This window comes from Mesobacillus sp. LC4 (assembly GCF_053543455.1).
In genome coordinates, this window is the sequence record NZ_JBGCUB010000003.1 from 1 (window position 1) to 57671 (window position 57671).

The window sequence follows — 57671 nt, forward strand, 5'->3', positions numbered from 1 at the left end:
GTTAGTTAGCGTGTCGCCCAGAAGCGACTTTACTAATATAACATCCGGTGTTTTTCTTGTCAACATCTTTTTTGAAAAATGTTATCAGCAGTAAAACACTTTTAAGTTTTCAACCGTCTGCCGCGGAAGTGTTTTTGCTGTGTTCCGCAGCGACGGTTATTAATATACCAAGTATTTTTTAAATGGTCAATAGGGTTTCTTTATTTTTTTAAGATAATTTTTCTGTGACTCTATAATATCTATGGAATATCCCTTGTCCTTTTGTTTCGACCTTGACTACATCAAGAACTTTCTTTTCAATCAAATACTCCACAAGAATACCAAGATCTACAGAGTATGGGGCCAACTCTGGATGTGTCATCAATTCATTGAATGACCAGTGCTCTTTACTCTCCATCGATTCAAGCAGATGCTGGCTTCCTACCTTCGTTCTTTTATGGATCAAGAATTCACTAGCCAGGAATAATAGCTCCAACCGCTTTTCTATGGACTCTTCACTGCAAATCAGTTCTTCATATAACTTATAGATCTCCGGTTCAATCTGTTTAACCTGGTGCCATACTGTGATCTCCGGATGGAACCCGTTTTCAATGACCGCTAATCTTGCCAAATGATGAAGTGAATGGACAACATGATTATAAGCATCCAGATAATTAAAGTTGTCAAAGAGTACTTTCCCATCAGAATATCGTCTGATCAATTTAGCAAATTCGATTCCCATTTTAATTTTCCGGCCGAAGAAAGGAAACTCCCTGAGCTCGTGCTTTAGGTTGGCAATCCGTTCATTCCGGTCAAAAACGATCTTGCCGTTGTAGAGCCAGTCAAAGATTTTTTTGTTATTGCCGATCAGAAGCCAATCATTGATTTGCTTCTCCGTTACAATATGCATTGCTGCTTTTTTATCTTCATAAGAATAATGCTTTACAAAGACAGGATCATTATTTTCTTTTACTATAATAAGCAAGATGACATCAAAAGTATCGGTTGCGGCGATGGCTTTTTGCCTCTTCTCGACCACCACTACTCCTACTGTATTAGGATGGCTTGCACGTTCTTGATAAATCGAACGAAGGATATCCTCCATAATAAACTCCTCCATTTGTTTGTTAGCATATATGTTCGACAATTATATAAAATCTCCTGCATTTTCTCCAGACAATTTTCGACATCCGTTTAGACTTTTTATGATATCTTGCCGCAAATGATATGATATAGTTAGATTTTAGGGAGGGAAATTCCAATGGCAAAGTATTCAAATAAAATAAATAAAATCCGCACGTTTGCGCTGAGCTTGATCTTCATAGGCTTCATCGTTATGTATGGAGGTATTTTCTTTCGCAGTTCCCCATTGGTCATGACCATTTTCATGATCCTTGGATTGCTATTCATCATCGCTAGCACAGTTGTTTACTTTTGGATTGGTATGTTATCGACTAAAACAGTCCAGGTTGTCTGTCCTAACTGTGGCAAACAGACCAAAATGCTCGGCCGTGTGGATATTTGCATGTATTGCAATGAACCGTTAACACTTGATCCATCACTTGAGGGCAAGGAGTTTAACGAACAATACAACCGAAAACAAAAAAAATAGAACTCGGCCGAGGCCGAGTTCTTTTTTATTAGCCTGCTTTGATTCAAAAAAAGAAACTGATAGCTCTTGCCATCAGCAGTTGGTTTAATGAACTTCCTTTGCAGAACAATCCGGACAAGTACCGTAGATCTCCATTCTATGGTTGCCGACTTTAAAACCCGTTACATGGGAAGCCAGGTGTTCCACCTCATCAAGGCCTGGGTAATGGAAGTCAACGATCTTCCCGCATTGGTCACAAATAACGTGATAATGGTGGGAAGTCACAAAATCAAAACGACTTGAAGCATCTCCATATGTCAGTTCCTTTACCAATCCAACTTCACGGAATACTCTCAAATTGTTATAAACTGTCGCTACGCTCATATTTGGAAACTTCCCTTCAAGCGCTTTATATATTTCATCAGCTGTTGGGTGCGACATGGAGTTTATTAAAAATTCGAGTATCGCATGACGTTGCGGAGTAATACGGACTCCTGTATCTTTCAAAGTATCCAGGGCTTCTTTTAACTGACTCTGTACCACCGCCATGCACCTCACTTTACTTTAGATTATAATTCTTATTTTATAATATTTATAAATAGTGTACTAATTCCATTCCACTTTTGTCAATATTGCCACATCATAAACATCTACAAATACAGCATCGGATTAATCTTGATGCAATGTCTGCTCCTTTGAACCTAGATGCATATTCACATACCTTGCTGCGACAAACAGGAAGTCAGACAGTCGATTCAAATATGAAAGGACAAGCGGGTTGACTTCCTCGCCCAATTCAACAGCCAGGCGTTCAGCCCTTCTCGCGACCGTCCTTGCTACATGCAGAGTAGCTCCTGCCTGATGTCCACCCGGGAGGATGAAGTTGGTCAATTGCGGAAGAGCCGCATCCCAGGCATCGATCTTTTCCTCTAATTCTTTGATATTCTTTTCCTCAAGAGTCCACTTCACATCTTTTCCAGAGGGAGTAGCAAGTTCTGCACCGACATGGAATAATGCTGTCTGGATTTTATGGAATATCTCCTGCATATCTTCTTTGCCGCTGAAATACTCTCCATTTAAATAACTTAGAGCAAGACCGATCATTGAATTCGTCTCATCACATGTGCCATACGCCTCTACTCGCTTGTCATTCTTGGCTACTCTCGCTCCATAAATGAGCGACGTCGTTCCTTTATCACCCGTCTTCGTATAAATCTTCATCTCCTAGTACCCCCTATCCATGTCAATAACATTAAGATAATCCGAACCTTTTTTTATATATGTATGCAGATTATGTTTAAAAATTTCAAAAGATCTTGGCAGATAGTTTTTCGTAAGGCTTGATATATGCGGCGTTACTGTCACATTTTCCATAAACCAGAATGGGTGGCTTTCATCCAAAGGTTCCACATAAAATACATCCAAATAGGCATGTGCTATCTTTTTTTCCTGAAGTGCTTCCAGCAAAACCTCATCTCTTACCAAATCTCCACGGCCGATATTAATGAAAACTGCAGTATCCTTCATCAAGTCAAAATCACTGCCGTCGAGGAAATGCCTTGTTTCACTTGTGCTAGGCAGTACCGAAACAATGAAATCCGCCTGTGGCAGGGCATCCTGATAGTTCTGCATCGTAAATATTTCGTCTGCCCACTCGGAATCACGGCCACTACGATTTACACCAATTGTTTTCATATTAAAGGCCTTCGCCAGTCTCGCCACTTCTCCTCCAATTGCTCCTATACCTAGAATGAGCAATGTCTTGCCGTATAATTCTCCCATCGGCAATTTACGCTCCCATGCCTTAGTCTGCTCATTAGCCCAAAGAGACCTCATTTGCTTAACATGCTGCAGCATCATGCCGATTGTAAATTCAGCCATCGGTATTTTATGAATTCCCCTGACGTTGGTAACGAGAATCCCACGTTTCTTGCAGGCCTCGAATGGCATTCTATCCAGTCCTGCTGACATGACCATAATCCACTTCAATTTATCAGCCTTGTATATAAGTTCTTCAGTTAAATCCTCGCCGTAAGTAAGGAAAATTTCTGCATTTAAAAATAAATCTTCCTTGATTCCTTTATGGAATTCAAAGTTGATCTGCGGAAATTCCTTTTTCACATCCTCCTGCAAAGTCTCCAGAGGCAGAATAGAGGAGTAAATTTTCATTCAAACCAAACCCTTCGTTCTATAGTCATATTAATAATTGTATTAATTTTCACTCTTTTAAACAACTTACAAGCCTTTATAACATAAAAAAAGGCGGGCTGTTATAGCCCGCTAAGTCGTTTGAGGAGGTATGCCCTAATACAATGATATTCACTTATCGCTAAAATGAATGGACAGAAGCCTGTATTGATAAAAATAGGCGGCCCATCATTCTTTTACATGATAAAACTTTGCGATTGCCTCTCTGTAAGCATCCAGCGATGGTTCCCCCTTAAAGTTCGATAACATTCCCTGGATAACTGGAATCCGCGGTGATTCCCTTTCTGCCTCACTCTCCAGCACATCCAGCGAAACGAATAAGTCTTGATTATGATCAAGATTGGAAATTTCATGTTTCATCTTTTTGAGGATCGATTTTACATCCTGGCCATCTGCTCTGAAAAAAGCTTTAGTTTTATTGATCAATTCATTGACTTTCTCTTCGGAAGCGACAGGGTTCTCCCCCTCGAGACCATCCACCAGCGAATCGACCCTTCTCAGTATATATCCCACTAGTTCCTCGATTTTGAAGCCATCCGGATTGAAAAGCAACAACTTCATATATGAATTAAAAAATCCCTCTAGCATGAGAGCCAAATCCCAGAGGTGCGGTTCAGCTTTCTTTCCATAAATGGCACGCAGACTGTTTTGATAATACATTTGCGCTTCATAATACTTGCGAATCATCAATTCCTTTACCTCTTCATTCAGCGGAATTGCCTGTTCTCTTGATTGCATGATAATGAATTCTTTATGTTCAAGCATCGTCGTGAATAACGCAGTCAGCTGAAATGCGAATTTTTCTCTAGGAGGCAGCTGTTCTTTCTCATACGCTTCAAGCTTCTTTTCGATATAGTCAAAGTAATATTCAAGGATTGCGATCAATAAAGCATCCTTTGATTTAAAGTATAAATAGAATGCTCCCTTGGAGATTCCGCTTTCAGAAACGATTTCCTGGATTGAGGTGGATGCAAATCCTTTAGTCGCATATAACTTGATCGCAGCTTCAATGATTGCTTTTTCTTTTTCCTTCACCCTTAAAGCCTCCCCAACTGTTTAAAATAAGAATGACTGACTGGTCATAGTTTTATTATCATATCCTATTATAGCTTATAGATATAGCCAAATCAGCAAAAAGACAGCCACTAACGGCTGTCCTGTGCTTAAAGATTTTCTTTTATATACGCAAGGGCCTCTTCAACATGGCCTTTCACTTTCACTTTACGCCATTCTTTTGCAAGATTGCCATCCTTATCAATGATAAAGGTTGACCGTTCAATTCCCATGTATTCCTTGCCAAAGTTCTTTTTCAGCTGCCAAACTCCGTAATCCACGGCAGTCTTGTGTTCTTCATCTGCCAGCAGCAGGAAAGGCAAACCGTGCTTCTCAACGAATTTTTCATGGCGGTTGATTGGATCAGGACTCACTCCTAGGACTACTGCGTTCAACCCCTCAAAACTCTCATGGTGATCCCTGAAATCGCAAGCTTCCGTTGTACAGCCAGGAGTCATGTCCTTCGGGTAAAAATATAGTACGACATTCTTACCTGCAAAATCAGTAAGCTTAACCGTTTCTCCATTGCTGGCCGGCAGTTCAAATGCCGGTGCTTTTTCACCTATTTCCAGTGTCATTATGTATCCCTCCAAAATCAGTTCTCTTATCTTTAGCCTATCTAATTTTGGGTTAGAATACAAATCAAAGGAGTGTATTATGATCGTTTTTGGTCAAACATCGCCCTCGTCACGAATGCAGCGGGAATCGTGTAGCCAATCAGCGCTTCCAACACCGCGATCGCTCTCCCTATTCCGACCGGCGCGATATCTCCATACCCGACCGAAAATAGCGTAATGGCACTGAAGTAAAGGCTTGTGGACATCCTTTCATACGAGGATGTGCTCGGGCGCATGCTCACGTCTGACAACACCCAGATCCCTTTCAAATCAAGCAAATAATACAATAGTCCAAAGCCCGCCATTACCGTAGCATAAATCAGTGCAAGCGTGACGAAGTTTTCAAAAGATACCTGTTTGCCTTTAATCTTATGCGGAATGAATAATGTCCTTAGACTTAGAAGTATCGCTAAAATAATCAATATAATCGAAATGTAAAATTGCATATCCAAGCCTCATTTCCTGCTTCTCTCCATTCACTATACGCTGGTGAATTCACGAGTATGCAAGCAAGTCCATCAATCATGCCGGGTATTGTCCGAGCTCCGCTTCGATCATTTCTTTGGGTAGCGCTTTTTCTGTCGTTGTCCGTTTTCATGTCTCCATCGGACCTATGGATAGCGCTTTTTACGCTGAACACTGCTTTTCATGTCTCCATCAGGCTTGTGGATAGCACTTTTTACGCTGAGCTGTTCTTTTCGCGTCTCCATCAGGCTTATGGATAGCGCTTTTTACGCTGAGCTATTCTTTTCGCGTCTCCATCAGGCTTGTGGATAGCACTTTTTACGCTGAGCTATTCTTTTCGCGTCTCCATCAAGCTTATGGATAGCGCTTTTTAGGTCGGGCGCAAATTTTCATGTCTCCATCGGACCTTTGGATAGCGCTTTTTACGCGGAACGCTGTTTTTCATGTCGCCATCAGGCTTATGGATAGCGCTTTTTACGCCGAGCTATTCTTTTCGCGTCTCCATCAGGCTTATGGATAGCGCTTTTTAACCTGAATCCCCTAATAGTGCATCCATCAGCAAGTTAATTCTCATTCCGCCCTCAAAACAAAAAAACCACGGCCTACACCCGACCGCAGCTTAAAATGAAAATATTTAATTGCCGGCTCCCCGGTATCTTTTCACGCCTTCATTCCAAATGAAAACTGAAAGACTGAAAAACACAAGCCCGATCACTGGTGTTAAAAAAGAGTAACCGTACCACTCATCGCGGCCGAGGAAGTAGGCTGCCGGGTATACTCCGACGAAAGCGAATGGCAAGATCCAGGTCAGCACAAACCGGATTGCCTTGTTATAAATATCTACTGGATAGCGTCCGTAGTTGCCGATATTGTACATCATCGGCATGATAGAGGTCCGCGCATCAGCCCAGAAACTGATGCAGGCGATCATCACGAATATGCCGGCGTATACTAGAACACCGCCCAAAACGAACAAAATAAACAAGAAAGGATCTGACCAGCTTACCTCAAGCCCGAGACGGCTTCCTGCATAAAACATGACGGCCAGCCCGGTCACTGCTCCGAACAATGATTCCAGCTCCATCCGTTCGAGAATAATCTGAAACAGGCTATGGATCGGCCTTGTCAGGATCCTGTCCAGCTCCCCTTTTACGATATACCTTTCATTGAAATCCCATATATTGAAGAATGACGAAAAGAGCGCATACGGCACAAGGAAAAATCCATAAATAAAGATGATTTCATCACGGCTCCAGCCATTGAGGAATTCGGTATGGTCAAAGACTACCAGGATAAAAATCAAGTTGACAGCCTGGAACAATAAATCCGAGAAAATTTCAACAATCAAATCCGCCCGGTATTCGAGCCTCGTTTTCATATACTGGGCGACATATTGAAAAAACATGCTGATGTAAAACATTCGTCACCCTCCCTGTATAATCAGTTGTTTTTTAGCGATGACCCAAAGGATCCGGATCGGGATCAGCAAGATCAACACCCAGGCAGACTGGAGCAGCAGCCCTTCAACTGCCTGGCTCCCTGTGAATCCATTTGTAAAAATCATGCTTGGAATATAGCTGATTCCCTGGAACGGTAGGAATCCCATAACTTCCTGAGCCCAGCCTGGAAAAAAGCTGATCGGCAGAAGCAATCCCGAAAACAAATCAATCAGGACGCGCTTGGCCCGGATCAGGCCTGTATTATTATATAGAAAGAAAGTGGTAATTCCCGTCAGCAGGTTCAGTTGTGTGTTGATGAAAAAGCTAAGCACAATCGAAAGCGCGAACAACCCCCACGTCGCGGCATCCGCCGAAAACTCCATCGGAAATATCAAGGCGACGATGACCATGCCTGGCACCGAGAAAAAGAACAGCCTGAAGACTCCTTCGCCAAGTCCCTGCATCGTTTTCATCCCGAGATAGCTGTATGGCCTGATCAATTCAACGGCTACCTTGCCTTCCTTGATTTCCGTCGCCATTTCCCTGTCGATATTGTTAAAATAAAACGCTCTGGCCATCCAGGCAACCGCTACATATGTCGTCATTTGGATGGCACTCAAGCCTTCAATCTCACTTTTCCCGCCGTAAATCGCATTCCAGAGAAAGTAGTAGGCCCCGATATTGATGCTGTATATCAAGATCCCTGTGTAGTAATTGGTCCTGTATGCCAACATCATCAAAAAACGGATGCGGATCATTTCGATATATTTATCCATGCTGCATCATCCCTTTATCATAGATGTTGCGGATGATTTCTTCTGTGGACGGCTCATTGATTTTGACATCCCTTACCTTATAGGCAGCAACTGTCCGGGCAATCACCTGGGATACTATTTCCTCATCATCCCCTGTCAACGCAGTATAAATTTGTTTTCTTTCATTCAGCTCCCATTTGATATCAAGGTCTCCCGTCAACATCTCAAGCCGGCTGAGTTCGGCTCTTTCAAGGAATTCAAAGCTGATTTCCTTTCCTTCTCCCCATTTTTCCTTCAGGCTTTTCAGCGCGCCATCATAGATGATATTTCCTTCATCAAGCATAACCACTCGCTCGCATAATGCTTCGATATCAGTCAGGTCATGGGTCGTAAGCAAGATTGTCGTATTGTACTTTTCATTGATTTCTTTTAAGAACTCCCTGATTTTCAATTTAACGAGCACGTCCAAACCAATCGTCGGCTCGTCAAGGAACAGGAGCGGTGGATTATGGATGAGCGCGGCCGCAAGCTCACACCGCATCCTTTGCCCGAGGGAGAGCTTCCTCACCGGCTTATCGAGCAACGGTTCAAGGTCCAGCGTTCTGATGACATGATCCATATGCTCGTTATACTGAGCGTCTGAAACTTTATAAACCTTTTTCAATAGCCGGAAAGATTCCTGGACAGCAATGTCCCACCAGAGCTGGGAACGCTGGCCGAATACGACACCTATCGTCTGGACGAATCTTTCCCTTTCCTTATGGGGATTCATGCCATTGACGATGACACTCCCTGAAGTTGGGGTCAGGATCCCGGTCAGCATCTTGATTGTCGTCGATTTCCCGGCTCCATTTTCCCCAATATAACCGACCATCTCTCCCTGTTTGACAGTAAAGTTGATATCGTTCACTGCAGGAACGATTTTATAATTACGTGTAAAAAGATCACGAAAGGCTCCCGATAATCCGGACCGGCTCGAATATGCCTTGAATTCCTTCCGCAATCCGTTCACTTCAATCGCATTCATATGTATTTCCTCCTTTGGTCACTCAAACAGTTTAGCCAATCCTCCTGGGTAAAACAAATGCTATGCCTCATTACCTTTGCATGTCCCAGTTATAACAAATGCTATGCCTGATTACCCTTGAATCTTCTAGGATAGTTTAACCGCAAAAAGGAGGAATGTTGAATGACCAAGGAAATGCTGATCCAATACTGAGCTTCTTTTTCGCTGAAGATGAATGAAAAGTGAAACAATCTGTAAAAAACAGAAATAATGATAAAATAGAAAAGCAGTTACATATAGGAGGTTTTACGATGCAAAGAACGAATTCTGAGCGAATAAATACTGAAGCTCTTGAACATATCGTAGGCGGTGTCAATAGTCCATCCCGTTCTTACAAGGCGGTCGGCGGCGGTGCCCCTATCGTGATGGAGCGTGCCCAGGGGGCCTACTTCTGGGATGTGGACGGCAATCAATATATCGATTATTTAGCGGCATATGGCCCAATCATCACTGGTCATGCTCACCCGCATATAACAGAAGCGATCAAAAAGGCCGCTGAAACTGGCGTCCTTTATGGAACACCAACACCGCATGAGGTGAAATTCGCAAAAATGCTCAAGGAAGCAATGCCAGCTTTGGATAAAGTCCGCTTCGTCAACTCCGGTACCGAAGCAGTTATGACGACAATCCGTGTGGCAAGAGCTTATACAGGACGGGATAAAATCATCAAATTCGCGGGATGTTATCATGGCCATTCTGATCTGGTACTAGTTGCGGCGGGCTCTGGACCATCTACTCTTGGAACTCCAGACTCAGCGGGTGTCCCAAAAAGCATCGCCCAAGAAGTCATCACCGTACCATTCAATGATATTGAACCTTTTAAGCAAGCTCTTGAAAAATGGGGCGACCAGATTGCGGCAGTACTTGTGGAACCGATTGTCGGCAACTTTGGAATCGTCGAGCCTAAACCCGGCTTTTTAGATGAAGTGAAGGAGCTTACCCATCAGGCTGGTTCGTTGATCATTTTTGATGAAGTCATCACTGCTTTCCGCTTTATGTATGGCGGGGCTCAGGACATGTTGGGAATTACGCCGGATTTGACTGCTATGGGCAAAATCATTGGCGGCGGCCTGCCAATCGGTGCTTACGGCGGACGAGCCGAAGTCATGGAAAAGGTAGCACCACTTGGGCCTGCTTATCAGGCTGGTACGATGGCTGGAAACCCGGCTTCCATTCTTTCCGGCATCGCTTGCCTCGAGGTCCTTAAACAGGATGGTGTCTATGAATATCTCGACCAGCTTGGCGCGATGCTCGAGGAAGGAATCACTTCTTCCGCAAGCAAGCATGGTATCCCAATCACCATTAATCGATTGAAGGGTGCATTGACCATCTATTTTACAGAAGAAAAAATCATGAATTATGAGCAGGCAGAGAACACGGATGGCGAAATGTTCGCACGCTTCTTCAATCTGATGCTTGAGCAAGGAATCAACCTCGCACCTTCAAAATATGAAGCTTGGTTCGTGACCATCGCCCACTCCCAAGAAGATATCGAAGCAACCCTGCACGCAGTTGATCAGGCATTTTATTCAATGGCCAATGAATAAATATACAGATTTTTATACATAACAGGTGCCAACTCGGTGCCTGTTATTTTTTTTACCCTAAATGAAACCGTTTACATTTCAAGGTGTATTTTATTCCTACCTTCACTTCTGTAACAATCCTCCATCCAAATTAATGTATAATTAATTGATTTCTGAAAATTCTTATGATATGATTGCAATTAATATTTTAAAATTTGCCATTCAAGTGGCCGCTTAAAATCCCTGCTTTAAATTCCCGTCTTAGAGTTACACCCTCATGTACCAAGCTATCAAACAACAGATCATAGATTATTTTTTCAGGAGGTGAAACGGCTTAAAAGACCCTTTATAAGCCGATTTTTATGACAACACAATGGAACCCTTCCCAATTTAGAGAATTTTCAAGATTCGAACACGATGCGTGCGGTATTGTTGCCAGCATTGAAAAAAAGAAAACCCCTACCCGCGAGAATATTTTCCACTGTATCAACGGCCTGGTCACGATGAACCACCGCGCTGGCTTTATCAATGGCGAGGGCGACGGTGTTGGAGTGCACATCGACATCCCACGCGCTCTCTGGAAGGAAAAGCTTTCAGCAGCGGGTGCAGATGTTAATGCCGTCGATAAAGAGCACTTTGTGGTCGGACATGTTTTTATCACAAGGACCGAGCAGGCAAAAACGATTCAGGAAAAGCTTGAAGCAAAGCTTGCAGAACAGAATATGGAGCTGATTTTTTCATCGACCGATGTCACTGACTCCGGAGCGCTAGGCCCGATTGCGATTCAGGAGAATCCTGTATTCTGGCAGTTTGCATGCCTTTCAAACGAAGCAGGCCGGGATCTTTCCAGCAAATTATTTAATATGATTGTAGATTTTGAGAAAAACGAACAGGTGCATGTGGCTTCCCTTAGCCAATACCATGCTGTTTATAAGGTTATGGGCGCTGGTGATATTCTTCCTAAGTATTATCATGACCTGGCAAGCCCGCTCGTAGCATCGACAATGACACTTGGACATAACCGCTATTCAACTAATACTCTATCAAGCTTTTTCCGTGTCCAGCCGTTCAGCGTCCTTGGCCATAATGGTGAAATCAATACAATTGCCAGACTTCGCGATGAAGCTCGCATGGTCAATGTTCCGCTCGTGAAAGACGGCAGCGACTCACAGGATCTTAGCCGCACACTTGAAACGTTTATTTGTCGTGACGGTTATTCATTATTTGAGGCAATGGACATGATGTTTCCGCCAATCATCAATGAAATCAAAGCGTATCCGGAACATTTGCAAGATTTATATACTTATATTCGTGAAGCATGGGGCCATTTTGCCCAGGGACCGGCCGGCATCATTTCACGCTTTGGAGATGAAGCTGTTTTCAGTGTCGACGCACTTGGCCTGCGCCCGCTCTGGATGGTTGATACCGAAAGCTCTTACCTGTTTTCATCAGAACCGGGAATTATCCCTTCATCTGACTACACGGGTGATCCGAAACCCCTCGCACCAGGCGAAAAGGTCGGCCTGAAATGGAATGGCGACACAATTGAAGTGTTCGAGATGGAGCAATTCCAGGGTGAAGTCTACAAGCGTTTCTCTGAACGTCTTGCTTTCCAGGAAGCGCGCCATCGTATTGAGGGGACGAAACTTAGCAAAACGATTACTATGACATATCCGGATAAGATCCATAACGGACAATATAAAGCATTCGGCTGGGAGCGTGACCATGTCCAGTTGGTGGAGCAAATGGCTGAAAAAGGAGCCGAACCAATCCGCTCGCTGGGGCATGATGCTCCGCTTGCTGCCATGAATCCCGAACGTAAGAACATCGCTGATTTCATTAAAGAAAGCGTTGCTGTCGTAACAAATCCGGCAATTGACCGAGATCGTGAAGCTGAACATTTCTCAACCCGGACTGTACTTGGAAAACGCCCTTCCCTTTTCGGTAAAAAAGAAACAGGGAAAGTAGTAGAATTGCTCACACCTCTGCTTGTTGAAGGAAAGGCAGGCTACGAAGTCTCACAGCAAACCGGTCAGCCAAGCATGGATCAGGTCATCCAATGCTATCAGGATGATAAACTCGCAGCCTATCTGGAAACGGTTTTCCGCAATGATGAAAGTGTGAAAGAAGCGCTTGAAAGACTTGCCGTTGAGGCAATTGATGCTGTTAAGGAGGGCAAGACATTGCTTGTCCTTGACGACGCAATCGCCCATCAGGAAAATGCTCTTTGGCTGGATCCTCATCTTGTTGTTTCGGCAATCGACCAGGCACTTGTTAAAGAAGGTTTGCGCCGGGACTGCTCACTTCTTTTACGATCTGCATCTTTAAGGTCGCTGCATGACATTATCGTCGCACTTGGACTCGGCGCAGATGCAGTCAGCCCGTACTATATGTTCATGACCGTGCTCGATGATTCCGTAAAGCCGCTCGTCAACCTATATAGTGCTTTGACGAAAGGTCTTGAAAAAGTCATTTCTACCATTGGTATCCATGAATTGCGCGGATACGGACGTCTATTCTCGTCAATCGGCTTGAATGATGAAGTAGCAGATTATTTAGTGATCGTAAACTTCTTTGGTTCCAATGAGCTTGCATACAATTTCGAATCAATGAAAGAAGATGCATTGAAAAGAGCAGAAGATTTCCAGAATGAAAAAGAGCGAATCGGCAAAACATTCCACCTCTTCCCACGAATCTGGAAGGCGATTGGCGAGGTTGCTTCTACTGGAGATTACAGCGTATACCGTGAAAAAATCACCGAACAGGAAGACAGCAACCCGACAACGATCCGTCATTTGACTGGCTTGAAAAAGACTGAGGCAGGTGTCACCCCTGAGGAAGTTGAGCTTGGTGTCGGTGACCACAGCCTGCCATTCGTCATTGCATCGATGTCATTTGGTTCACAAAACGAAATTGCTTTCCGCGCTTACGCAGAAGGTGCCGACCGCTTGAACATGGTCAGCATGAACGGCGAGGGCGGCGAAATAAAGGATATGCTCGGAAAGTACCCGCGCACCCGCGGCCAGCAGGTTGCTTCAGGACGTTTCGGAGTGAATGCTGAATTGCTGAACTCCTCCAATCTTCTGGAAATAAAGATTGGCCAGGGAGCGAAGCCTGGTGAAGGCGGACACCTTCCTGGCTCGAAGGTTACGGCTAAGATCGCGGAAGCAAGGAATGCGACAATAGGTTCAGATTTGATCTCACCTTCCAATAACCATGACATCTATTCGATCGAAGACCTTGCGCAAATGATCCATGAGCTTAAGACTGCCAATGACCAGGCTCGTGTTGCCGTAAAAGTCCCTGTCGTTCCGAATATCGGCACGATTGCTGTTGGTATCGCAAAAGCAGGCGCGGACATCATCACATTGAGCGGTTTCGACGGCGGTACTGGTGCTGCCCGTATCCACGCTCTTCAATATGTTGGGCTCCCTGCTGAAATCGGCATTAAAGCTGCACATAATGCCCTGCTTGAAGCAGGTTTGCGTGACAATGTCGAGCTCTGGGCTGATGGCGGCGTGAAGAGTGCGCAGGATGTCATTAAATATATGCTTCTTGGTGCAAACCGCGTAGGTTTCGGTACACTGTCGATGCTTGCCATCGGCTGTACAACATGCCGCGGCTGCCACCTAGACACTTGCCATGTCGGCATCGCTACACAAATCGATTCCGAAGCTCAGGCAAAAGAACATGGACTGCGCCGTTTTGTACCGCGCCAATTCGACCTTGCCGTACAGGGCATCATGAATTTGTTCACTGCTTTTGGCAATGAGCTTAAGTCACTAGCTGCATCTGCAGGCATCAAGAATCTGCAGGAAGCAGTCGGCCGTTCCGACTTGCTGGAACAGATCAAAGGAAAAGATATGCTCGACCTGACCTACCTACTGAAGCCGCTTGAAATCGGCCAGATTTCCCATCAGAAAGAAGCCGCTGCAGCAATGGCATCGGCCCAGCTCCAGGTCGCAGCAGGCGCTGAATACCTTGATGCTGTTGATGAGGAACTGCATCAGTCACGTGAATTCCAAGCAGTTACTGCCGAGCAGCGTGTGCTGGCCAGCAGGGTTTCATGCCACAGGGTGCGCGGACGTCTGGATGGTTCCTACCGTAAGCTGCAGCCAGTCTCGCTCCGTTACAAAGGCTCGATCCTCGGAAACGGTCTTGGAGCTTACAACACAGACGGCATCAATATTGAAATTGATGGCGGCGGCCAGGACGGAGTCGGCAAGACTTCATTCGGCGGAGCAATCTTAATCGCAAAATCGCCTGGCAAGGACGGCGGTTTCTACAACGGCTCTGTCGGCAAAGGATTTGGCTACGGAGCCCAGAAAGGTTTGCTGGTAGCACAGGGCGATGCCGACGCTCGTGCGGGAATCCGTCTGTCAGGAGCCGATATGGTCATCGGCGGACAGGTGAAAAAGCCTATTCCTGAAAAAGAATTCGGAAATATTGGAACGAACGCTAATATCAAAGGCTTTGCTTTTGAATACATGACAAACGGTCGAGGACTCGTTCTCGGCGATCCCGGACCATGGATTTGTGCAGGAATGACAGGCGGTGTCGTTTATCTGAGACACCAGCCAGAGATGGGACTCACAAAAGAAGCCATCAACCGCCGTATCGCCAAGGGTGCCAAGGTATCCATCGAAACGCTATCAGATAAAGGGATCAATGATGTAAAAGAATTACTGGCCAACTACATTGAAATGGTCAAAAACCATGACCAGGCAAGCGAAGCAGCTGACCTTGCCCTTCTGCTGGAACATCCGGAAGATCACTTCATCCAGGTCGTTCCTGTCAAAGAGCAAGCAGACCCAGCCGTATCAACTGAATGATTAAAAAAGTTAGTGGCCCCGCTGAATCGGGGCCATTTAATTTTTGTTGCACAAATTATTGGATAGCTATGAAAAAGGGCTCATAGATAAATTCTTAATGACCAATTCGAGGACTACCCATGAAAAAGGACTAGGGGACGAATTCCATATGCCCAAACCGAGGACTACTCATGAAAAAGGGCTCATAGACAGAATCTATAAGCCCGTATTATCACAAAAAGGTCAATAAACAATTTGTTAAATACTAATTGAATATATTCCCTCTATCCCAGAAGATTCTATAATAATTCCGGAATAAATGGACTTCCATTCTAATAGACTTGTAACCACTTACATTTAAAACCCGCTTATTTTTCGCAAAATTGACGCTTGAACTTATTGGCTTTCCGTTGTATAGTACATAATTGTTTAGTTTTGAACAAAATGGTTTAAAGTATAAATTAATGAATGAGATTCTCTGTCTCTGAATGAAAGGAATTCACTTCACATGAAACTTGGTGCCCGCATACTGAAAACGGGAATTGCCATCACACTTGCTTTATTTTTATCGCATATTTTCGATCTTCCATCACCGGTTTTCGCCGGAATTGCTGCGATTTTTGCCCTGCAGCCAACTGTATACCGCTCTTATCAATCCATTATTGAACATATCCAGGGCAATCTAATTGGAGCCGCTACCGCTGTCTTATTCGTAATGGCGTTCGGCAACAGCATATTCATCATCGGACTTGCCGCGGTACTCGTTATTACTTTGAACCTTAAGCTAAAACTGGAAAACACCATTTCGCTTTCTCTTGTCACATTGATTGCGATCATGGAGACACCTGGTGATGACTTCATCCAATTTGCGCTGATCCGCTTCTCGACCATCATGCTAGGGGTTGTATCGGCCTTCATTGTTAACCTTGTGTTCCTGCCGCCCAAATATGAAAATAAGCTGTATTACAAGAGTTCTATTTTATCAGAGGAAATTACGAAGTGGATCAGGCTGAGCACTCGTCACGCCTCCGAGCACCAGCTCCTGAAGGCAGATATCGAGAAACTGCGCGAGGGTATAATCAAGCTGGACCAATTATATATGATGTATAAGGAAGAACGTGATTATTTTAAAAATAACCCTCTTGCTAAATCACGAAAACTTGTCATTTACAGGCAGATGATCACCACGGTAAAAAAATCGCTAGAGACGCTAAAAAGGCTTCACCGCTATGAAAATGAATTCAATCATCTTCCTGTAGAATTCCAGGAAGTCATCCAGCATCAGCTGGATTGCCTGATCAACCACCATGAGCAGGTGATGCTTAAGTACGTTGGCAAAGTCAGGCCTGAAGCATCCTATATTGAGGGTGAGGTTTGCCTGAACAAGGAACAGCTGTTTGAATTATTTTTAGCTCAGAGAGATGAGCTGGCTCAAACAAACAGGCAAATGCTTTATCATGTCATGCAGCTCGTGTCGATCATCATGGAATACGGCGAGCATGTAGAGCACCTAGATACGCTCGTCACAAGCTTCCATTCCTATCACAAAGAAGATAGCAATGTAACGATCGATCAAAATACGGAAATTTAAAAGCAGCTGGTTTATCAGCTGCTTTTTCTTATTACATATAGTTCCACTAACTTTTCATTCTAGGATCCAATGCATCCCTCAGGCCATCCCCCATCAGGTTGAATCCGAGTACGGTCAGCATGATTGCCAGGCCAGGGAAAATCATTGTCCATGGTGCCTGGATCATGTAGTCTTTCGCATCGGCCAGCATCTTTCCCCATTCAGGATTTGGCGCATCTGCACCTAATCCAAGGAAGCCGAGCGCAGCCGCTTCAATGATTGCCGTGGCAATCGCCAATGTACCCTGGACGATGATTGGCGCCATACTATTGGGAAGGATATGCTGGAACAATATCCTGCTGTCCCTCATCCCGATCGCCTTGGCTGCCATGATGTATTCCTCTTCTTTTACGCTGAGTACCCTAGAACGGATCAGCCTGCCGAAGTTCGGAATATTAATAATCGCAATCGCAATCAGCGCGTTTCGCAGTGAAGGTCCAAGAACGGCTACAATCGCTATAGCCAATAGGATACTTGGGAATGCCAGCATGATATCAAATGCTCTTGAAATGATGGTATCGACCCATCTGCCATAGTAACCAGCAAGAATTCCCAACAGACAGCCGACAACGATTGAACCCATTACCGCAAAGGTCCCTACCCATAAGGAAATCCTGGCTCCATATATAACTCTGGATAAGATATCCCGTCCAAAATCATCTGTGCCAAACCAGTGGTCAGCTGAAGGAGCTTGAAGACGAACCTCCATTTTTTGCTCATTGATTCCTTCTGGTGCAATTAAAGGAGCGAAGATCGCAAGCAAAATAAAAAATAAAACGATGATTGTTCCTACCAGAGCCAATTTATTTTTCTTGAAACTATACCATGCTTCTGCCCAGGGAGACGCCACTTTTTCCTCTACCTGCACGGTTGGCGGCTGGATTTGTTTTTGAGTTGAAATCTCCATCTGCTCTCTCCCCTTCCATCAACGGTATTTGATCCGAGGATCAATTGCTGCGTACAATAAGTCAACTACTAGGTTGATCATTACAAAAATCAATGCAATGACGAGTATTCCGGACTGGATGACCGGATAATCACGATAATTGATCGCCTCGTAAATATAGCGGCCAATTCCCGGCCAACTGAAGATTGTCTCAGTCAGGATTGCTCCTCCAAGCAGGAGACCTGTCTGCAAACCGATGACAGTCAATACAGGGATGACAGCATTCTTTAATGAGTGTTTATAGACAACCCAGAACATGCTCAAACCCTTTGCCCTTGCCGTTCTGATAAAATCAGACCTCATCACCTCAAGCATCGTGGAACGAGTAATCCTCGCAATGATGGCCATCGGAATGGTCGCCAGCGCCATTGCCGGCAGCACCAGATGCTTAAGGACGGTGATGAACTGGTCAGTACGCCCCTGGATCAGGGTATCTATGATATAAAAATTCGTAATTGCATCGACTGGATTCCGGACTTCTTCACGCCCGGAAGTCGGCAGGACGTCAAGATTGATGGCGAACAGCCACTGTTCCATCAAACCCAGCCAGAAAATCGGCATCGAGACACCAATAAGTGCCAGGATCATCGCTCCATAATCAAACCAGGAATTCTGGAACCACGCACTGACGATCCCTGCGTTTACTCCTATGACAATCGCAATTAACATCGCAACAAATGATAATTCCATCGTTGCTGCAAGATATGGCCAGATTTCACTGCTGATCGCTGACTTTGTTCTTAGGGACTCCCCTAAATCACCCGTCAACAGCCCTCCAAGATAAGTAAAATATTGTATATACCATGGCTGGTCAAGCCCCAGCTCTCTTGTTAAATCTGCAATTGCTTCCTTAGTCGCCAGCTGCCCGAGAATAACTTGGGCGGGATCACCAGGGATTGCTCTGATCATAAAAAATACAATAAGTGAAAGACCCAATAGTACAGGAATCAGTGAAAAAATCCTTCTGACAGAATAGGCAAACACCTTCCCACCTCTTTTCTTGATGAAAAGCGTAAGCGCCTTGGTCAGCCCCGACAAGCGCTGGAGGGCCGACCGGTGAAGTCGTTCTTTGACTTCATTGGGCGGACCGAATCCGAAATGTATAGCCGACTGTCCAGAAACGCAGAAACTGGAGACTCCGACAAAGAAGCGCTTTTTGCTTCTGCCGGCGGAGTTGAAGTTTCGGAGTTTCTAGGAGGCGAACTAGACAAGCGACTCGAGGGGCTAGGCGCTGGAGCTAGACATTACTCAAATTGATTTAATATTTTTCTTTTCAAAAGAAAAGGGAGAATGCATATGTTCTCCCTTTTCCTGATGCATTATTTTTTGAATTCAACCGTTGCAAGCAGGTCAGATCCTGTTGGATGTGCCTTGAATCCAGTAACGTCTGCTCTTCCTGCTAGTGCAGGCTCAGAGTGGACAAGCGGAATCCAAGGAGCATCTTCCTTAATTAACAATTGAGCTTCTTTATACAGTTTTTCACGTTCAGCCTGGTCATTTGTAGACTGAGCCTTGATGAAGAGGTCATGTACTTCCTGGTTAGCGTAGCGTGCGTAGTTATTGCTGTCGATGTTATCCTGATCTAGAAGGACATACAGGAAGTTATCAGCGTCACCATTGTCACCAGTCCAGCCAAGCAAGAATGTATCTGCTTCACCCATACGTGCTTTTTCAAGGTATGTTGCCCACTCATAAGAAACAATCTTTGCTTTTACACCAACCTCAGCAAAGTCTTGCTGAAGTGCTTCAGCAACTTTCTTTCCGTCTGGCATATAAGGTCTTGCAACTGGCATTGCCCATAGTTCCATTTCAAAACCATCTTCATATCCAGCTTCCTTAAGAAGTTCCTTTGCCTTCTCTGGATCATATTCATAAGCTTCCACACCATCATTGTAGCCAGCTACCGATTTCGGCATTGGGTTTTTCGCAGGCTCAGCAGCACCAGCATAGAAAGCATCGATGAGCGCTTGCTTATTGACCGCATAGTTCAATGCCTGGCGAACCTTTTTGTCTTTCATTGGCCCGCGTTCATTGTTCAATCCAAGGTAAGCAACATTCAATGAAGGACGATAGAATGTTTGGAGGTCAGCATTGTTTTCAATTGACTCGACATCACTGAAATTCACTCCATCGATAATATCTACTTCACCAGTATTCAAGGCATTCAAACGCGCAGAGTTTTCAGGGATCACTCGGAAAATGACTTCATCAAGCTTCGGAAGCCCTTCCTCCCAATAATCTTCGTTTTTCACAAGAGTTACCCTGTCGTTACGCTTCCATTCCTTGAACTTGAATGGTCCAGTACCTACTGGGTTTTCAATGAATTTATCTCCGTGCTTTTCGATTGCAGCAGGGCTTGCGATACCAAATGGAGACATTGCAAGGTTTTTGTAGAATGGAGCAAGAATACGGTTCAACGTGAATTCAACTGTATGCTCATCTACTGCCTTAACTTCCTTGATTACGTCACCAAATTGTGAGTTATAGTAATAGAATTGTTCTTTATTGCCGGCCTTCCAGCGCTCGAAGTTGAATACTACAGCTTCAGCGTTGAAATCAGTGCCGTCATGGAATTTGACACCTTTACGAAGTTTAAGCGTATGCTTCAAACCATCTTCGGACTCTTCCCAGCTTTCTGCAAGACCTGGGTGAATCTCAGTATCCTGCTCGCCGAACTCAATAAGAGTTTCGTAGATGTTCTTAGTTACTTTGAAAGCTTCACCTTCAGTTGTCACCGCAGGGTCAAGCGATGTTGAATCGCCACCGCGCCCGAATACAAGAGTCCCTCCTGATGATGATCCACCATCTGAACCAGACTCACCGCCTGTTTTCGTCCCGCCGGAGTCATTATTGCAGCCGGCTAGCCCTAGGCTAAGGATGAGGATAAAAGCAAAAAACATTAATCCAAAACGCCTTTTCATATTCTTCCCCCTTGTTTTTTCGGACTGGTTTTATATATCCAGTCCATAATATCTATCATCTATGCTTTTTTCCCTGCATTCATTCCAGATTTTATGGAATTAAAGTCTATTCCAGTTAATCAGGAATATAGATGGCAGGCAGCAAAGTGACCAGGTTCAATTTCTTTCAGTACAGGTCTATCAGTCTTGCAAATTTCCATGCATTCTTTGCATCTTGTATGGAATGCACATCCCTGTGGCGGATTCGCCGGGCTTGGAAGATCCCCTGTCAGGAGCTCCTGCTCCCTTTTCACATCAGGATCCGGGATTGGTACGGCTGAAAGCAAGGCTTTCGTGTACGGATGAAGTGGATTATCGTACAGCTTATCCGCTTCCGTGATCTCTACGAGTCTGCCTAAATACATGACCCCCACCCTGTCACTGATATGCCGGACAACTCCAAGATCGTGGGCTATGAAAATATAAGTCAACTGGAATTCCGCTTGCAGGTCCTCCAGCAGATTCAGTACTTGTGATTGTATCGACACATCGAGTGCGGACACAGGTTCGTCGGCTATGATCAACTTCGGCCTCGTCATCAACGCCCGGGCAATTCCAATTCGCTGGCGCTGTCCGCCGCTGAATTGGTGTGGATACCTCTTAGCATGATAGCTGCTGAGACCTACTACTTCGAGCATTTCCTTGACCATCTGCTTGCGTTCTTTCTTCGTCCCTATTCCATGGACGATCAAAGGTTCCTCGAGGATTTTCTCGACTGTATGTCTCGGGTTCAGTGAAGCAAATGGATCCTGGAAGACCATTTGCATATCTTTCCGGGCCTTGCGCATATCGTTGTCGGATAGAGTCACAAGATCTTTTCCTTCAAAAACGACTTGCCCCTCTGTTGGATCGATCAGGCGCATCAACATTCTTCCGGTAGTGGATTTCCCGCACCCTGACTCGCCAACAAGACCAAGTGTTTCCCCTTTATTCACCCAGAAGCTGATATCATCAACAGCTTTGACACTTCCAGTCTGTTTGCCAAGGACTCCCCCGGTAATCGGAAAATATTTTTTTAATCCATCAACTTTTAACAGTACTTCGGGCATTGGCTACTCCCTCCTTCTCATGCAGCAGGCAGCGAACAGTATGGCCAGGACTGCCAGTTTCATAGAGTTCAGGATCTTCGCTCAGGCATCTGTCCATCACAAATTCGCATCTTGCCGCAAACCTGCAGCCCACCTTGATAGACCCTGGCTTCGGAACATTACCAGGAATGGAATATAACCGCTCCTGCTTATCCCTTATATCCGGAATCGATTTGAGCAAGCCGAGAGTGTAAGGATGCTTTGGATTTTTAAAAATATCCCCAACAAGCCCTTCCTCCACAATTTTCCCGGCATACATAACAACGACACGCTGGCAGACCTCTGCGACAACACCGAGGTCATGCGTAATCATGATAATCGCCGTATCAAGCTTTTCGTTCAGATCCTTCATCAAAGCCAGAATCTGCGCCTGGATGGTTACATCAAGCGCAGTTGTCGGTTCATCAGCAATGAGCACTCGGGGGTGGCAGCTCAGTGCCATCGCAATCATGACCCTCTGCCTCATTCCTCCTGAAAGCTGATGAGGATATTCCTTTATGATTTGTTCTGCTCTTGGAAGTCCAACTAGTTTAAGCATCTCCACAGCCTGCTGATAGGCAGCCTTTTTGCCGAGCTTCTTATGTATTTTCAACGCCTCAACGAGCTGTTCACCAATTGTGAATAGTGGATTCAATGATGTCATCGGTTCCTGGAAAATCATCGCGACATCATTGCCTCGGATTTCTCGCATTCTCCTTTCGGAAGCGTGAACGAGGTCTTCCCCATTAAGGAGGATTTCCCCTCCAGCAATTTTTCCCGGAGGCTGGGGAATCAGCTTCATTATGGATAAGGAAGTTACGCTCTTCCCGCTCCCTGATTCTCCGACGATCCCAAGGATTTCTCCTTTGTTAACCGAAAAGCTGACATCATCGACTGCTGGAATTTCACCGTCTTTTGTGATGAATGATGTCCTTAAATTCTTCACATCCAAAACCGGAGCATGTACCACTTTACTACTCCTTTCTATTACCGAGATATTATTGTTGAATAAAAATCTTTTGTCTGTGTAAAACATTTTATATTAAATAGACCAAGATAGTCCACTGATTTTTCTAAATTATTTAAATATAATAATAATTTTGAATCGTTTTAGGTAATTGGTACTATTTGTATGTCAAAAGCTGATAAATTATGACACTAATGGAATGCGGAAAAAGTAACTATTGCAGTTGTCTCACTTTGCTAATAAATAGCTCGCGAACGTTTTTGTTTCACAGACAAAATAAAAAACCGAAGCGGAAACGCCTCGGTTTTTTGCAGTATAGTTAATTTTCCAGCTGCTGGACCTGGAATAGTCTATGATATCCACCCTGCTTTGCCATCAGTTCATCATGGCTGCCGTCCTCAACGATTTCACCGTGCTCAATCAGGACAATCCTGTCGGCATGGGTTATCGTGGATAAACGGTGGGCTACAACAAATGTTGTTCTGTCTTTTGCCAGCTTTTCAATCGCTTCTTGAATAAGGTGTTCACTTTCAAGATCCAGAGCTGATGTTGCTTCGTCAAGTATTAAAATCGGCGGATTCTTCAGGAACACTCGTGCAATCGCTACACGCTGCTTCTGGCCTCCGGAAAGCTTGACTCCCCTTTCACCGACTTTCGTATCATAGCCTTCTGGCAGACTCATAATAAAATCATGGGCATTGGCTGCCTTTGCGGCCTGAATCACTTCTTCATCTCTTGCTCCCGGCCTGCCTAATAGGATATTTGATTTAACGGATTCGCTGAACAAAATATTATCTTGCGCTACCATGCCGATTTTATCCCGCAGGGAACGGACCTTGAACGAACGGATATCCTTTCCGTCGAGGAGAATCTGGCCCTCGGTAACATCGAAGAATCTAGGAATCAGGCTGACAAACGAGGATTTCCCACCGCCGCTCATGCCGACCAGGGCAATTGTTTCTCCCTTTTGGACTTCTATATTTAAATTCTTGAGTACCGTCTCCCCGTCTTCCTCATAAGAGAAGCTTACATTTCTAAATGAAATATCCCCATGTACCTTCTTCAATTCAATCGCATCTGTGGAATCCTTGATATCATACTTTTCATCCATGAATTCGAAAACGCGGTCCATTGACGCAATCGCCTGTGTCAATGTAGTAGATGAATTCACGAGCCTTCTGAGTGGATTATAAAGGCGGTCTATATAGGCGATGAAAGCGGCCATTTCCCCAATTGTCAAATTGCCTTGAAGGACCTGATAACCGGAAAAGCCAATAACAAGGAGCGGCGCGATATCCGTGATCGTATTGACCACCGCAAATGCTTTTGCATTCCACCTTGTATGCTCAAGCGCTTTTGTCAGAAAGTTTTTATTCTGCTGATCAAACTGTGTTTGCTCATAATCCTCAATTGCGAAACTTTTGATAACTGAGATTCCAGCTACCCTCTCATGCAAATAGCTTTGTACTCCCGCAAGCGCCTGGGATCGCTCCCTCGTAAGTTTCCGAAGATTTCCGAAGAAATATTTTACCGAAAAAGCGTAGAACGGGAAGAGGATCAGCGAAACAAATGTCAACTGGGCATCCATCGTGAACATGATAGCAGCTGCTATCATTATCGTAGCAACGTCAAGCCACAGGTTCATCAGTCCTGTAACAACAAAGGTCTTTGTTTGCTCGACATCATTGATCATCCTTGAGATGACCTCTCCTGCTCTCGTGTTGGAGTAATATTTGTAGCTGAGACGCTGCATATGGGTAAACAGTCTGTCTCTTATGTCATACAGGATTTTGCTCGCAGTCCACTGAGCAAAATATTGACGATAGTACTCAATAGGTGGTCTGAGCACGACAAACACAACGATCATGATGCCCATTACCCAGACCAGTTTATCTATTTTTTCATCCTTGGTCAGTGTGTCACTGCCGATGACATCATCAAGGACAAATTTGATTAATAGTGGAATCAACAGTGGTATGGCGAATTTAAGAATACCGATGAAGATTGTTCCAATGATTTGCAGCCGATATGGTTTGACGAATTTTAAGTATCTGCGGATGCTGCCCAATTTATAGTTCCCCCTTATGGAGCCTTGCCTTGCTGTCTGCACGAAACAAAAACCTGTTGAATCAAATCAACAGGCTGAAGCTTGTCTACCCTGTATGGCTAACGACGATAAGTCAAATACCGTTCATAATAAATGTCGATGAAATCTGGCGCAAACGGGCCCTTCCTTTGCCTGATCCAGCGTTTAAGCTTTTCAACATTGTATTTTAAAATCTTATCGATAACATCAGGGTACTGCATTTCTTTGCGATGGCGTTCATATTCATCTTCATCCAGCAGATTAAACGTCATATCTGGAAAAACTTTAATATCGAGATCATAATCAATATATTTCAGTGCTTCTCCATCAAAGATGAATGGCGAACTAATATTGCAGTAGTAATACACGCCATCCTCCCGAATCATTCCAATAACGTTAAACCATAACTGAGAATGGAAGTAACAGATTGCAGGCTCTCTCGTAATCCAAGTTCTCCCGTCTGACTCAGTCACGACTGTCCGATCATTTCCGCCTATCACAAGATTTTGCGTTCCTTTTAAGACGGTAGTTTCTTCCCAGACTCGATGGATGTGCCCATTATGCTTATAACTGTGGATTTGGATCGGTTCACCTTCTGTGGGTACGCCCATGTTCTTCTCCCCTACTTTCCTTTCCCGGAAACTTTGCAACCTATTCATGTATATGTATCTATTTCCTTCAAAACGACAAAAGGCAACAAAGAACGATTCCTTTTTTTTATTATTATAACGGTTAACGTGAGAATTTAAAACAAAAGAGCCATCGATTTCCTCGATCGCCCAATAAATTTGCTTGAATTTTTTTAAAAATCCACATTTTATTCCTATTAAATGAATACAGGAGTCTTAACGAAAGGAAACGGCAAGCTCTTGATACGTATGGATGACTTCCTCCGTCTGCTTTTCAAACATCCGGTGGATCTCCTGCAGGTCCTGCTTTTTCAGATCGATTTCCAAGCGAAGTTCCTCTAATTCTACGCTTTGCTTAAGGGCATCCAGCTGCTTTTCAATCTCCTGGCATCTTTCCAATTCAGACTGCAGATAAAGAAGCTTTTCCATCGTTTGCATTTGTGAAGAAACCAATTCGTTAAATTTATCCATGCTTTTCCACCGCCTGTAAAATTTATCTCCTAATTGTATTCTTGGGTGACGATGGAATTCCTTTGACTAGTTATGTAGAGGATTCGGAACCTTTGTCGAATGATGAATGCCCGACAGACAGAATATAGAAGTCAATTGGAAAAGGCACTCTGCGAATGAGAGTGCCTTTCATTAAAGGTGATATTAGCTCTGTTGACCAGAGTTTTGGCCTTTGCGAGCTTCAGCTTGCTGGTTTTGCTGGCGTACTTCTTGAGCGTTTGTTTCGCTCGCGAATTCAGTACCGTACTGACCTTGGCCACCAGCAGATTGAGCGTTTTGTTGTCTCACTTCTTGAATGTTAGTTCCAGCTTGAGATTTGTTAGGTTGTTTTGCCATCGTATATCACCTCCACGAATAATAGAATAACCATCCGATGAGGGAGATATCCAAACTTTTTTTACCAAATCAACCCAATATTTTCCCTATACCAATAGGGATATTCCGCCATCGACTATGATCGTCTGGCCGCGAATCATGCTGGATTCGTCCTTCAGCAAGAACATGACCGCATTGATCATATCGTCGATTTCAACCATTCTTCCTGCTGGTGTTTTTTCTTTTGCCTCAGCAAGGAGTTCCTCTCTATTTGGGAAGTGCGTCAGTGCTTCGGTATCGACCGCTCCGCCTGAAACAGCATTGACAACGATGTTTTTTCGGGCCAGTTCTACAGCCAGATAGCGTGTCAATGCTTCCAGGGCAGCCTTTGAAACCCCTACCGTTGTATAGTTTTCCAAATATCTGATGGAGCCCAGCGAGCTGATGCTGACGATTTTACCGCCGCCATTCCTTTCCATCAGTTTCGCCGCTTCCTGTGCACAGAATAACAACGCTTTACTATTGATGTTCATCGTCCAGTCCCAATGCGATTCTTCAAGTTCCATTGCCGGTCGAAGCACACCTGAAGCTGCATTGTTCACAAACACATCCAGCCTGCCGAATTCTGCATCGATTTGTTCAAACATTGCTTTGATCTTGCTTACATCCCCAACATTCGCCTTAACGACAAGGGCTTTTCTGCCAAGAGCTTCTATTTGCTCTGCTGTTTCCTGTGCTCCCTTTTTGCTGCGGGCATAGTTGACGACTATGTCATATCCCTCTTTTGCGAGCTCAAGTGCAGCAGCCTTACCGATTCCCCGGCTGCTTCCAGTAATAAGTGCAACTTTTTGTGTCATCTAAAAAACCCTTTCTATTAGTTACGCGCTAAAAAAAGCGGAACCTTAATTTTGTTTCATTTTAGCTTTTTCAGGTATATATGACAACAAGGATCTAATTTTTAAGCTGTGATAAAAAACCCCCGTACTGAAAACACTATTCTGTAGACCAACACTTTTATGAAAGGATGATCCCAATGTATGTAGGCCGTGATATGACTGAATTATCGATGATGCCCAAAACGGATTGGAAGGATAGTGAGCTGGCCTTTTTCCATCACTCTCTCCAGCAAATGGTGCCATACCTGAATGTCGAGGGCCAGACGATTCACAGAGAGATTGTTGAAGAAATCGAAAGCCGAGGCGGTTTGGGCCGCGGAGAAGCCGATTATACGCATGGAACGAAAGTGAGTTACGATTAATCATCTGAAAAGGCTGCTAATCTAAATATGATTAGTCAGCCTTTTTTGAATCCAGATATTGCTTCAGCATTTTTTGGTATGGTACCGGGAAGGCAAATTCCTGAATCTCTTCTTCAGTCACCAGCTTCAACTGTGGAGTCTCTGGGATTTCGCCCGTAAATTGTCCGCTGAATACTTGTATGTTCCATACCAAATGAGAAAATACATGGTCGATTTCCCCTATCGATTCGTTTATTTTTGGTGTTAAGGCATAAACTTCTTCAAAATGCTCCGATAACTGATCCCTCTGCCGCTGGAAGTCGAGGGTCAGTTCAACTGTCGGGAACTCCCACAAATTTGCCAGCAAGCCTGTTCCAGGTCTTTTCCTGATTAAAATCCTACCACTGTCATCTTTAAATATCCCGGCAGCAAGCTGAACATTTTTCTGCTTTTTCTTTTTTGTTTTTACAGGAAGTTCATTTTGCACTCCTTCGTGGAATGCTTCGCAATGTTCCCTGACCGGACAGAGCAGGCAGGATGGAGATGTCGGGGTGCAGATAAGGGCCCCTAGCTCCATTAGCGCCTGATTGAAATAGGAGGGGTTCTCATGGGAGATCAATTCCCTCACTGATGCTTCAAAAATTTTACGGGACGCAGGCCTGGCGATGTCCTCCCAAATCAATAAGATACGGGATAATACCCTCATGACATTTCCATCTACCGCCGGCTCGGGTTTTCCATAGGCAATACTCAGGATTGCACCGGCTGTGTAGGGACCAACACCTTTTAAGGCAGAAATCTCTTCCTGTGAATCCGGTACTCTTCCGCCATATTTTACATTTACTTCTTGAACTGCGGATTGTAAATTTCGTACACGGGAATAATAACCGAGTCCTTCCCATGCCTTAAGGACTTTTTCTTCATCAGCGGCAGCAAGCGCCTCTATTGTTGGAAAATTTTCCAAAAATCGATTAAAATAAGGGATGACAGTATCTACTCTAGTTTGCTGGAGCATGATTTCTGATACCCACACTTTGTAAGGATCCTGATCCTTTCTCCATGGCAGTTCACGCTGCTCACTTTCAAACCATCCTATCAAGTCATCCTGAAAGGATTTTATATCCATTTTATCTATACATTTCTTGATCTCAGTTGCCACTTTTGTTCCTCCAGGTGTTAAACTTTCCGGAAATTTGGGAATATAATATTAACGCTTCTGCTTAATCGCCAGAAAACCCATTCGTTCCAATCCGCCCGGAACAAAGTCTTCTAGGATTCCAAATACGGAATGATTCCGGGATAACCGCATTTTTTTCAGGGCGTGGTAATGGGCTTCAGTCGGGACATAGAATGATTCAACAAAGATATTCCGTTCTTCCGACTGGCTGCACGAAAACATATCAGCTTCAAAGTCAGGAAGCATGGTCGAAATCTTATCAATTGTTTCTTGGTATTGGCTAAGCAGATTCTGCTTCACTTCGTACTGGACGATCATCTGAATCAATTTATTCAGCTCCTTTGCAATTTCGTGAAGGGACTGATTGACACAGCCCTTTAAAAGTAAACTATTATTCGCTTTGTGACAAGGACTTTTCACTGCCAGACTCTGGTTACGAGTAACATGAATCTTTATAAAAGGAGGCTGTTTCCGTGGATACAGGAACTCATGTTGTGATGGGATTCGCTCTGGGCGGGTTGGCTACGCTTGACCCTGCTGTCAGCGAAAGCACCGCCACTGCCTCAAGTGTTTTGATTGCTACACTTGTCGGTTCGCAAATCCCTGATATAGATACTGTATTGAAATTAAGGAATAACGCTGTTTATATACGAAACCACCGGGGCATTACCCATTCGATTCCAGCAGTCCTCCTGTGGCCGCTGCTTATTTCTGGGACAATCTACTTTTTCTACCCAGAAGCAAATTTGCTGCATTTATGGATTTGGACATTTATAGCTGTTTTCCTTCATGTTTTTGTCGACATTTTCAATGCATATGGGACACAGGCATTGCGGCCTTTTTCGTCGAAATGGGTCGCCCTAGGGGTGATCAACACATTTGACCCAATTATTTTTGCGATTCATGTCGTTGGTTTGTTCCTCTGGGCATTTGGATATCACCCTGGATATACCTTCTTGACGATTTATGGCATCTTGGTGTTCTATTACATTTATCGCTTTATTATGAAATTCCGCATCCGAAGGGCCGTTGAGAATATTGTTCCGGATGCAACAGATATCATAATCGCCCCAACCATGAAATTCAATCATTGGCGGGTAGCAGTCATGAACAAACACCAATTCTTTGTCGGCCGGGGACACAAGCACCACGTGAGGATCCTCGATCAATTCAATCGCGTACCAGTGCCCGAAACTCCAGTGCTGGAAGCAGCAAAAAAAGACAAGAACCTGTCGGCGTTCCTGTCCTTCTCACCAGTGTACCGATGGGAATGCGATGAATACGATGAATACTATGAAGTAAGGTTCATTGATCTGCGCTACCGCAGCAACGGACACTATCCATTTGTCGCTGTCGTGAACCTGAGCAAGGACCTGGAAATACTCAGCTCCTACACCGGCTGGATTTACAGTGAGGAAAAATTACGAAAGAAATTGGAATTCCTTCCTGGAGAAGGGTAATTAATTACCGGGTGATTTATCACCCGGTTTTTTATGTTTGTTTCCCACGTGGAAGATAGCGTAATAAGATCTATCAAAGAGATCGATACCCTTATGAGAGGGCAAAGCACTACATAAGGGTATCTTTAGAGGACACCGGCACCCTTATGAGAGAGTACAACCATACATAAGGGTATCTATCCAAGAGAACGAGACCCTTATGAGTGTGTAACCCCATACATAAGGGCAGCTATCTAGGACAACGGGACCCTTATGAGAGAGCATAACCATACATAAGGGCAGCTATCGAAGAGAACGAGACCCCTATGAGAGTAAAAAGCCATACATAAGGACATCTATAGCGGTGAACCTAGTAGTTGATCGGACATAAACAAAAAAATCCCCATCTTCAATGGGGATTTTCACTTTAATGTGTATGACCAGTATCCTGCTGGTTCAATAAATGTTTATACTTCGGATTCCTGGCAACGAATTCGTGGAGTTGCTCGCCGTAGTTATCGATCCATTGGCGAACTACTTTTTCGGTCATTTCGCTTCCCATGTATTTGTGTCCTGCTTTTGCGTAGGTGGATTCGAAGTCTCCCCATAAAAGCTCCACCCAGGTCAATGCCTGCTCATAGGTGATGTCTTTGTTTTTTTCTTGCAGCAGGCTTGCCAGATTTCTCAATAGTTTCCTGCAATTATGATCATCCTTTGCCAATATTTTATGTAGTCATGAAAGGGTGTTTTAAATCTAATACTATAAATGCGTGCAGCTATTTCGGCATACACGTAATTTTACCCGTCACGGAGGGCAATATGCGAAATAAAGTAACCAACTTCCCGAATCAGAACAATAATAAGCTCGAGGGCGAACCTCGGGCAAAAGCGGAATACGCTTCTAGAAGAGCTGATGGTACCATCAATACTCATCCACAGGAGCGCATGTACGCCTCATCTCACCGTGAAGATGATACTTCAGCGGTCATAAAAGACCATCAATAAACTTTAGGTTTAAAATGTAAAGACTGGCGCAAGCAAAGAGCAAAACCAGATATTAGTTACTCTGGTTTTGCTCTAATTTCAATAACAGGGAAATCGGCAGTGCTTCTTCTCTTCCATCGCCATGAAGACGTGCACCCCACGCAAATACCCCATTCATATAATCAATTTTGAAAAAGGAACCGGGGTCCCCATCGATACCGTAGATTTCGCCTGGTTTAAAATCATCCGGGTTGAGCATGTATGATTTGGCCATGGCAATTTTACGTTCGTAAACGGCAAGTTCACTTACCATTCCCATCTGCTCTGCCTTTCTAGCCTTGTCGCGAAGACTGGCAATTTCCTGGTTCAATTCGTATTCATTCATCTCGCTGTATCGTTTTTCTCTGCCCATTTCATTCACTCCTGGATTGTTCTCGCTTTTAACATACAAGCATTTAAGATATAACTAAATTATAGCATGTTATCTTAAGGAGGCTATCATGAAAGCAATCATTGTGACTGGTGCCGGTACTGGCCTTGGGAAAGAGCTCTCATTGCTCTTGGCCAATCAGGGATTCCATATGATTTTAACAGGAAGAACAGAAGATAAGCTAAACACTGTCAAGGTGCAAATCGAACAGTCTGGAGGAAGTGCCACCGCGGTCCAGCTTGATTTGCGCAACCTTGAAGATATTAAGGAAAAAGCGCTGCTGATCAGCAAGAAGCATGAAATATACGGCCTTGTGAATAATGCCGGCCTTGGATATTTCGGACCGTTCACAGAAGTCTCAGATACTGAAATTGAAGAAATGTTCCAGACGAATGTTTTTGGAACCATCAATATGACGAAAGCACTCCTCCCCTATCTTGAACAGAATGATGAGGGGCTGGTCTTGAACATTGTTTCCACAGCAGGTCTCCGCGGAAAAAAGAATGAAGCTGTCTATTGCTCCAGTAAATTCGCAGTCAGGGGCTTCACTGAAAGCCTTCAGAAGGAGTATGAAGGAACTAGGACCCGATTCGTCGCCGCCTATATGGGCGGTATGAATACGCCATTCTGGGATGATAGCAAGCATGTGGCAGATCCATCAAGACTTCGGTCAGCTGCAGAGGTGGCCCAAATCATCGTGAACAACCTTGACCAACCAGAGATTGTGATAGAATCTAAAAAATCATGACAAGTGTCATGATTTTTTAGTCCTCATTTTCTTTTTCCATGATGAATACATCAATTAAATCCATGGGAAATCCTTTACGATACAAGGCCATCTTCAGCTTCTGACGGTATTCACGCTCCGGGAGTTTACTATATTTATTATGGAGCTTTTCACCTTGAACCCTTAGTGCATCCATTTCAGCATCGGCTTCTTTCTCTACTTCTGTTTCATCCAAAGCAGCACGTATGATGGGAAAAGAATATCCTTTCCGTTTCAGCATCTGCTCAATTTTCTGCTTTAAGATCCTTGAAGAGTCCTTCTTATTTTTCAAAGCATATTTTTCACTCAGCTTGATCGCCTTTTCCAGCTGTTCATCGAATGAAACCTCTTCAATGGCTTTTGTGATTAAATCTGGCGCAATCCCTTTCTCCTTCAACTCTAGTTTGATGACATCTGCACCTTTATCCGTCGTATTCAGTTTGGTCTGGACAAATGCCTTGGCAAATTCCTCATCATTCAGGAACTTTAACTCATATAATTTATGGATTGCTTCTTTGATGACAGAATCCGATATTTCTTTCTTTTTCAGGTGTTCACGGACCTCTGATTCTGACCGCATGCGGTGTGAAAGATAGTTGATTGCCGTATTATAGGCTTTCCGGATGTCGTCCTGGAACAGCATTTCCGTGACAGCGAAGTCATCCAGTTCCATCCCTTTTTTTAAATTATATTTGATTAACACATCTTCATCGACGCTGAAGGCATACTCTTCTCCCCTTCCGCTGTCGGTAAAAATGCTGTATCTGTCTTTATTGTGTTTTTGGACGGAAATCTTTGTAATGACTGGCATCTTTATTTCACCTCTATAGAAACTTTAACACATTCAAAGAAGGTTTATCATGTTAAAAGCAGTACTATATAGTCAAGAGTATAGTTAGGAGGATGACCATGAAAATAGCCATCACAGGTGGAACAGGACTTGTCGGCAAAGCATTATCCAATGAGCTGGTACGCAATGGACATGAAGTGTTTATTTTAACCCGGAAAGTCAAAGAGCAGAGCACCGAAAGTGAACGGTTTGTTCAGTGGCTAAATCCCGGAGACCAGCCTGAAAGTCAGCTTGAGGGCATTGATGCGATCGTCAACCTGGCAGGTGCGACTATCAATGGCCGATGGACGGAAGAATACAAACAGAAAATTATAGACAGCCGAATTAAAGCAACCACTGAAGTGAAAAGGATCATTAAGGCATTGAAAAATAAACCTGATGTATTAATCAATGCTAGTGCTGTTGGATATTACGGGACCTCTCTGGCAGGAGAATTCAATGAACAGTCTGGTCCAGGAAATGACTTCCTGGCTGATACAGTCAAGCGCTGGGAATCTGCTGCCAACGAGGTGAAGGAATTTGGCACTCGTGTCGTACTGTGCAGATTCGGCTTGATTCTTGATAAAAATGAAGGTGCCCTGCCGAGGATGGTCCTGCCATATAAATTCTTTGGCGGCGGAAAAGTGGGTACTGGTCACCAATGGCTCTCCTGGATTCATATTACCGATGTCATACGCGGCATCATACTTTCAATAGAATCTTCAAAATTAGAGGGTCCTGTTAATTTCGTTGCTCCCTGCCCAGTGACCATGGATCAGTTTGGAAAGACTTTATCCAAAGTGATGAATCGGCCACATTGGCTGCCTGTGCCTGCTTTTGCACTTAAAATTGCACTCGGGGAAATGAGCATTCTTGTGCTGGAAGGGCAAAAAGCCATACCAGAAAAGCTGCTTAACTTAGGCTTCTCTTTCCAGTATCCCGAGCTCGAAAAAGCTCTTATAGAAATTTTAAGCAAGTAATGCTGTTTAATCCCTTTCAACAAGGAAATACTTGTAAGGTACATCACATTGAAAGGGTGGATTTTTGATGGATAAGAAGAAAAGAGATAAGACAAAGAGTACGTTGTCAAGCATGCAGGAAGTTACATACAGCCGTGAATTCAAGAAAGCAGACCGAGCTGGCGGCTATGCAAATGGAAAGAGATTTTAGGCATTAAGCCTCCTCTTTTGGAAGAACATAAAAGTACGGAAATGATCCATTTCCGTACTTTTTCAATTTGAAAGGGGTTTTTTCGATTGGGAAGATCACATGGACATAAAACACGTGACCGTAACAAAGCATCTCTTCCACAAGTGCCGAAGAACATGAAATCAGATGGGGTCGACGTGGAATTCAATCGCGAATTAGCTGACCACGATGACCTTGAAGCAATGGCACGATCCAAGGCTGCGGATGAGCGTGCAAAAAGCAGGAGAAAATAACCCAACAAAAGGAAAAGGCAGAATCTAATGATTCTGCCTTTTCCGATTAAGGGAAGGGGGATATCTCAAGTCAGTTTGTTTGTGAATATTTTCACTAACTTTTGATACTTATACTTTACTACCAGCTAAATCATTTAACAAGGTGTTTCACTAATTGTTCAAAAAATATTTATCCACATCAATGTGAATACTGTTGATATTTTTTCAGAAAGCTTAAAAAAAACAAGTTTTACAGCATCTCCCATATCTCACCCTTATTTCTGTGGATAATGTGGATAAATCTGTGGAGTACTTAATAACACTAACTTTTAATTGTTGATAAGTATGAGGATAAATTAAATAGACATTATATTTACCCATTATTGGAATAGCTAAAACCCCCTGTGCCATTATGAAATAATTAAACAGTTTCTGACCAATAATAAGAGAAAAGAATCTATGGAGGGACCATCAATGGCCAGAAGAAATAAGATTCTAGTACCTGAAGCCAGGAAAGCACTGGATGATTTAAAAGCTCAGGTAGCTGGTACGATGAAAGCTGAGGATGCAAAATTCGAAACTGCCAGAGAGGTTGGCGTTCCCCTGAACAAGGGCTATAACGGCAATCTCTCTACTCGGGAAGCAGGAAAGGTTGGAGGCCGACTCGGAGGCAGCATGGTAAGAGAGCTTGTAAAAATGGCACAGGAAAACTTACGTAAAAAGTAAGGATTTCAAACATTTGTAAATACCTGTTGACATCTGCTGGAAAACAACATATAATAATAAAGCTTCGCCAAAAAAGAAGTAACTTGAATCACAACAAATATTATGTAAACAATTAATGGCGTTCTGCTTTTATTTTTTGGTAACAACTTATTCACACTGGATCGGCTTCGGAGCCGTAAGGATGCAAGAGAGGTAGGGCTTGCGTCGTTTAGGTTAAAAATGGTCAAGTGGAATTTTGTACCGCGGCAATAGTTTATAATGGATGATTTTTTATACATCTTGTGAAGTAGCAAGTTACTAAAAAGCGAACCGGATCCGGTTCGCTTTTTTATTTTTTCATATTGATCACTGCTACCTTATTTCGCCTTTAGTAAGCCCCGAAGAAAGATTTAAAGGAATGGATGGTTACCTGTCGATTCAGGTGAGCTATTGAGGTCGTTAATGGAATCCCTTTTGGGCAGACTTCAACACAGTTTTGGGAATTTCCGCATGTCGTGATTCCCCCCTCACCCATAATTGCGGTAAGCCTTTCTGCCTTATGCATCTCTCCTGTAGGATGAGCATTAAATAGCCGGACTTGTGATAAGGGTGCTGGTCCAATGAATGGAGATTGACTGTTAACATTCGGGCATGCTTCAAGACAGCAGCCACAAGTCATGCACTTTGATAGCTCATAAGCCCATTGTCTGGTATTCTCTGGCATTCTTGGACCTGCCCCTAAGTCATGTGTACCATCAATTGGAATCCATGCTTTGACCTTTTTCAGAGCATCGAACATACGCTGACGATCCACAGCCAAGTCCCTCATCACGGGAAATGTGCTAAGTGGCTCGATCCTGATTGGCTGTTCGAGCTGATCAATCAGTGTAGAACAGGCTTGTCTCGGCTTTTCATTTATGATCATTGAACAAGCCCCGCAGACCTCCTCCAAGCAAACAGATTCCCAAATAACTGGAGTTGTTGCATCTCCTTTGCTGTTGACAGGGTCCTTTTGTATTTCCATTAAAGCAGATATAATATTCATATTCGACCGATATGGAATGATAAACTCTTCACTATAAGCAGGAGCACTTGGCCCCTTCTGCCTTCTGATAATCAGATGAACCTGTTGTTGGGATGGCATGGTCACTTCACTCCCTTTTTCGACTTGGTGTAATCACGTTTCCTTGGTTCAATCAGTGAGACATCCACTTCCTCGTAAAAAAGCTCTGGGAGTCTTGTTTCCTTATTGAATCTTGCCATTGTGGTCTTCAGCCATTCTTCATCATTCCTGTCAGGGAATTCGGGTTTATAATGGGCTCCCCGACTTTCATTTCTCTGTAATGCTCCAAGGGTTATTACGTGAGCTAAATTGATCATGCCTTCAAGCTGCCTTGTGAAGGAAGCCCCTGCATTGCTCCAACTTTCTGTATCCTCAATATTGATATTCTTATAGCGCTCTTTAAAATCTTGCAGCTTCTCATATGTAGCCCTCAGCTTCTTATTCTCTCGAACAACAGTGACATTTGCTGTCATCAATTCCCCAAGCTCCTTATGGAGAAGATAAGCGTTCTCTTTACCATTCATCTTGAGAATGGATTGATATTTCCTCTCATCATCCTGAACAAACTGAGTATAGAAATTTGCTGAAAGTGAATCTGCTGATTTATCCATGCCATATATATATTCCAGAGCAGAAGGGCCAGCCACCATGCCTCCGTATACAGCTGAGAGCAAGGAATTTGCACCTAAACGATTGGCTCCATGCTGTGAATAATCGCATTCCCCTGCTGCAAATAAACCTGGGATATTTGTTCTTTGCTGATAATCTACCCATAATCCCCCCATGGAATAGTGTACCGCCGGAAATATCTTCATAGGTACCTTGCGTGGATCATCTCCCATGAACTTTTCATAAATCTCCATGATTCCTCCAAGCTTGATATCAAGCTGTCGTGAATCAATATGTGACAAATCCAAATAAACTTTGTTCTCCCCGTCTATCCCTAATTTCCGATTTACACATACGTCGAAAATCTCTCTTGTCGCAATATCCCTAGGCACCAAATTTCCGTAAGCAGGATACTTTTCCTCGAGAAAATACCAAGGCTTTCCATCTTTGTATGTCCAAACACGACCACCTTCGCCACGAGCTGATTCACTCATTAAACGGTTCTTGTCGTCACCTGGTATGGCTGTTGGGTGGATTTGAATAAACTCTCCATTTGCGTAAAGAGCCCCTTGTTCATATAATCTTGCAGCAGCGTACCCAGTATTAATTGTGGAGTTCGTTGACTTGCCAAAAATCAGCCCTGGTCCTCCTGTGGCAATAATGACTGCATCCGCACTGAATGCCATCATTTCCATCGTCCTAAGATTTTGTGCTGTAATCCCCCTGCAAACTCCTGAGTCGTCAACAATGGCCGATACAAATTCCCAATTCTCATATTTCGCTACAAGTCCTTGGGTTTCGAACATCCTCACCTGTTCATCCAATGCGTAGAGTAGTTGCTGGCCGGTTGTTGCTCCGGCAAATGCAGTACGATGATGCTGAGTTCCGCCAAATCTCCTGAAATCCAGCAGACCTTCCGATGTACGATTAAACATAACACCCATCCTGTCAAACATGTGGATGATTTTAGGTGCTGCTTCGCACATTGCTTTTACAGGGGGTTGGTTAGCTAAAAAGTCCCCGCCATAAACGGAGTCGTCAAAATGCTCCCACGGAGAATCATTCTCCCCTTTCGTATTGACGGCTCCATTGATGCCGCCTTGCGCACAGACTGAGTGTGATCTTTTGACAGGGACTACTGAAAACAAATCAACCATTGTCCCTTTCTCGGCAATTTTAATTGCTGCCATCAGCCCTGCAAGTCCTCCCCCTACAATCACGATTCTTCCTTTGCTCATTCCATTGGCCTCCTATCCAGTTATTATGCAAAAGCTAAAATTGCGCGTACACCAATAATGGATAGTACGACAAATAAACCGAATGTAATATATGAAAAGACTTGTTGTGACCTTGGCGTTACCGTGATTCCCCAGGTAATGAGGAATGTCCATACACCATTGGCAAAATGATAGACTGCTGAAACGATTCCTATGATATAAAGAGTCAAAGAAAATGGGTTATCTACAATATTGGCCATCAAGTTATAGTTGGCCTCTACACCAAAAAACTCTACCTGAATTTTTGTTTCCCAAATATGCCAGGTGACAAAAATAAAGGTAACAACACCTGTAAACCTTTGTAAAAGGAACTTCCAATTGTGCATATATCCATATCGGCCAACATTATTCTTAGCTTGAAGTGCAATATAAAGGCCATATATAGCATGAAAATACATAGGTATAAAAATAATGAACGCTTCCAGGAAATATTTAAACGGCAGATTAACCATGATCCCTGCTGCAGTATTATAAGCGTCCTGCCCCCAAGTTGCTGTGTAATTTACGAAGAGATGAACTGTCAGGAACACCCCAACCGGAATGATTCCTGACAATGAATGTAGCTTTCTATATAAATGGTGGTTATTGCGGCGCTCTACCATCAATCTGCCTCCCTTTTCTTTATCCTTTTAGAGCAATACAGCTTCTCTTTGAGTTTTCTTTTCTATTAAATCCTTGCCTGCGATCCCCGGATGCGTCATCTCAAATGGATTAAGAATCATATCCAATTCTTCTGCTGTTAACACACCCCGTTCAAGAACAATATCTCGGACAGCCCTATTGGCTACAATTGCTTCTCTTGCAACAGATGCTGCAGTTTCATACCCTACATGAGGGTTGATGGCGGTTATTACGCCTACACTATTATTTACGTATGCTTCCAGTCTTTCGATATTCGCTGTGATCCCGCTGAGACAATGTTCATGGAATACATCGAAGACATTTGTCATGATTTTAATGGACTGTAAAAGATTGAACACTATGACTGGTTCCATGACATTCAGCTCAAATTGTCCAGCTTCCGATGCCATGCTGATTGTCAAATCGTTCCCGACAACCTGGAAAGCACTCTGATTAAGAACTTCCGCCATAACTGGGTTGACCTTCCCCGGCATGATCGAAGAACCAGGCTGTCGTGCAGGCAGATTAATCTCTCCAAAACCACATCTCGGTCCTGACGTCATCATCCTTAAGTCATTGGCAACCTTCGACATGTTTAGCATACAGACCTTCAAAGCAGCCGAAACTTCTATATAGCAATCAGTATTCTGAGTTCCATCAACTAAATTTTCGGAACCGGCTAATGGCAAACCTGTGAACTCTCCCAGATAAGCTATTGCTTTCTCGATATAGACTGGGTCAGCATTAAGTCCTGTGCCTACAGCAGTTGCTCCCATATTCACTTCATAAAGATGATCCCTTGTAGCCTTGATCCTCTTAATATCTCTTTTTAGCACTCTAGCATAAGCAGCAAATTCCTGGCCCAATCGAATCGGTACTGCATCCTGTAAATGAGTCCGGCCCATTTTAATGATTCCATCAAACTCTTTCGCTTTGTCTATGAATCCCTGATGAAGTTTATCCATAACTTTTAGAAGTTTATTTAATGTCGAGAGTGTCGATAGATGAATGGCAGTGGGAAAAGAGTCATTTGTCGATTGAGCCATATTCACATGGGAATTCGGACTGATGATTTTATAGTTCCCTTTGACTTCTCCCATCAATTCGAGGGCTCGGTTCGCAATTACTTCATTCGTATTCATGTTGATTGATGTACCTGCACCTCCCTGGATTGGATCCACTATAAACTGATCATGCAGTTTTCCATCAATCACTTCATCAGCTGCAAGTGCGATCGCATCTGCTATTGTTCGATCCAGTTGGCCAATTTCTGCATTTGCAAGTGCTGCAGCTTTCTTTACTATCGCCATTGCCTTGATCAATGACTCATCAAGCCTGGAACCTGTTATCGGGAAATTTTCAATTGCACGGATTGTCTGCACTCCATAATAAGCATCAATAGGGACCAGCTTCTCACCTAAGAAGTCTTTTTCAACTCTGAATTGATCCATCATTTCAACCAACTCCATTTCCCATAATAGTAGGCAGCCGCCCTCCTAATGAAGGGCTGCTGAGAGGATTAAATTTTATAGAACGATAGTACTTAACAAAATGCCAATACCGACGGCTCCGACTGTAGCAACGAGTCCTGGCACCATAAAGCTGTGGTTTAGGATGTATTTACCTATTCGGGTTGTTCCCGTTCGGTCGAAGTTTATTGCCGCTACTACAGTCGGATAGTTTGGAATGAAGAAGTATCCATTTACCGCCGGGAACATTGCGATTAACAACGCTGGGTTTATTCCCAGTGTAATCCCAAGTGGCATTAATGTCCGTACTGTAGCTGCCTGGCTGTACAGGAGAATGGAAAGTCCGAATAATGCAACTGCGAACAGCCAAGGTGCTGCGGTTACTAGATCCGAAATAGAACCTGAAATAAGAGCCATGTTTCCTTGAAAGAAGGTATCACCCATCCACGCAATTCCGAAGATGGCTACAACTGCAGCAGCGCCAGCTTTGAAGACACTTCCTGAAACGATATCTTCCACTTTAGGCTTTGCAAAGATAATAATCATTGCTGCAATTGTCAGCATAACAATCTCTATAGCAGCTGGCATACTCATTCTATTGAAGACACCATCAATTTCCCAACCAGGGCGCAACTCCTGGAAAGAGCCAAGAATAACAACAAGTACTGCTGCCAATAAGAACAGAATAACGGAAAGTTTTGCACCAGGATTTGGATTGAATGCTTTTTTATCTTTCTTGATTGGAGCGAGTCCTTCTTCTAATCGTTTCAAATACTCTGCATCCATGTTCAGTTCCTTGCCCATTTTGCTCGCCACAAATGCTGCACCCATACAAGCGAGGAAGGTGGATGGAATACATATTAGAAGGATCTGCATTAGACTAATGTTAAAGTCTGCAAGAAGCGCAAGCAATGCCACAGTGGCGGCTGAAATCGGACTGGCTGTGATTGCCTGTTGAGATGCGATAACAGCAATAGACATCGGCCGTTCTGGACGAATCCCTGATTCTCGTGATACCTCCGCGATAACGGGTAATACTGAGTAGGCAACATGGCCAGTACCCGCACATAAGGTAAATAAGTAAGTAACCATTGGGGCAATAAAGGTTATTCTCTTAGGGTTTTTACGTAATGCCTTCTCTGCCAGATAGACTAGATACTCCATCCCACCGGCGGCTTGCAGAGCTCCAGCAGCCGTAATGACAGCTAAGATCATCAACATTACATCAATAGGTGCTGATGTTGGCTGAAGACCAAACCCAAAAACCAAAATACCAAGACCAACACCGCCCATTACACCAAGTCCCACACCTCCAAGCCTGGCACCAATGAAGATACATGTCAGAACAATTAAAAATTGAATCCAGAACATATTGATTACCTCCTTGATAATCTTTCTTTGTACAACTTTGAATGAACACTCACAATAAACTCTTCTTTATTTTCAGCGTTAAATCACCCACCCTTATTGATTGTGATACTTTTCACAAGTTAATGTATAATTTCTAATGTCAGTTACGTCAAAGAGAGAAATTGCCTCATTCCTCCTTCACATACTTAGAGTAATCACCACTCTACTGAAAACTACAGAAAATAACAAATTTAATTCGGTTCTTAATAATATTGTCAAAATTAAACATCAAAATGACTCTGAGTTAGATTAAAATAAGATTGTTTATAAGGGAATGAGGTATGAAGTATGAGTTATATGAAGTTTGCTTGGCAATGAGATGAGGTGGGGTAATGAAGGAACGGCTAATTCCATACATGCTGATTGTGATCGCTGTCCCATTAGGTGGAGAGATGAAGTTCTACCCATTTGAAGGAGATATGAGGGTAAGCCTGGGCACGCCGATCTTTTTCTTCATTCTTCTGTGGTCTAAAAAGTTACATCCTTTATTGGCTGGATCGGCTGCGGGGTCGGCAGTTGTATTGTTTAGGGTTGCTTCATTTGGTTTAACCGGCAATTCAGACCTCCTTTTAGAAGGTTTTCTACTTCACTTCCCGGTCTTCTTTTATTATTTGACTTTTGCCATATTATTTTACTTATTTAAAATCAATACATTATATAGCAATCCTTTCTTTGTTGGATTACTTGGTGTCATTGTTGAGGTAGCAGCAAGTATGACGGAGATTTTTTTTCGTTCCCTTTTATCACAATCTCAGATAAATTTTAATACTTTGTTGACCATTGGTATGATTGCTATTATCCGGAGCTTTTTTGTTCTAGGATTCTTTAATATTTTAGTAATCAGAGAAGCTAAATTATCCGAAGAACAACAGAGAAATAGAAATGAACAAATGCTCATACTCATATCAAATCTTTATGTAGAAATGATTCAACTAAAAAAATCAATGAAAAATGCAGAAGACCTAACCGCTGCATGCTATACATTCTATAGAGAGTTAAAAGAGAAGAAACAAGAAGACTATGCTCAATCTGCCCTTAAAATCGCGGGTGAATTACATGAAATCAAAAAGGACAATCAGAGAATTTACGCTGGTTTGACTAAGTTGATGGTCAAGGAAAACCTTAGTGACTTTATGGATATTGAAGAGATTTTGGAGGTAGTCATAAAGTGTAATGGAAACTTTGCAGATTCATTAGGAAAATCCATTAAAATCACAAGTACCGTTGTCGGGGATCATCCTGCTTATCACACATTTATGCTGTTATCAGTTATTAATAACCTGGCAACAAATGCTGTGGAAGCTATTAATCAAGCAGGTAAAATTCTTGTGGAAGTTAGCCGGGATCATGATACCTTGGTGATTCAAGTAAAAGATACAGGTCCTGGAATTAATGATAGGAATAGGCATCTTGTCTTTGAACCAGGATTCACCACTAAGTTCAATCAGGATGGAAACGCTTCAAGCGGTATCGGACTTTCTTATGTTAAGAATACGATTGAGAATATTGGCGGAAAAATCATCCTTGAACCATATGGCATTGGCTTTAAAACTGTTTTCAGCATTAATGTTCCAATTCGAAGTCTGACAATAGGAGGTAACTAGAATGCGGTTTTTTATTGTAGATGATTCGCCAGCTATAAGAGCTATGCTGGCAAATATAATTGAAGACCAAGATTTCGGAACAGTTGTGGGAGAGGCCGAAGATGGTTCTGAAGTTTATACTGACATTCTCGAAGCTAAAGGTATCGATATATTGCTGATTGACTTACTAATGCCAAATCGTGACGGTTTGGAGACAATAAAAGAAATTAGCCCTACATTCACTGGAAAGATTATTATGATTTCACAAGTGGAATCGAAGGAACTGATTGGGGAAGCTTATAGGCTTGGTATAGATTACTATATTACCAAACCGCTAAATAAGCTTGAAGTTTCAAATGTTATCAAGAAAGTGTGCGAAAATTTGACATTAAAAAAATCCCTAATGGATATTCAGCGCTCGCTTAACATGATTCCAGGATTTAAGACAAATATAAATACAAACAAAAGTACGCTTTCGATAGTTAGTGCAGGAAAGGATATTTTATTCGAATTAGGAATTATCAGCGAAAGCGGAAATAAAGATCTTCTGGATCTGCTAAGCATCCTCTATGAACATGAGCAGAATGGAGTAAAAGAAATACCGCCTTTGAAGGATTTATTTGAGAGAGTTATGAAAAAACGCTTAGGACAAAACGCTTCTGCTGCGGACATTCGAAAAGAGATAAAAGCCGGGGAACAGCGAGTTCGAAGAGCTCTCCAGCAGGCTTTAGAACATCTTGCTTCATTGGGTCTGACTGATTATTCAAATCCCAAATTCGAGCATTATAGTAGCTCTTTTTTCGACTATACGCAAGTACGTATGAAAATGCTTGAGATAGAAGGCAAAACCGAGTCATGTGCAATTCCACCCCGCTCAAACTTAAAAAAATTCTTGCAGGCTTTATACATGGAAGCAAAAAAGTCAATCAATCCTTAGAAGCTCATAAAAGTGAAACAATGACCTGAGAAGAAAATATACTGGGTCATTGTTTCATTACCATATCAAGTTTTACAGAGTTCGTTCTATCTATAGGACTTGATGATCCATATGCCGGCAGCATGATTGTTACTTCTGTCCCGACTCCTTTTTCGCTCTTGAATGAAATCGAACCACCCATTGCCTCGATGATTTTTATTGAAACAGAAGTTCCAAGCCCTGTGCCTTTATCTTTTGTTGTATAAAATAATGTACCTAGTCTGGCAATTTGTGCACTATCCATACCTTTTCCATTATCAGAAACAACTATAAAAGACTCATGGACTACTGTAGACTGATTTATGTTAACTTCCCCGCCATCATTGGTGGCCTCAATCGCATTCTTTATAATATTGACCAGGGCTTGTTTAAGCTGGTTCCGGTCCGTTTCGACATAGACTCCCCGCTCCAGCTGGACATTTACCTGGACACCTTCCTTTGCTGCGAAGGCCTCTAATAAGAGTGTAACCTCTGATATGATTTCTGCCAGTTCAGCTTCTTCAAGTTTTTCAAATTGAGGCTTGGCAAAATTCAGATAATCATTAATGATGGATTCCGCCCTGCCTAACTCTGTCAGGACGAGACTCAAATAATAATGGTTGTTCCCTTTTTCTTGTTTGTGCATCATTTGCAGGAATCCTTTTACTACTGTTAAGGGATTCCTGATTTCGTGTGCAATCGAGGCGGCCAGTTCACCCAGTGTATTCAGTTTTTCAGCTCTCAGAATTTCTTTTCTCATAAGATCCTTCTCAATCAAGGACTCATTCAGAATGGATGCGATCCATACAGCAAACACTTGGATAGCTCCAAAAATCGCCACATTCAGCATGATTTGATTTGTATCTTCAGCTGTAGGCTCATTTATAAAGATATTGGCTACTAAAATTGCCAGCATTGAAAGCGAAGGCCATAAACCCACAAGAACAGCTATCCTGATCCTCTTCTTTGCATCAAAGGTCCAAAACTTCTTCATGAACAAGAAAGGAATAAGCGCTGCCAGAAATCCGCTTGCGTATCCAAGCCAAAGATCCCCGCCCATAAAAGTTCGAGTTGCCAGATAAGTAAACAGAACCATAATACCCGCTATCGGCCCGCCATATAGAAAAGCCAGCACTAAAGGTACATATCGAAGATCCCAGTATAAACCGCCTTCCTTATATGCAAACACTAGGGAGAGAATCACCGCAACGCTTTGAAGTACTCCACACAAATAAGGAGATTTCCCCACGCTTTTATTATCAAAAAGCACACTATGAATGAAGATTGGCAGCAAGATTATAAGAACATTTAAAAGAAGTTTTTCAGCAAGCATTTCATCTTCTCCATTCGAAGTGGACTGTGTATATAAAGACGGACGGATGCTGTCAAGCTAATTGCAGGCTTCTATTTAGGAATACGACAAACTTCTCGCGAATCCTCTATTGCCCGGGAAATTTGTCATATTTCATAAACAAATCACCTTTAACCGTTCACTTTTTGAATAACAAAAAAAGGAAGCTCAATGGCTTCCTAATATTTCATCAACATCCTCTTTTCCAGTTGGCTTGTATAAAGGTCATGGTAAAAGCCTTCTTGTGCCAACAGTTCGTCATGATTACCTTTTTCAATGATTTGCCCGCTTTCTATGACAATGATTTGGTCTGCATTTTTAATTGTATTCAAGCGATGGGCAATGATAAAGCTTGTTCTTCCCTTCAATAAATGCTGAAGGGCCTCCTGTATCTTGAGTTCAGTAATGGTATCAATACTGCTAGTCGCTTCATCGAGTATCAAGATGGATGGGTCAGCAAGGATGGCTCTAGCGATGGATAACAATTGTTTTTGCCCCTGGCTGATACCGGCATCATCCTGGCTTAACACAGTGTCATATCCTTCGGGCAATCTCTGTATGAAGGAATGGGCATTTGCTGCTTTGGCCGCCTTCTCCACTTCCTCGTCTGTTGCATCCAACCTCCCATAGCGGATATTCTCCCTGATGGTTCCCTGGAACAGGAATGAATCCTGGAGGACGAATCCCATTTGTTTCCGCAGGCTTTCACGGGTAATTTTTTTACTGTCGTGCCCATCTATTAAAATCATCCCTTGATTTGGTTCATAAAATCTGGAGATCAAGTTTATGATGGTCGACTTTCCGGCTCCGGTAGGGCCAACAAGCGCAATAGTTTGCCCGGGTTCTGCGGTGAAATTCAAATGAGATACTGTATCTCCGCCCTTTTCATATGAGAAAGATACATCCTTGAACTCAACCTTCCCAGTAATATTTGGAATTGGTTGGGCTCCTTTTTCATCGACAGCCTCTTCCTCCGTATCAATGATGTCAAATACACGATCGGCTCCAGCCACTGCTGAGAGCAAGGTATTGAATTGATTCGACAAATCATTCAGCGGCCTTGTGAACTGACGAGAGTATTCGGTAAAGATGACGATTGTCCCTATCGTCACATATCCTTTCAGGGCGAAGAATCCGCCCACAGCTGCCACTATTGTGAAGCTGAGATTATTGAGCATATTCATCAATTTTGGGATGAAGCCGGTAAAGGTCTGGGCCCAGTAACCTGATTCCTTTAACTGCTGATTTTTTATACGGAACTCTTCTATTACCTTTGGTTCTTGTGAAAAGGATTTAATGATTTTTTGGCCAGAAATCGTTTCTTCAATATAACCATTCATTTCTCCAAGCCGGCGCTGCTGTTCTTTATACAGCCTCCCTGTCCTGCTGGTAATCCACTTCATTCCCATGAACATCAGCGGCACGATGATCATCGTGACAAGCGTAAGCAATGGGCTTAGCCAAATCATGACCGCTAGCGTTCCAACCAGGGTTAGCACGCTCGAAAAAATCTGGATGACGGAGGAGTTCAGAGTCGCGCTGACATTTTCGATATCATTGGTGACCCTGCTCATCAACTCGCCATGTTGGCGCTTGTTGAAGAAATCAATCGAGAGTTTATGAAAATGGTTGAAAAGCTGTCTCCTCATTGTATAGACCGTCTTCTGCGCAATTCCGATCATCCAGTAGCTTTGGAACCACAATGATAAGGAATGCATTACGTAAACGGATGCAAGACCGATTAACAGCCAGATGAAACCATCAGTCGAATTTGTCGCAAAATACTCATCAATGCCCCATCCAATCAGGAATGGGCCCAGCAATCCAAGTGCTGAACTGGCCACCACCATTAAAAGGACAAGGATCATCAGGCTTCGCTGGTCTGCAAGGTACGACCAGATTCTTCTGATTGTCGGTCCAATTCCCCTAACCACACTTCTTTTTTCGTCCGATCTATTTTCTTTATGTTTTTTTAACATCCGGCCTTCACCTCCCCGAACTGGGAATTGTAAATTGCCTGATAAAGAGAGGATTGCTCAAGCAAGGATTCATGATTTCCGTAACCAATAATGGCCCCATTCTCGAGCAGCAGGATTTTATCTGCTTCCTTTGCAGTGCTGATTTTTTGGGTAATGATGACAGTCATACATTTATATAGACTGATTGCATCGAGCAGCTTTGCTTCCGTTTTCAAATCCAACGCACTTGTGCTGTCATCAAGCAGCAGGATTTTAGGATTTTTGATCAAAGCACGGGCGATGGATAACCGCTGCTTCTGGCCACCCGAAAGGTTGACACCTTTTTGCCCCAGGAGCGTATCATATTGATTCGGCAGTTTCAGGACGGTTTCATGGATTTGGGCGTCTGCGGCTGCCTTTACCAATTCCTCCTCTGTTGCATCCTGCTTGCCCCAGGCTAGGTTCTCTTTGATTGAACCGGTAAACAGCATGGCCTCCTGTGGCACATAGCCGATGCCCTCCCTGAGACTTTTCAGTTTCAACTCCTTTATGTTCCGGCCGTCGATTCGTATATCCCCGCTTGTGACATCATACAATCGCGGGATTAACTGGAACATCGCCGTTTTCCCTGCACCGGTCGCTCCGAGTACCGCTATGGTTTCCCCCTGTTCAATCTTGAAGGATAGATCTTGAAGAATGGGAATGTTGGTGTCAGGGAACTGGAATGACACATGATCAAACTCAATTTCACCTTTAGAGATCTCATAAGCATCTTGGCTTTTGATGGTATCTTCAAGGTCAATCTCCTCATTCAGGACATCGGTTACACGCTCAGAAGATGCCCTGGCACGAGAGAATACCATGATGATCCACGAAAACATCGAAAAGGCAGCGGTGATCCTGGCAGCATAGTTCACAATCGCTACTACTTCACCAACTGACACTCTCCCAGACTGGACATCGATCTTTCCAAACCAAAGAACAGCAATGACACTCAGGTTCATGAAAAGCAGCAGAACGGGAATCGTCACCTCTGTGACCCTTAAAGCAAATACTGTTCGTTCCTGTAATTTATTGTTCGCTTTCTCAAACCTGGTTCCTTCATATTTCCCTCTGGCAAAAGCCTTGATCAGTCTCATGCCCACAAGGTTTTCTCTCATTACTCCATTCACTCTATCAAGGCGCTTCTGGACGCTTTTAAATAAACCTGCAGCCTTTGTCATGATCCAAATAAGGAAGATCAAAAGAGGCGGGATGATGATCACAAACGGCAGTGCCAATTTTGCATGTACCAACATCGCCATGATGATCCCCCCAATGACCAGCAAAGGAGCACGCATCGCAATCCTTAGACTCATGAAAAAAGTATTCTGCAGCTGGGTCACATCATTCGTGATCCTTGTGATCAAAGAAGATGATGGGAAATGACTGAAGTTCGTGAAGGAAAAAGCCTGAACCTTGGCAAAAAGTTTTTCGCGAAGGTCAAACCCGAAGCTCTGGCCTGCATGGGCCGCTATGAACGAATTCGTTATCCCTGATGCAAAGGCAAGGAAAGAGATTCCGAGCATGACTCCGCCCCATTTGATGACTGTATCGAGATCCCTCGCCACGATCCCTTCATCAATGATCTTGGCAATCAAAAGCGGCTGGACAAGTTCAACAGCCAATTCGACAAGCATTAAGCTAAGCGCAATCGCAATCGGGATGCGATATGGTTTGACAAAAGAAAATATACTCATGAAGATGAGACCCCCTGTTGAACATTACGTTATTTCGTCTTCCGAATTTATATCTACTATCATACCCCTTTTGGTGAATTTTTTGAATTGAAAGATAAAAAAAGAATAGCCTAATAGTGACATCATACCCTATTGCGTTTTCCATAAAAAGGATATTATCCTCAAGCAACACAACAACAACTAAAAACCGGCTGCATATTTGACAGCCGGTTGATTTATTAACAATCAATAAATTTGACTTTGTGAGCTAATCGCACCTCTTATGCAGGGGTTTCGCTTCTCATAAGGGCCTCTTTATGGCCTAATCGTACCCTTATGCAGGGGTTTCGCTTCTCATAAGGGCCTCTTTATGACCTAATCGTGCCCTTATGCAGGGTTTCGCTTCTCATAAGGGCCTCTTTATGACCTAATCGTACCCTTATGCGAGAGTTTCGCTTCTCATAAGGGTACCTTTATAGCCTAATCGTACCCTTATGCGACAGTTTCGCTTCTCATAAGGGTACCTTTATAGCCTAATCGTACCCTTATGCGACAGTTTCGCTTCTCATAAGGGTACCTTTTAAACGAATCACGCCCACAAGCAGCGCTTTCCCGTATTTATTCCTTACGAATTCTGTACAAGGTGGTCTTTCAACTGGTCCCTTAATGCACGCTTCAGAAATTTCCCGACGGATGTTTTCGGGATTTCATCCATAAATACAACATCGTCTGGGAGCCACCATTTTGCGAACTGCGGTGTGATGAAGTCTAGCAGTTCCTGCTTGTCGACCTGACCCTTATATTGTTCTTTCAGGACGACACAGGCAATCGGTCGTTCCTGCCACTGCTCATGCGGGACGGCGACGACACTTGCTTCAAAAACTGCTTCGTGGGCCATCAGTGCGCTTTCAAGATCGACGGACGAGATCCATTCCCCGCCGCTCTTGATTAAATCCTTTGTCCGGTCAACAAGCTTGATGACCCCTTCTTCATCAACTGTGGCCACATCTCCAGTGTATAGCCAGCCATCGCGGAAAGCATCGTCAGACCTCTCATCCTTATAGTATTCGTCCGCAATCCATGGGCCGCGAAGCAGGAGTTCTCCCATCTCCTCGCCATCCCACTTCACTTCACCGTTGCCGCCAATCACTTTCATTTCCAGGCCTGGCACAAGGAGACCCTGTTTGGAGCGGATATCTAAAATTTCATCTTCGTCCAATCCGACCTGGTAGCTCTTCAGCCGGGATACCGTTGCCAGCGGAGTGGTTTCAGTCATCCCGTATGCGTGCAGGAATGGAATTTTATATTTCGTTTCGAACGCTTTGATCATGCCACGTGGCGCAGCAGATCCCCCGCAGACAATCGATCTTAGCGAAGAGGTATCATAGCTTCCTTTTTCAAGCTCATTCAGCAAGCCGAGCCAAATCGTCGGCACTCCCGCGGTGAAGGTGACTTTTTCCTGTTCAATCAGATCTGCAAGCAGTTTAGGAGTGAATAATGGTCCTGGGAGCACCTGTGTCGAGCCGAACCATGTTGCTGCGAATGGCAGACCCCAGGCATTGGCATGGAACATCGGCACGACCGGCAGAACGACATCTGTTTCAGATAATGCAGCAGTGTCTGCTAACCCGAACGCGAAGCTGTGGAGGACGATGCCTCGATGGGAATAAACCACCCCTTTAGGATTGCCAGTTGTAGCCGATGTGTAGCACATCCCTGCAGGTTCATTTTCATCGATATCTTTCACAAATTCGAAGTCCGGACTGCCATCGCGAAGAAGCTCCTCATAGGAATAGACTGGCTCCAGTGTCGTTTCAGGCAATTCATCTTTGTCGGTCATGATGATGTAGGCCTCTACCGTTTTAAATTGATCCTTGCTCCGCTCAATCAGCGGCACCAGGTCTTCATCAACCAGCAATACCTTATCTTCTGCGTGATTGATAATATACGAGACATGTTCAGGTGACAGGCGGATATTGATGGTATGGAGAACCGCCCCCATCCCTGGGGCAGCAAAATAGACCTCAAGATGGCGATGGTGATTCCAGGCGAATGTGCCAACTCTGTCTCCTTTTTCCACTCCAAGTTTTTCAAGCGCGCTGGCCAGTCTGCGGGTCCGTTCGCCAACCTCCTTGTAAGTGAATCGGTGAATACCTGATAGTGTCCGTGATACCACCTGTTTTTTCGGGAAAAACTTTTCTGCTCTTTCCAATAGCGATCCTACTGTCAATGGAACATTCATCATACCGACATTTCCCCTTCCACTCTTTAAAATATAGATTCTGTGAATCTACTAATTACTGCTTTTTAGACTAAGCCACTCTTGCAAGATCTCTTCTGTCTGTTCTCCTTTTTTAGGAGGAGCTGCTTGCGGTTGCGACGGCAAATCTGCATGCATTTTAATTTGGCCTTCTGGCATTACAAATTTCTTTTCATTCCAATATGGATATTGAGCAAGCTCTCCGGCCTCAAGTACAGGCGTAAGGCAGCAATCGACCTTCATTCCAAAATCGGCCCATTCGAATAGCGATTTGCTTTTAAACAAATCAACAAGCTCAAGATAAACAGGATTCGTGTTATCCGGTCTGGAATAATGCGCGGTCAGCCATTCCTCCCGATCTACAGCCTGACAAAAATTGTTCCAGAACTTTGGCTCCAGCGCTCCTAGGCTGACATAGCGTCCATCCTTTGTTTCGTAAAGCCCATAGCCAATGACTGTACCGTTCAGTACAGAAACACCTTTTTGATAGCCTGTTTCCTTTTCAATCAGGACATGGTTTGCCATCAATGATGCCATACTGTCAGCAATGGAAATGCAATGATAGCTGCCCTTCCCCGTTTTTCCCCTGGCCACAAGTGCTGCAAGGATACGCTCACTGGCCGCCATCCCGCCAATATAATCAGAAAAAGTATGGGATGGATGTACCGGCCTTCCTGTACGATCTTTCATCTGGGCCAGAGCACCGCTCAAGCTCATATAATTCAGGTCATGACTTCCAAGTTTGCTCATTTCTCCATTTTTTCCGTATCCAGTGACCGAACAATAGACAATACCGGGGTTTACTTTTTTCACAGCTTCATATCCGAGTCCCAGCTTATCCATCACTCCTGGCCTGAAGCTCTCAATCACCACATCCCCCCTGGCCAGCAGATCAAGCGCCAGCATCTTTCCTTCTGGCTCCTTCAAGTTGATGACAAGGCTCTTTTTGCCGCGATTATGTGCGTTGAATACATAGCCGTTCCCTGTATTCCTTGCCGGGTCTCCCTCTGGCGCTTCAACCTTTATCACCTCGGCCCCAAGCTCGGCAAGCCTGAGAGTCGCGAAAGGGCCAGGGATATAATTGGTGAAATCAACTATTTTAATTCCGTCTAACATGATAAAAAACCCTTTCCATTAAGTCGGCTGCCCTTTTGAAAACAATTCTTCCATTTGCTTGCGCAGCATGAACTTCTGGATTTTTCCGCTTGCGTTCCTAGGGAGCGCATCTACAAATACGTACTTGCGAGGTCGCTTGTAATTCGCCAGGCTGTCACTGTTCTTGCACCATTCATCCAAATTCTCTTCGGTAATTTGGCTATCTTTTTTCACGACAAATGCCGTAACGGTTTCACCCCATCGGTCATCAGGCTGGCCGACAATTGCGACATCAAGGACACCTTCATGGGCATGGAGAACATCCTCGACCTCACGAGGATAGATGTTTTCACCGCCGCTGATGATCATGTCATCTACCCTGTCTTTCACCCATAAATAACCCTCTTCATCGAGGTAGCCAATATCGCCTGAATGGTACCAGCCTTTATACATCGCTTTTTCAGAAGCCTCTTCACGATTGAAGTAGCCAGTCATCATGCATGGGCCCTGGACGATGATTTCCCCGCTTTCGCCTGGAGGCAGGATATCGTCGGGGTCGGAAGGGCCATCCTCGTTCGGGCGGACAATCCTGATCTCGTGGTTTAGGCAAGCCTGGCCAGCTGCACCTGCTTTTGTCAACTGGTCATATTCAGAAAGGAAGGTAATCGCAGGCCCCATCTCCGTCATTCCATATGCCTGGACTAGCTTGATGCCCAGCTGGTCATGGCAGGCATGTACGAGTGAAGGCGCCATCGGGGCAGCTCCGTACAACCCCAGTTTCAGGCTCTCGATACTATAGTCTGATAGATTCTCCTGCAAAATCATATTCCACATCGTTGGCGCGGCGAAGAACTTCGTGATTTTTTCCGAGTCAATCAGTTCCAGTACTTTCTTTGGTGCGAATTGGTGAAGGATGACATTGCTGCCTCCCACATGGATTCTTGGCAGAAATGCACAGTGGAGCTCGGCACAATGGAACATCGGCGCCGTTACCAGCCCTTTATCACTTGCATCCAGCCTGGTGGATCCAACGACGATCAGGCTTTGCTCAACCATATTGCGATGCTTGTGCATAACGCCTTTTGGCCTGCCAGTCGTCCCGCTTGTGTACATGATCGCGTAAAGATCATTTTCGTCTACTTCAATCGCAACTGGGGTCGTTTCCGCAGCTGTCACTTTTTCATGATAGCTCTGGGCATATTCAGGAGCATCTTCATCGATGTACCAAAAAGAGATATGCGGAAACCTGTTTTCGATGCTTGCAATCACTGGCTCGACCGCTTTTTCAAAAAGAACAACCTTAGGAGCGGCGTCTCCGAGAATGAACGCAACTTCTTCTCCCATTAGCCTGAAATTGATAGGATTGAAGACTGCACCTATTTTCGCACAGGCAAAAAATGCTGTACCCAATTCCTCGGTATTGAACGTGAAAGTAGATACCCGGTCGCCTTTCTTCACTCCTTCAGCAAGAAGTGCATTGGCGAGCCTGTTCACCTCATCGTTCCATTCACTATAAGTAAAGCGGACATTGTTGCGGACATCATAGAGGGCTTCCTTGTTCGGGAACTTCATTACCGTCAGGTCAAAAATTTTGCCGATCGTCGTGCTCATTTGCATTCCTCCTAATAAAATGTCGGTTTTGAGCTTTACTGTGTCGCTGTTTAAAGTGGCCCCATTGGTGATCTGTTTCTTTTGCTTTGCCAATTTTCGGCCGCCAACAGGGCGGATTGGTGACCTATTTTTCGGACTACAATTTTCGGGCGCGAATAACACTCATTGGTGATCTATTTTTCTAACTTCTACAATTTTCGGGCACCAATGAGTGTTAGAAACCTTTTAGTCTAACCGCTCTATAATGGTCGCGTTCGCCATGCCATGACCTTCGCACATTGTCTGCAAGCCGTACCGTCCGCCGGTACGTTCGAGTTCGTGAATCATCGAAATCATCAGACGGGCGCCGCTCGCTCCAAGGGGGTGTCCAAGCGCGATTGCGCCGCCATTCGGATTTAGTTTCGCAGGGTCGGCTCCCGTTTCCTTCAGCCATGCCATCGGTACAGGTGCGAATGCTTCGTTCACCTCGAAAACATCGATATCCTCCAGCTTCAAGCCGGCTTTTTTGAGGACTTTTTCCGTTGCTGGGATTGGTCCTGTCAGCATCAAAGTCGGATCGGATCCCACGACAACCCTGGTGTGGACCTTGAAGCGCGGTTTCAAGCCTAGCTCCTCGGCTTTTTCACGGCTCATCAAAAGCAGGACACCGGCACCGTCACTGATCTGGCTCGCGTTCCCGGCATGGATGACTCCATCCTCTTTGAAGACCGTTTTCAATCCTGCTAGAACCTCAGGTGTCGTCCCTTCACGAGGTCCTGAATCTTCCGTCATCAAAGTCGTTTCACCATTTTCGAGAGTGACCTCAAGCGGCATGATTTCTTTTTTAAAATAACCCTCTGTCTGCGCCTTTAAAGCGCGGCGATGGCTTTCAGCAGAGAATTCATCAAGGTCCTGGCGGGTAAAACCGTATTTTTCCGCGATTCGTTCGGCGGATAGTCCCTGATGGATCATATCGTATTGTTCTCTTAATTTAGGGCTGAATGGGTTGGCATCCTGGTAATTGGAGCCCATCGGAACACGTGTCATGTTCTCGACTCCGCCGGCGATGACGACATCCATGTCACCCGCAAGTATTGCCTGGGCAGCAAAATGAACTGCCTGCTGGCTTGACCCGCATTGACGGTCAATCGTCGTTCCTGGCACTTCAATCGGGAAGCCGGCAGTCAAAGCCGCGACCCTGGCAATATCCCCGGCCTGTTCTCCTGACTGTGTCACACAGCCCAGGATGACATCTTCAACAAGTCCAGCATCGATTCCAGCCCGGTTCACCACTTCTTTAAGTACTTGGGCAGCCAGCTCATCCGGCCTGATATCCTTTAAAAACCCTTTTCTTCTGCCGACAGGTGTCCTAACGGCTTCGACGATTACAACTTCACGCATGCTTCATCTTCCTTTCTGTATAACGTCTTCTGTTTAAACTCAGGCAAACTATAAGCCAAGGTTTTTAGCAATGATGGTCTTCATGATTTCATTCGTTCCGGCATAAATGCTGGCAACCGGGATGTCTCGGAACCTTCTTGCAATCTCGTATTCTTCCATATATCCATAGCCGCCGTGGAGCTGCATGCATTCAGCAGCTATTTTTTTCGCGCTGTCTGTCAGCTTCCACTTGGCCATCGATACCTTTGTCACAACATCCTTGCCTTCGATATGCTCGGCAATCAGCTGGTCAAGAAAGGCTCTGCTCATTTCGATTTCTGTTGCCATCTCGACAATCTTGAATTGTGTATTCTGAAACTTGCTTACGGGCTTGCCGAATGCTTCACGGCTTTTGACATAATCGATCGTCTGCTTTAGCATGACTTCGGATGCTGTCTGCGCGGCAATCGCCACAAGCAGGCGTTCCTGCTGAAGCTTTTCCATTAGATAAAGGAATCCCTTCCCTTCTTCTCCAAGCAGGTTTTCCTTCGGTACCCGGCAGTCCTCAAAAATGAGCTCTGCGGTATCCTGGCAGTGCAGCCCGACCTTATTAAGCTTCCTTCCACGTGAAAACCCGGGTGTGTCTCGCTCAACGACAAGCAGGCTGACACCTTTATGCTTCGGATTCGCCTTCGGATCGGTTTTACAGGCAACAACAATCAAATCGGACTGGATGCCATTTGTGATGAAGGTTTTTTGCCCATTTAAAACATAGTGATCTCCATCAAGGATGGCGGTGGTCTGGATGTTCGCCAGGTCCGAACCTGTCCCCGGCTCTGTCATTGCAATAGCCGTGATAATTTCACCCGTCGTACATTTAGGCAGCCAGCGCTTTTTCTGCTCATCTGTTCCATAAGAAGTGATATATGGCACTACGATGTCATTATGCAGCCCTACGCCAACCAGGCCTGAACCCACCTGCTCGAGCTCTTCATTGATTACTACTGCGAATCCCCAATCGACTTCACTGCCGCCGTATTCCTCATCAATATCCGGACAAAGATAGCCTTGCTCGCCCATCTTCTCCCAGAAGGAGCGCGGAATCATCCGCTCTTCCTCCCATTGGTCATAGAACGGATAGGCTTCTTTTTCTAAAAACTTTCTAAGCGACCTGCGAAAAATCTCATGGTCATCTGTCAAATAAGGGTGCTTCATTTTATCTCCTCATTTCATTTAAACTATCTCAGCGTAACTTCATTCAATTTCTGGCGAAGCTGGTATTTCAGGATTTTACCAGAAGCATTCCTCGGCAATGCCTCCTCGATAAAAATCCTCCTCGGAACCTTATAGCCTGCAAGTTTTTGGCGGCAAAAGCTCTTAAGTTCCTGCTCATCAACGATTGCATCCTTTTTCGGCACGATGACTGCGCATACTGCTTCTCCCCAAACTTCGTCAGGCAGCCCGATGATCGCTGCCTCCATTACGGCAGGGTGTTCATAAAGTACCTCTTCTACTTCAATGGAATATACATTTTCCCCGCCGGAAATGATCATGTCTTTTTTCCGATCGACGAGTGTGATATATCCTTCTTCATCAATCGTTGCCAGGTCACCTGTATACAGCCACCCGTCTTTAATCGTTTTTGCCGTTTCTTCCGGCTTCTTATAATATTCCTTCATGATGGACTCGCCTTTGATGACGAACTCGCCGACCGCACCTGGCTT

54 protein-coding genes (1 of these 54 running past the window's edge) are annotated in these 57671 nt (G+C 44.1%); 15 read left to right on the top strand and 39 right to left on the bottom strand.

The features are described from left to right. Positions 1-208 precede the first annotated feature (208 nt). Entirely contained in the window at positions 209-1084 is an 876-nt protein-coding gene (locus AB5I83_RS10900) for a nucleotidyltransferase-like protein (RefSeq protein ID WP_167834526.1), read from the bottom strand. 156 nt (positions 1085-1240) lie between these two features. On the opposite strand from AB5I83_RS10900, the gene AB5I83_RS10905 reads away from it, so the two are divergent. Beyond that, positions 1241-1591 carry a YgzB family protein gene (locus tag AB5I83_RS10905; RefSeq protein WP_448975285.1) on the top strand — a complete coding sequence of 117 codons (351 nt, stop codon included), beginning with the start codon at positions 1241-1243 and terminating at the stop codon, positions 1589-1591. An 84-nt stretch (positions 1592-1675) separates the two neighbouring features. Here the strand turns inward: AB5I83_RS10905 and perR are convergent, their stop codons facing one another. The 9 genes from perR to AB5I83_RS10950 form a co-directional block, all read right to left on the bottom strand. Further along, positions 1676-2119: a peroxide-responsive transcriptional repressor PerR gene (gene perR, locus AB5I83_RS10910; RefSeq protein WP_209438095.1), complete on the bottom strand. Its 444-nt coding sequence runs from the start codon at positions 2117-2119 to the stop codon at positions 1676-1678. A gap of 120 nt (positions 2120-2239) precedes the next feature. Next, the gene (locus AB5I83_RS10915; RefSeq protein WP_167834528.1) at positions 2240-2791 is read right to left on the bottom strand and encodes a cob(I)yrinic acid a,c-diamide adenosyltransferase; all 552 of its coding nucleotides are present in this window, start codon (positions 2789-2791) and stop codon (positions 2240-2242) included. A 3-nt stretch (positions 2792-2794) separates the two neighbouring features. Further along, positions 2795-3739, bottom strand: coding sequence for a D-2-hydroxyacid dehydrogenase (locus tag AB5I83_RS10920; protein ID WP_448975288.1), 945 nt, complete (start codon positions 3737-3739; stop codon positions 2795-2797). Between the two features lie 207 nt (positions 3740-3946). Next, on the bottom strand, positions 3947-4813 hold the full coding sequence (locus AB5I83_RS10925) for a TetR/AcrR family transcriptional regulator (RefSeq protein ID WP_448975290.1): 867 nt from the start codon (positions 4811-4813) through the stop codon (positions 3947-3949). A gap of 128 nt (positions 4814-4941) precedes the next feature. Next, entirely contained in the window at positions 4942-5409 is a 468-nt protein-coding gene (bcp, locus tag AB5I83_RS10930) for a thioredoxin-dependent thiol peroxidase (protein WP_448975292.1), read from the bottom strand. 77 nt (positions 5410-5486) lie between these two features. Then, the gene (locus tag AB5I83_RS10935) at positions 5487-5894 is read right to left on the bottom strand and encodes a potassium channel family protein (RefSeq protein ID WP_167834532.1); all 408 of its coding nucleotides are present in this window, start codon (positions 5892-5894) and stop codon (positions 5487-5489) included. Positions 5895-6547: 653 nt separating this feature from the next. Next, positions 6548-7333 (bottom strand): ABC transporter permease, encoded by a 786-nt coding sequence (locus AB5I83_RS10940; RefSeq protein WP_448975294.1) that lies wholly within the window; start codon positions 7331-7333, stop codon positions 6548-6550. A gap of 3 nt (positions 7334-7336) precedes the next feature. Then, entirely contained in the window at positions 7337-8128 is a 792-nt protein-coding gene (locus AB5I83_RS10945; protein ID WP_448975295.1) for an ABC transporter permease, read from the bottom strand. Continuing rightward, positions 8121-9134 carry an ABC transporter ATP-binding protein gene (locus AB5I83_RS10950; RefSeq protein WP_448975297.1) on the bottom strand — a complete coding sequence of 338 codons (1014 nt, stop codon included), beginning with the start codon at positions 9132-9134 and terminating at the stop codon, positions 8121-8123. The genes AB5I83_RS10945 and AB5I83_RS10950 overlap by 8 nt, the downstream gene beginning before the upstream one ends. A 290-nt stretch (positions 9135-9424) precedes the next feature. Here AB5I83_RS10950 and AB5I83_RS10955 point away from each other — a divergent pair, with 290 nt between their 5' ends. The 3 genes from AB5I83_RS10955 (at position 9425) to AB5I83_RS10965 (ending at position 17101) form a co-directional block, all read left to right on the top strand. Beyond that, on the top strand, positions 9425-10720 hold the full coding sequence (locus AB5I83_RS10955) for a glutamate-1-semialdehyde 2,1-aminomutase (protein WP_448975299.1): 1296 nt from the start codon (positions 9425-9427) through the stop codon (positions 10718-10720). A 341-nt stretch (positions 10721-11061) separates the two neighbouring features. Beyond that, a complete protein-coding gene (locus AB5I83_RS10960) occupies positions 11062-15531 on the top strand; it encodes a glutamate synthase-related protein (protein WP_448975301.1) in 4470 nt (1489 codons plus the stop codon). 487 nt (positions 15532-16018) lie between these two features. After that, positions 16019-17101 (top strand): aromatic acid exporter family protein, encoded by a 1083-nt coding sequence (locus tag AB5I83_RS10965; RefSeq protein ID WP_448975303.1) that lies wholly within the window; start codon positions 16019-16021, stop codon positions 17099-17101. Positions 17102-17147: 46 nt separating this feature from the next. On the opposite strand, the gene AB5I83_RS10970 is transcribed toward AB5I83_RS10965, so the two are convergent. Then, complete coding sequence (locus AB5I83_RS10970; protein WP_448975305.1) at positions 17148-18047, bottom strand: ABC transporter permease; 900 nt, start codon at positions 18045-18047, stop codon at positions 17148-17150. A gap of 18 nt (positions 18048-18065) precedes the next feature. Beyond that, positions 18066-19070 (bottom strand): ABC transporter permease, encoded by a 1005-nt coding sequence (locus AB5I83_RS10975; RefSeq protein ID WP_448975307.1) that lies wholly within the window; start codon positions 19068-19070, stop codon positions 18066-18068. A gap of 72 nt (positions 19071-19142) precedes the next feature. Here AB5I83_RS10975 and AB5I83_RS10980 point away from each other — a divergent pair, with 72 nt between their 5' ends. Further along, positions 19143-19343: a hypothetical protein gene (locus AB5I83_RS10980; RefSeq protein ID WP_448975309.1), complete on the top strand. Its 201-nt coding sequence runs from the start codon at positions 19143-19145 to the stop codon at positions 19341-19343. Between the two features lie 62 nt (positions 19344-19405). Here the strand turns inward: AB5I83_RS10980 and AB5I83_RS10985 are convergent, their stop codons facing one another. The 8 genes from AB5I83_RS10985 to fabL form a co-directional block, all read right to left on the bottom strand. Beyond that, positions 19406-21007 carry an ABC transporter substrate-binding protein gene (locus AB5I83_RS10985; protein ID WP_448975311.1) on the bottom strand — a complete coding sequence of 534 codons (1602 nt, stop codon included), beginning with the start codon at positions 21005-21007 and terminating at the stop codon, positions 19406-19408. A gap of 119 nt (positions 21008-21126) precedes the next feature. After that, on the bottom strand, positions 21127-22095 hold the full coding sequence (locus tag AB5I83_RS10990; protein ID WP_448975313.1) for an ABC transporter ATP-binding protein: 969 nt from the start codon (positions 22093-22095) through the stop codon (positions 21127-21129). After that, complete coding sequence (locus AB5I83_RS10995; protein ID WP_448975315.1) at positions 22070-23083, bottom strand: ABC transporter ATP-binding protein; 1014 nt, start codon at positions 23081-23083, stop codon at positions 22070-22072. Before AB5I83_RS10995 ends, AB5I83_RS10990 begins: the two co-directional genes overlap by 26 nt. 316 nt (positions 23084-23399) lie before the next feature. Further along, a complete protein-coding gene (locus tag AB5I83_RS11000; protein WP_448975316.1) occupies positions 23400-25148 on the bottom strand; it encodes an ABC transporter ATP-binding protein in 1749 nt (582 codons plus the stop codon). A gap of 98 nt (positions 25149-25246) precedes the next feature. After that, positions 25247-25777 carry a nucleoside tri-diphosphate phosphatase gene (ntdP, locus tag AB5I83_RS11005; protein WP_041967592.1) on the bottom strand — a complete coding sequence of 177 codons (531 nt, stop codon included), beginning with the start codon at positions 25775-25777 and terminating at the stop codon, positions 25247-25249. 234 nt (positions 25778-26011) lie between these two features. Next, positions 26012-26266: a YgaB family protein gene (locus tag AB5I83_RS11010; RefSeq protein ID WP_448975318.1), complete on the bottom strand. Its 255-nt coding sequence runs from the start codon at positions 26264-26266 to the stop codon at positions 26012-26014. Between the two features lie 183 nt (positions 26267-26449). Beyond that, on the bottom strand, positions 26450-26641 hold the full coding sequence (locus AB5I83_RS11015; RefSeq protein WP_167834547.1) for a gamma-type small acid-soluble spore protein: 192 nt from the start codon (positions 26639-26641) through the stop codon (positions 26450-26452). 86 nt (positions 26642-26727) lie between these two features. Further along, positions 26728-27477, bottom strand: a complete 750-nt coding sequence (gene fabL, locus AB5I83_RS11020; RefSeq protein WP_448975320.1) for an enoyl-[acyl-carrier-protein] reductase FabL — start codon at positions 27475-27477, stop codon at positions 26728-26730. Positions 27478-27653: 176 nt separating this feature from the next. Between fabL and AB5I83_RS11025 the strand changes: the two genes are divergently transcribed. Next, positions 27654-27878: a hypothetical protein gene (locus tag AB5I83_RS11025; RefSeq protein ID WP_448975322.1), complete on the top strand. Its 225-nt coding sequence runs from the start codon at positions 27654-27656 to the stop codon at positions 27876-27878. A 31-nt stretch (positions 27879-27909) separates the two neighbouring features. On the opposite strand, the gene mutY is transcribed toward AB5I83_RS11025, so the two are convergent. Both mutY and AB5I83_RS11035 read right to left on the bottom strand, forming a co-directional pair. Beyond that, on the bottom strand, positions 27910-28983 hold the full coding sequence (mutY, locus tag AB5I83_RS11030; RefSeq protein ID WP_448975975.1) for an A/G-specific adenine glycosylase: 1074 nt from the start codon (positions 28981-28983) through the stop codon (positions 27910-27912). An 81-nt stretch (positions 28984-29064) separates the two neighbouring features. Continuing rightward, a complete protein-coding gene (locus tag AB5I83_RS11035) occupies positions 29065-29361 on the bottom strand; it encodes a hypothetical protein (protein WP_167834550.1) in 297 nt (98 codons plus the stop codon). Positions 29362-29507: 146 nt separating this feature from the next. Between AB5I83_RS11035 and AB5I83_RS11040 the strand changes: the two genes are divergently transcribed. Continuing rightward, the gene (locus tag AB5I83_RS11040; protein ID WP_167834551.1) at positions 29508-30494 is read left to right on the top strand and encodes a metal-dependent hydrolase; all 987 of its coding nucleotides are present in this window, start codon (positions 29508-29510) and stop codon (positions 30492-30494) included. A 406-nt stretch (positions 30495-30900) separates the two neighbouring features. On the opposite strand, the gene AB5I83_RS11045 is transcribed toward AB5I83_RS11040, so the two are convergent. Beyond that, positions 30901-31161, bottom strand: coding sequence for a YfhJ family protein (locus tag AB5I83_RS11045; protein WP_448975324.1), 261 nt, complete (start codon positions 31159-31161; stop codon positions 30901-30903). A gap of 131 nt (positions 31162-31292) precedes the next feature. Here AB5I83_RS11045 and AB5I83_RS11050 point away from each other — a divergent pair, with 131 nt between their 5' ends. Further along, positions 31293-31478 (top strand): small, acid-soluble spore protein K, encoded by a 186-nt coding sequence (locus AB5I83_RS11050; RefSeq protein ID WP_167833416.1) that lies wholly within the window; start codon positions 31293-31295, stop codon positions 31476-31478. Between the two features lie 52 nt (positions 31479-31530). Here AB5I83_RS11050 and AB5I83_RS11055 read toward each other — a convergent pair whose 3' ends face one another. Beyond that, a complete protein-coding gene (locus tag AB5I83_RS11055) occupies positions 31531-31869 on the bottom strand; it encodes a YfhH family protein (protein ID WP_448975326.1) in 339 nt (112 codons plus the stop codon). An 88-nt stretch (positions 31870-31957) separates the two neighbouring features. Here AB5I83_RS11055 and AB5I83_RS11060 point away from each other — a divergent pair, with 88 nt between their 5' ends. Further along, entirely contained in the window at positions 31958-32635 is a 678-nt protein-coding gene (locus AB5I83_RS11060) for an SDR family NAD(P)-dependent oxidoreductase (RefSeq protein WP_448975328.1), read from the top strand. A 16-nt stretch (positions 32636-32651) separates the two neighbouring features. Here the strand turns inward: AB5I83_RS11060 and recX are convergent, their stop codons facing one another. Then, complete coding sequence (gene recX, locus AB5I83_RS11065; RefSeq protein WP_448975330.1) at positions 32652-33464, bottom strand: recombination regulator RecX; 813 nt, start codon at positions 33462-33464, stop codon at positions 32652-32654. A gap of 98 nt (positions 33465-33562) precedes the next feature. Here recX and AB5I83_RS11070 point away from each other — a divergent pair, with 98 nt between their 5' ends. From AB5I83_RS11070 to AB5I83_RS11085, 4 genes are all read left to right on the top strand, one after another. Further along, positions 33563-34462 carry a TIGR01777 family oxidoreductase gene (locus tag AB5I83_RS11070; protein WP_448975332.1) on the top strand — a complete coding sequence of 300 codons (900 nt, stop codon included), beginning with the start codon at positions 33563-33565 and terminating at the stop codon, positions 34460-34462. Positions 34463-34529: 67 nt separating this feature from the next. Next, complete coding sequence (locus AB5I83_RS11075; protein ID WP_209438014.1) at positions 34530-34652, top strand: YfhE family protein; 123 nt, start codon at positions 34530-34532, stop codon at positions 34650-34652. A gap of 86 nt (positions 34653-34738) precedes the next feature. Beyond that, on the top strand, positions 34739-34924 hold the full coding sequence (locus AB5I83_RS11080; protein ID WP_448975334.1) for a YfhD family protein: 186 nt from the start codon (positions 34739-34741) through the stop codon (positions 34922-34924). Between the two features lie 453 nt (positions 34925-35377). Then, a complete protein-coding gene (locus AB5I83_RS11085; RefSeq protein WP_448975335.1) occupies positions 35378-35629 on the top strand; it encodes a small, acid-soluble spore protein, alpha/beta type in 252 nt (83 codons plus the stop codon). A 367-nt stretch (positions 35630-35996) separates the two neighbouring features. On the opposite strand, the gene sdhB is transcribed toward AB5I83_RS11085, so the two are convergent. From sdhB to AB5I83_RS11110, 5 genes are all read right to left on the bottom strand, one after another. After that, positions 35997-36752, bottom strand: a complete 756-nt coding sequence (gene sdhB / locus AB5I83_RS11090) for a succinate dehydrogenase iron-sulfur subunit (protein ID WP_448975337.1) — start codon at positions 36750-36752, stop codon at positions 35997-35999. A 2-nt stretch (positions 36753-36754) separates the two neighbouring features. Then, positions 36755-38518 (bottom strand): succinate dehydrogenase flavoprotein subunit, encoded by a 1764-nt coding sequence (gene sdhA, locus AB5I83_RS11095; RefSeq protein ID WP_448975339.1) that lies wholly within the window; start codon positions 38516-38518, stop codon positions 36755-36757. A 23-nt stretch (positions 38519-38541) separates the two neighbouring features. After that, the gene (locus AB5I83_RS11100) at positions 38542-39159 is read right to left on the bottom strand and encodes a succinate dehydrogenase cytochrome b558 subunit (protein ID WP_448975341.1); all 618 of its coding nucleotides are present in this window, start codon (positions 39157-39159) and stop codon (positions 38542-38544) included. A gap of 27 nt (positions 39160-39186) precedes the next feature. Then, complete coding sequence (gene aspA, locus AB5I83_RS11105; RefSeq protein ID WP_413466639.1) at positions 39187-40632, bottom strand: aspartate ammonia-lyase; 1446 nt, start codon at positions 40630-40632, stop codon at positions 39187-39189. A gap of 72 nt (positions 40633-40704) precedes the next feature. Next, a complete protein-coding gene (locus AB5I83_RS11110) occupies positions 40705-42018 on the bottom strand; it encodes an anaerobic C4-dicarboxylate transporter family protein (RefSeq protein WP_448975342.1) in 1314 nt (437 codons plus the stop codon). Between the two features lie 371 nt (positions 42019-42389). Here AB5I83_RS11110 and AB5I83_RS11115 point away from each other — a divergent pair, with 371 nt between their 5' ends. Both AB5I83_RS11115 and AB5I83_RS11120 read left to right on the top strand, forming a co-directional pair. Next, positions 42390-43661: an ATP-binding protein gene (locus tag AB5I83_RS11115; protein WP_448975344.1), complete on the top strand. Its 1272-nt coding sequence runs from the start codon at positions 42390-42392 to the stop codon at positions 43659-43661. Position 43662: 1 nt separating this feature from the next. Beyond that, a complete protein-coding gene (locus AB5I83_RS11120; protein ID WP_448975346.1) occupies positions 43663-44577 on the top strand; it encodes a response regulator in 915 nt (304 codons plus the stop codon). A gap of 46 nt (positions 44578-44623) precedes the next feature. On the opposite strand, the gene AB5I83_RS11125 is transcribed toward AB5I83_RS11120, so the two are convergent. The 9 genes from AB5I83_RS11125 to AB5I83_RS11165 all read right to left on the bottom strand — a co-directional run. Further along, a complete protein-coding gene (locus AB5I83_RS11125; RefSeq protein ID WP_448975348.1) occupies positions 44624-45928 on the bottom strand; it encodes an ATP-binding protein in 1305 nt (434 codons plus the stop codon). A 197-nt stretch (positions 45929-46125) separates the two neighbouring features. After that, positions 46126-47925 carry an ABC transporter ATP-binding protein gene (locus AB5I83_RS11130; protein ID WP_448975350.1) on the bottom strand — a complete coding sequence of 600 codons (1800 nt, stop codon included), beginning with the start codon at positions 47923-47925 and terminating at the stop codon, positions 46126-46128. Then, the gene (locus tag AB5I83_RS11135; protein WP_448975352.1) at positions 47919-49643 is read right to left on the bottom strand and encodes an ABC transporter ATP-binding protein; all 1725 of its coding nucleotides are present in this window, start codon (positions 49641-49643) and stop codon (positions 47919-47921) included. Before AB5I83_RS11135 ends, AB5I83_RS11130 begins: the two co-directional genes overlap by 7 nt. Positions 49644-50247: 604 nt before the next feature. Continuing rightward, positions 50248-51867, bottom strand: a complete 1620-nt coding sequence (locus tag AB5I83_RS11140; protein WP_448975354.1) for a long-chain fatty acid--CoA ligase — start codon at positions 51865-51867, stop codon at positions 50248-50250. Between the two features lie 48 nt (positions 51868-51915). Further along, a complete protein-coding gene (locus AB5I83_RS11145) occupies positions 51916-52998 on the bottom strand; it encodes a CaiB/BaiF CoA transferase family protein (RefSeq protein WP_448975356.1) in 1083 nt (360 codons plus the stop codon). An 18-nt stretch (positions 52999-53016) separates the two neighbouring features. Further along, positions 53017-54588, bottom strand: coding sequence for a fatty acid--CoA ligase (locus AB5I83_RS11150; RefSeq protein ID WP_448975358.1), 1572 nt, complete (start codon positions 54586-54588; stop codon positions 53017-53019). 225 nt (positions 54589-54813) lie between these two features. Continuing rightward, complete coding sequence (locus AB5I83_RS11155; RefSeq protein ID WP_448975360.1) at positions 54814-55968, bottom strand: thiolase family protein; 1155 nt, start codon at positions 55966-55968, stop codon at positions 54814-54816. Positions 55969-56016: 48 nt separating this feature from the next. Next, a complete protein-coding gene (locus tag AB5I83_RS11160) occupies positions 56017-57162 on the bottom strand; it encodes an acyl-CoA dehydrogenase family protein (protein WP_448975362.1) in 1146 nt (381 codons plus the stop codon). A gap of 23 nt (positions 57163-57185) precedes the next feature. Next, positions 57186-57671 carry the 3' end of a class I adenylate-forming enzyme family protein gene (locus tag AB5I83_RS11165; protein ID WP_448975363.1) on the bottom strand. It continues 1041 nt past the right edge of the window, so the window shows 486 of its 1527 coding nt (coding positions 1042-1527); the start codon falls outside the window, past its right edge; its stop codon occupies positions 57186-57188.

Excerpts from the sequence above, each read along its gene's own strand:
- AB5I83_RS10900 (WP_167834526.1), bottom strand. The coding sequence starts at position 1,084 with ATGGAGGATATCCTTCGTTCGATTTATCAAGAACGTGCAAGCCATCCT.
- AB5I83_RS10905 (WP_448975285.1), top strand. The coding sequence starts at position 1,241 with ATGGCAAAGTATTCAAATAAAATAAATAAAATCCGCACGTTTGCGCTG.
- perR (WP_209438095.1), bottom strand. The coding sequence starts at position 2,119 with ATGGCGGTGGTACAGAGTCAGTTAAAAGAAGCCCTGGATACTTTGAAA.
- AB5I83_RS10915 (WP_167834528.1), bottom strand. The coding sequence starts at position 2,791 with ATGAAGATTTATACGAAGACGGGTGATAAAGGAACGACGTCGCTCATT.
- AB5I83_RS10920 (WP_448975288.1), bottom strand. The coding sequence starts at position 3,739 with ATGAAAATTTACTCCTCTATTCTGCCTCTGGAGACTTTGCAGGAGGAT.
- bcp (WP_448975292.1), bottom strand. The coding sequence starts at position 5,409 with ATGACACTGGAAATAGGTGAAAAAGCACCGGCATTTGAACTGCCGGCC.
- AB5I83_RS10935 (WP_167834532.1), bottom strand. The coding sequence starts at position 5,894 with ATGCAATTTTACATTTCGATTATATTGATTATTTTAGCGATACTTCTA.
- AB5I83_RS10940 (WP_448975294.1), bottom strand. The coding sequence starts at position 7,333 with ATGTTTTACATCAGCATGTTTTTTCAATATGTCGCCCAGTATATGAAA.
- AB5I83_RS10945 (WP_448975295.1), bottom strand. The coding sequence starts at position 8,128 with ATGGATAAATATATCGAAATGATCCGCATCCGTTTTTTGATGATGTTG.
- AB5I83_RS10950 (WP_448975297.1), bottom strand. The coding sequence starts at position 9,134 with ATGAATGCGATTGAAGTGAACGGATTGCGGAAGGAATTCAAGGCATAT.
- AB5I83_RS10955 (WP_448975299.1), top strand. The coding sequence starts at position 9,425 with ATGCAAAGAACGAATTCTGAGCGAATAAATACTGAAGCTCTTGAACAT.
- AB5I83_RS10960 (WP_448975301.1), top strand. The coding sequence starts at position 11,062 with ATGACAACACAATGGAACCCTTCCCAATTTAGAGAATTTTCAAGATTC.
- AB5I83_RS10965 (WP_448975303.1), top strand. The coding sequence starts at position 16,019 with ATGAAACTTGGTGCCCGCATACTGAAAACGGGAATTGCCATCACACTT.
- AB5I83_RS10970 (WP_448975305.1), bottom strand. The coding sequence starts at position 18,047 with ATGGAGATTTCAACTCAAAAACAAATCCAGCCGCCAACCGTGCAGGTA.
- AB5I83_RS10985 (WP_448975311.1), bottom strand. The coding sequence starts at position 21,007 with ATGAAAAGGCGTTTTGGATTAATGTTTTTTGCTTTTATCCTCATCCTT.
- AB5I83_RS10990 (WP_448975313.1), bottom strand. The coding sequence starts at position 22,095 with ATGCCCGAAGTACTGTTAAAAGTTGATGGATTAAAAAAATATTTTCCG.
- ntdP (WP_041967592.1), bottom strand. The coding sequence starts at position 25,777 with ATGGGCGTACCCACAGAAGGTGAACCGATCCAAATCCACAGTTATAAG.
- AB5I83_RS11010 (WP_448975318.1), bottom strand. The coding sequence starts at position 26,266 with ATGGATAAATTTAACGAATTGGTTTCTTCACAAATGCAAACGATGGAA.
- AB5I83_RS11015 (WP_167834547.1), bottom strand. The coding sequence starts at position 26,641 with ATGGCAAAACAACCTAACAAATCTCAAGCTGGAACTAACATTCAAGAA.
- fabL (WP_448975320.1), bottom strand. The coding sequence starts at position 27,477 with ATGACACAAAAAGTTGCACTTATTACTGGAAGCAGCCGGGGAATCGGT.
- AB5I83_RS11025 (WP_448975322.1), top strand. The coding sequence starts at position 27,654 with ATGTATGTAGGCCGTGATATGACTGAATTATCGATGATGCCCAAAACG.
- mutY (WP_448975975.1), bottom strand. The coding sequence starts at position 28,983 with ATGGATATAAAATCCTTTCAGGATGACTTGATAGGATGGTTTGAAAGT.
- AB5I83_RS11050 (WP_167833416.1), top strand. The coding sequence starts at position 31,293 with ATGCGAAATAAAGTAACCAACTTCCCGAATCAGAACAATAATAAGCTC.
- AB5I83_RS11055 (WP_448975326.1), bottom strand. The coding sequence starts at position 31,869 with ATGGGCAGAGAAAAACGATACAGCGAGATGAATGAATACGAATTGAAC.
- AB5I83_RS11060 (WP_448975328.1), top strand. The coding sequence starts at position 31,958 with ATGAAAGCAATCATTGTGACTGGTGCCGGTACTGGCCTTGGGAAAGAG.
- recX (WP_448975330.1), bottom strand. The coding sequence starts at position 33,464 with ATGCCAGTCATTACAAAGATTTCCGTCCAAAAACACAATAAAGACAGA.
- AB5I83_RS11070 (WP_448975332.1), top strand. The coding sequence starts at position 33,563 with ATGAAAATAGCCATCACAGGTGGAACAGGACTTGTCGGCAAAGCATTA.
- AB5I83_RS11075 (WP_209438014.1), top strand. The coding sequence starts at position 34,530 with ATGGATAAGAAGAAAAGAGATAAGACAAAGAGTACGTTGTCAAGCATG.
- AB5I83_RS11085 (WP_448975335.1), top strand. The coding sequence starts at position 35,378 with ATGGCCAGAAGAAATAAGATTCTAGTACCTGAAGCCAGGAAAGCACTG.
- sdhB (WP_448975337.1), bottom strand. The coding sequence starts at position 36,752 with ATGCCATCCCAACAACAGGTTCATCTGATTATCAGAAGGCAGAAGGGG.
- sdhA (WP_448975339.1), bottom strand. The coding sequence starts at position 38,518 with ATGAGCAAAGGAAGAATCGTGATTGTAGGGGGAGGACTTGCAGGGCTG.
- AB5I83_RS11100 (WP_448975341.1), bottom strand. The coding sequence starts at position 39,159 with ATGGTAGAGCGCCGCAATAACCACCATTTATATAGAAAGCTACATTCA.
- aspA (WP_413466639.1), bottom strand. The coding sequence starts at position 40,632 with ATGATGGATCAATTCAGAGTTGAAAAAGACTTCTTAGGTGAGAAGCTG.
- AB5I83_RS11110 (WP_448975342.1), bottom strand. The coding sequence starts at position 42,018 with ATGTTCTGGATTCAATTTTTAATTGTTCTGACATGTATCTTCATTGGT.
- AB5I83_RS11115 (WP_448975344.1), top strand. The coding sequence starts at position 42,390 with ATGAAGGAACGGCTAATTCCATACATGCTGATTGTGATCGCTGTCCCA.
- AB5I83_RS11120 (WP_448975346.1), top strand. The coding sequence starts at position 43,663 with ATGCGGTTTTTTATTGTAGATGATTCGCCAGCTATAAGAGCTATGCTG.
- AB5I83_RS11125 (WP_448975348.1), bottom strand. The coding sequence starts at position 45,928 with ATGCTTGCTGAAAAACTTCTTTTAAATGTTCTTATAATCTTGCTGCCA.
- AB5I83_RS11130 (WP_448975350.1), bottom strand. The coding sequence starts at position 47,925 with ATGTTAAAAAAACATAAAGAAAATAGATCGGACGAAAAAAGAAGTGTG.
- AB5I83_RS11135 (WP_448975352.1), bottom strand. The coding sequence starts at position 49,643 with ATGAGTATATTTTCTTTTGTCAAACCATATCGCATCCCGATTGCGATT.
- AB5I83_RS11140 (WP_448975354.1), bottom strand. The coding sequence starts at position 51,867 with ATGATGAATGTTCCATTGACAGTAGGATCGCTATTGGAAAGAGCAGAA.
- AB5I83_RS11145 (WP_448975356.1), bottom strand. The coding sequence starts at position 52,998 with ATGTTAGACGGAATTAAAATAGTTGATTTCACCAATTATATCCCTGGC.
- AB5I83_RS11150 (WP_448975358.1), bottom strand. The coding sequence starts at position 54,588 with ATGAGCACGACGATCGGCAAAATTTTTGACCTGACGGTAATGAAGTTC.
- AB5I83_RS11155 (WP_448975360.1), bottom strand. The coding sequence starts at position 55,968 with ATGCGTGAAGTTGTAATCGTCGAAGCCGTTAGGACACCTGTCGGCAGA.
- AB5I83_RS11160 (WP_448975362.1), bottom strand. The coding sequence starts at position 57,162 with ATGAAGCACCCTTATTTGACAGATGACCATGAGATTTTTCGCAGGTCG.